Consider the following 52,472-nt stretch of genomic DNA (forward strand, 5'->3'; position numbering starts at 1 on the left):
TCAAGCAATACATTCAAAACCAGCGGGGCTGACGCCCCGGCGAAATTCCCCTCCCACCTACGTCGGAGGGAGTCCCCTTTCGCATTTAAGATGGGTCCTCCGTGAAACGAGCTGCCAGTGTAGCGGGCCGCCGCCGCTTTGACAGCACCGGGATCACAACCTCGGGGTTTCCTTTGCATCAGGCATGATGGCGGGAGCGCTCGCCCTTGGGGTCAGGGCAGGGTCACTCGGAAGGGGCGACCACGGCCTCCTCTCCCCTGGCGGTGCGTTTCAGTTGCCCCATGAATTGCTTGAAATGGGGGAGAAACCCCTTGAACAGCTCCTCTTTGCGATGCTGCATCATGACTTCGCCAAACAGCTTCAACCCGACGATAAACGCCTGATGTTCCTGCTCCGACATGGCCAGCTTCCCCTTGCTGAGCGCCAGGATGGCAAAGATGTCGTCGTGATTCTGGCAGTCGAACTGCAACGGGGGCACCTCGCGGTCCAGCGCCTGGACCTGTACACGATAAGTGTGTGGCATCTTTCATCTCCTCTCGGGCTGGGCTTTTGCCCATATGGTTGATAAAATCAATTAAACCCTTTTAAGTTGACTTTATCAACCATGAGGTTGTCAAACCGCCTCTTCCGGATCCTCGATCAGTACAAAATCGCCATGACGCAGCATTTCCGGGCACAGCAGATCGCCCTTAGCCCCCTCCATTACAAGGTGCTGCAACTGATCCATGCGCTGGATCCCGCCACGCCGCAGCTAATCGCACAGCGGTCTGGCCGCGACAAGGCGCAGGTGACGCGCCTGCTGCAGGAGATGGAGAAACAGGGGCTCATCGAGAAGCGGCCCCATCCCACTGACAGACGCAGCATCTGTCTGGCCTTGACCCCGCTGGCCTGCGAGCGGGTCAACCAGGGGGAGCAGGAGGCCGCACGGCTCGACGAACGGCTGTGTTCCCTGCTGACGCCGGCGGAGATAGCGCAGTTGCAGCAACTGCTGGACAAGATAGAAAAAGGGCTTGAGTCGACCGATTAGGGTCAGCGTCAGGGGATCCGCTGCCTGATTTGTGGCCAACCAGCGCGGCCTGTGCTGGCGGCGCCTTGTGAGCCACTCCCGGAGATGGTATCACTGGCCCCACTCTCCCCTTCCCGCCGAGGCGCCATCGTGATCACCCTGATTAAAGAGTCCGACCAGTTGAAAATGCCCTGGAAGAACAGGCAGGGCACCACGGCCCAGATCCTGATCTCCCCCCCTGGTTCGACCCTGGACAAGCTCGACTTTGACTATCGGCTGAGCTCGGCCCCCATCAAGGAAGCGGGGAGTTTCTCCCGCTTTCCCGGCTACCAGCGCATCCTGCTGCCCGTCAGCGGTGCCGGTTTCGTGCTCAACGGCCACCCCTACGCCACCTTCGAGGCGGCCCACTTCAGCGGGGATAACGAGACCCGCTGCGAGCTGCTGAAAAAAGAGGTGACGGATCTCGGGCTCATCTACCACCCGGCGCGCATCAGCGCCAACGTGCGGGTGCTGAACCTGCCCTTCCCCCTCAGCCTCACCCTGGAGGCGGACAAGTGCTACCTCTGCCACCTGCTGGAGGGCCAGCTCACCGTGCAGGGACAGCAGGTCGCACCGGGCGAGACCCTGGTGGTGCAGGGGGAGGAGAACATCCGCTTCGAGTGCGGCAAGAAGACCACCCTCGCCTTCTTTACCCTGCAGCCCAAGCAAGCCGCCGTTTAACGCCGGGGGGCACGGCCCCCGCTGTCGAGGCAGGCCTGCATGGTGTCATAGGGGGTATAGTGCCTGGTGCGGCTGTAGTAGGTGCCGCCCTTGGGGTGACAGATGCCGCTCCGGCTCTTCTTCACCGGGGGCTCGGCGGCCAGCGCGATGGCACACAGCAGCATCAGGCAACAGCCAAGCATCCATTTCACTGCATTCATGCTCTCTTTTCCGAAGGGGCGTAGGCGGGCCACTGGCCCATTTGCGGCCTATTCTACGCCGCTCATCCCCTTGCCACCCCAGACCAGATCATGAAAGCACCGCGACGCAGCGCAAGCGAAGACAAAAAAGCCGGGACCTTCCCGCAATGCTGTTCACTTAAGAGAATTTGAGTTCCAGTCCACGTAGTATCAGGACAAAAAAGCGAGGGAGGCATGATGCCTCCCTCTTTCTATTGCAAGCCCCGCTGGATAAAGGCTGGAGGAAGATCGACTGGACACAGCCTTGCCCCCTCAACTCAAATCCAATTTATGAATAATCAGTCAAAAAAGTGCTTATCTGAACAGCATTGGGGACCTTCCCGGCTTTTGCTTGTACTGGCGGCGACACGGTCCTTGGCACTACCCCACCTTGAAGCTGCCCTTCATCAGGGCGAAGTGGCCCGGGAAGGAGCAGAAGAAGGTGAGATCCTTGCCCGCCAGGCCGTCGGTCTTGAAGGTAACGCTGGTGCTCTCGCCGCCCCCCACCAGCTTGGTGTGGGCCAGGATCCTGGGGTCATCCTTGGGCAGGTAGTCGTGATCGACCCCGGCGCTCATGCCGGCGGTGGCGATGGCCTGATAGTCGGCGGTGTTGGCCAGCACCCAGTTGTGGCCCATGTTGGCCACCGGCAGTTTGCCCGTGTGATTGAGGGTCACCGTCACCTCCTTGCAGGTGGCCGGCACGCTCATCGCCGTCTGGTTGAACTGCATGGCGTCATTGCCTTCGATCACCAGTGCGCACTCGTCGGCCAGGACCGGGGTGGCGAGGGAGCCAAGAAGCAGCAGGGTTAACACCTTTTTCATCACGTTCTCCTTTGATTGACGAAGGATGACAGCACAGGCATCTCGCCCCCGTGGGCGCGACCCGCAAAGATGCTGTCAGGATCGATCTTCATTGTATTCAAATGTCACCGAAGGACGACCGCTTTTGGGCCAGCCTGCGAGCCCGGTCACTTCTTTTCTCCCGACCCCGGGCCCAAAGCGGGTTGATCAAATTCCCCTCCGGCTTAATTATTTGCGGCCTTCCCGCCCACGGCCACTCGCCAACACCACAGCCGTTGGCTAAGCTGCTCCCCCGTCGATGACTCCCGCGAGAATGAGAGATGAAGTTCCCCTTTGCGCCTGCGCTGGCGCGCACCCTGCTGCTCTCCCTGATCCTGCTGCTTGGCGCCTGCCAGCCGGCCCCGACCCAGACCCGCATCCAGGGCAACACCATGGGCACCTATTATGCGGTGACCCTGAGCGACCCCTTCCCCGGCGGACAGGAGGCACTGCAACAGGAGGTGGAGGCGCTGCTGGCACGCCTGAACAAGGAGATCTCCACCTATGATCCGGGCTCCCTCATCTCCCGCTTCAATCAGGGAACGGGGCTGCCCCCCCAGGTCATCCCGGCCACCATGGCGAAGATTGTGCAACAGGGCATTGACGCCGGGCACCTCACCCGGGGGGTTCTCGATGTCACCGTGGGCCCCCTGGTCAATCTGTGGGGATTCGGGCCGGACAAGCGCCCGGTCAGGCGGCCCGGCGCAGAGCAGATCGCCAAGGCGCGGGAGCGGGTCGGCATCGACAAGCTCACCCTGACCCCCGAGGGGGATCACTTCCTGCTCGGCAAGGCCATCCCAGATCTCTATCTGGATCTCTCCACCCTGGGCGAGGGGGCGGCCTCCGACGAGATAGCCGGGCTGCTGGAGCAAAAAGGGGTCCACAACTACCTCATCGAGGTGGCGGGGGCGGTGCGCAGCAAGGGGCACAACGACAAGGGCAATCCCTGGCGGGTGGCCATCGTCGAGCCCTCTGACAGACCGGGCGCCATCGAGGACGTGGTGACCCCGAGCGGCATGGCGGTGAGCACCGCTGGCAGCTATCGCAACTATTACGAGCTCGACGGCAAGCGCTACTCCCACATCATCGATCCCGCCACCGGCGAGCCCGTGACCCACAAGCTGGTCTCCGCCACCGTCATCACCCCCACGGCCCTGGAGGCCGATGCCCTCGACACCGCCCTCATGGTGATGGGCCCCGAGCGGGCGATGGCCTTTGCCAGGGAGCACAAGCTGGCGGTCTATCTCATCGAGAAGACCGCCACGGGCTTTGCCGCCAGCCACACCCCCGAGTTTGCCCCCTATCTGGTGCGCACACAGCCCTGAATGACGAGGCCCCGCAGTGCGGGGCCTCGTTCACTGACCGCCTATTCGATGGGGATGCGGTGGGGCACGGGGCTGGCCGCCTGCTTGGGCAGGCGCAGGGTGAGGATGCCGTTGTCAAAGCGGGCGCTCCCCTGCTCTGGCGACACCTCCACCGGCAGCTCGACGCTGCGCGACACGCTGCCATAGTAGCGCTCGCTGCGCAGGGCCCGTTCATCCTTGTTCTGGCTGTCAAACTGGCGGATCTCCGCCTTCAGGGTCACCAGCTTGCCGTGCACGTCCACGTGGATGTCCTCCTTCGCCACCCCGGGCAATTCCGCCTGCAGCAGGTAGTCATCCCCGCTCTCCCGCAGATCCAGCTTGATCTGGCCGGGCAACGGGTCCCCGTGCAGGGGGCGGATGTAGAAGCCGGAGGCCATGTCGTGGAACAGGTCATCAAACAGGCTGGTGCGACTTGGTAGCAAACTCATCTGATCCCTCCTTGTAAGCGGGCAAGGGAGCAGACGGGCACCCTGTCCCTGCCGCCTCCCGCATGCTGATGCTCTTCAAGTCTAAAAACCGGGACAGCGCCTGCCAGTGCCAACTCGCCTTCCCTTGACCGGGATCAAAGGCAAGACACCCTTTTTTTCACCCAAGGTCTGCGGGAAAAACCGGGGGGCCTCCCCATGTGCAATTGCCTGCCTGCGGACTTTGGTGGCACACTTCTCCCACCAGCCCGTAGCGCCTTGATGCCAGACAGATGCAGACACCGGACTCCGTACCCGAGAAGAAACCCCAGCCCAAGCCCAAGCGCATCCTGCTGGTCAACGAACAGCGTTCCTTCCAGATGATGATGAAGGCGATGCTGATCAACATCGGCATCAACCGCATCACCTACACCAACTCCGCCGACGAGGCCCGCCGCCGCTGCCAGAAAGAGAGCTTCGACATCTATCTGCTCGACTATGAGCTGGGGGCGGGCGAGAACGGCCGCCAGTTGCTGGAAAGCCTGCGGGATCAGCAACTCATTCCGCCCCAGAGCGTGGTGATCATGGTCAGCAGCGACGGCTCCCGCGCCATGGTGCTGAGCGCGCTGGAAGCCGAGCCCGACGAATACCTGATGAAGCCCTTCTCCCAGGAGCAGTTCTCGTTTCGCCTCAAACGCGCCCTCGCCCGTCGCCAGGCGCTGGAGAGCGTCTTCAGCGCCCTCACCCGGAACGATCTGCCCGCCCTGGTGGAGGCCTGTGCCAAACAGGCGGACGCGGTGCCCCGCTTTGCCAACTTCTGCCGCTGCCTGCAGGCCGACACCCAGCTCAAGCTGGGCCAGGCCAAGGAGGCTCGCAGCCTGATGCGCCAGCTGCTGGCGGGGCAGGAGAACAGCTGGGCTCGCCTCACTCTGGGCAAGGCGTGCCATACCCTGGGTCTGCACGAGGAGGCGGTGAGCCACCTGCAAGCCACCCTGAAACACACCCCCCTGATGGTGGAGGCCTACCTCTGGCTCGCGGAGTCCCTGCTGGCGCTGGGCAATGACGAGCAGGCCCAGCAGGAGCTGCGCCGGGCGGTGGACATCTCTCCCCAGTCGGTGCAGCTCTCCCGCCGTCTGGCGGAGGTGTGCCTGCAACGGCACGACTACGCCCAGGCCAAGGACGTGCTGCTCGCCCTCATCGACTTGTCGCGCAACTCGATCCACCGCACGCCCCATTATCTCGGGGCCTATATCCAGACCCTCACCTTGTACGCCCTCAACAGCAACGACGGCTACCACATCGCCAACCTGCAAAAGCAGGTGAACTCCGCCCTGTCGCGCATCCGCGACTCCTTGATGATGTCGGAGTTCAACTACCCGGTGTTCGAGCAGATCTGCCAGGCCCGGGTGCGCATCGCCCTGGGGGAGCTGCTAAAGGGCAAGAAGATGCTCTATCGCGCCAACCAGAACTGGCTGGACGAGCCCGCCACCATGCCTCCGGCCCTCCTTGGCGAGACCATACTCGCCCTCTATCAGCTCGGGGAGTTCGAGTACGCCGAGAGCCTGCAATCCCTGCTGGCGGAGGATGAGGATCGGCTGCTCACCACCTGCATCCAGGTGACCCGGGATGACAAGACGGTGCAGGAGCGGCGCCAGCGCTATCAGCAGCTCAACGATCTGGGCATCAAGGCCTATCAGGCCGGGGAGCTGGAGCAGGCCCTCGGCCACTTTCGCGAGGCCCTGCGCCGGGCGCCCGCCAATACCGGCGCCGCCCTCAACAAGATCCAGGTGCTGCTGCAACTCATGCAGAAGAACCGCAAGAGCCCGGAGTTTGGCGCCGAGTGCAAGGAGACCCTGGAGGTGCTGGAGGGCATCCCCCTTAACCCCGCCCAGCAGGAACGTTTTCGCAAGCTGCGTCAGGAATATCATCAGCACAGCTGATATCCCCCCTCCTCCCCTCACCTATGCTGATACTGACTCAGGGAAGGGAGGGGCAACACCATGGCAATGTGCCGATACCTGGTGGCCGATGGCCGCCACTGCACCGAAGAGGCAGGGGATCATGATCTCTGCCGCTGGCACGACCCCGCTGCGGCCCACAACACCCCTGATACCGCCGAGGCGCTGGAGCGCTATGTGCGCCAGGGAGGCCTGTGCCACGGCCTGCAACTGGCCCGCGCCGAGCTGGCGGATCTCAACCTGGTGAACAGGCAGGGTCCGGAGGGATTCTTGCTGGAGCAGTGCAACCTCTATCGCGCCAACCTGCGGGGGGCCCATCTCTACGGCATTCGCATCAAGGGCGGCAGCCTGATGAAGGCCGATCTGAGCGAAGCGAACCTCCACTGCGCTACCCTCGACGACGTCAACCTGCTCGGCATCCGCTGGAAGAACACCCGCCTCGACAACCTGGAGACGGGCAAGCGGCTGATGCAGGACAGAAAGGGGCGCCGCGAGCGGGACCCGGCGCAGGCCCGCGTCTGGTTCAAGGAGGCGGAGGAAACCTACCGGGATCTGCGCAAGGCCTCGGAGGCCCAGGGCATCTTCACCATGTCCGGTCGCTACATCCAGCAGGAGCTCACCATGCGCCGCCTGCAGATGCCGTTCTGGTCCTACCGCCGCTTCGCCTCCTGGATAGTGGATCTCTTCTGCGGCTACGGCGAGGCCCCCATGCGGGTGGTAATCTTCTCCCTGCTGCTCATTGTCATCTGCAGCATCTTTTACTTCTTCTGCGGCCTCAACTTCGCGGGCACCCACCTCATCTATCGCACGGACGCCCCCCTGGAGCAGAACGCCATCTTCCTGATGGAGTGCCTCTACTACAGCGTGGTGACCTTCACCACGCTGGGGTATGGGGACTTCACCCCGGTGGGGTTGTCGCGGATCTTTGCAGCCTTCGAAGCCTTTACCGGCAGCTTCACGCTGGCACTGTTCGTGGTGGTGTTTGTCAAGAAGATGACCCGCTAGAAACCTGTCCACGATCTTGCTGGGAGGCCACTTCCAAGGCTCATGTGCTGCTCGCTTATGTGTCGCCAGGCGCTCTCATGTATACATATGCACTCAGGCTTCTCTGCTGCGCGTCACCTTGCTGACAGACTCTCGCGACAGATCGTGAACAGATTCCCGAGCCGCTGCGCCAGTCACAGCCCCCGAACTTGCATCCATCGCGGATTCCTAGTCCAATAAGCGACGAACAAAAACGACATGAGCACCCCGAACATGAAGATCATCTCTTTCAATATCAATGGCCTGCGCGCCCGTCTTCATCAGTTGCAAGCCCTTATCGACAAGCACCAGCCGGACGTGATCGGCCTGCAGGAGATCAAGGTGCACGACGAAGCCTTCCCGGTCGCGGACGTGGAGGCCATGGGCTACCACGTGGTCTTCCACGGCCAGAAGGGGCACTACGGGGTCGCCATCATGAGCAAGCAGGCTCCCATCGAGGTGCAAAAGGGCTTCCCCACCGATCCGGAAGATGCCCAGCGCCGCATGATCATGGCCAGCTTCAAGCGAGAAGACGGCTCCGTCATCAAGGTGATGAACGGCTACTTCCCCCAGGGGGAGAGCCAGGATCATGAGACCAAGTTCCCGGCCAAGCAGAAGTTCTATGAGGACCTGCAGCACTACCTCGAGACCCACCACACCCCGGACGACCAGATAGCGCTGATCGGGGATATGAACATCTCCCCCACGGATCTCGACATCGGCATCGGCGAGGCGAACCGCAAGCGCTGGCTGCGGGATGGCAAGTGCTCCTTCCTGCCCATCGAGCGTGAATGGATGGAGCGGCTCAAGGGGTTCGGCCTCACCGACACCTTCCGCGCCGCCAACCCCACCGAGTGCGAGCGCTTCTCCTGGTTCGACTACCGCTCCAGGGGCTTTGACGAGAACCGGGGCCTGCGCATCGACCTCATCATGGCCTCCGACGCCCTCAAGGACAAAGTGACCGAGACCGGCATCGACTACGAGCTGCGCGGCATCGACAAGCCCTCCGATCACGCCCCCATCTGGACCTGCTTCGCCTGATCCCGGCCGTCGGGCTGCCCTGTCACTCCTGACCCTGAGCCCCCGCCACGCGGGGGCTTCTTCGTCTGCCAATCCGGCATTTCTTAATCCATATCAACTCTTTGGCAGATGGTACAGGGCGAACCTTGACCTTCTCCTATAGGTAAGGTTTACATTCATCCCATACGTCACAGGGAACCTGCACCATGTTGTCATCGAGATTGCCCACAGCGCTCATCGCCCGGCTATTGCTGGCGCTGGTGCTCGTCTGCAATCTGACCCTGTGCATCAGCTGGCATGGCGCGGCCACCGCCCTCCCGGGTGAGACCCAGGATGCCCTTCCGGCATCCTCCCCCTTGTCTCATGCGCTGCACGAGAGCCCGCCTGTGCAGCACGCCGCCATGAACCATGGCCAGGCCGACACAATTCCCCTCTCCTGCCATTCGGGCACCATGAGCCAGAGTGCCCCGTCTGGGGGGGAATGCCAGATGCAGGCCGGCTTCTCCGGTGCGGCCAATGCCCCGCCCCTGCTCGGCATGCTGTTGTCACTGCTGCTGATCCCCCTGCTGCTGCTCCCCTCTTCGTGGAGTATCGGCCCCCTGCTGGACAACTGGTTGCGGGATCCCTTCCTGCGCCTGCGTGGTACCCATCCCCCTTCCTGGCCCAGACGGCATCTGATGTTGTCCGTGCTGCGCCATTAGAAACCGCTTCTCCCGTTAGCCCGGGCGATGGTACCGCCATCGCCATGCCGTGCACCGGCCGCTTCGTCGGCGGTGCCCCGATTGTCGGCCAACCCCGTCCGCCGAGCGCCAGCACCGCATCCGCTCAAGGCCGGACGACGGCCCGATACGAGAGAAGAAGTACCATGTCATCATCCAAGACATTTGCGCCCCGTGGCGCCCTGCCCTCCCGCACGCGCTGTGTGCAGACTCGCGCCGGAGGCTTGTCATGAACAAGACGTTGTTGATGTCAGCCCTGCTGCTCGCCCTCGGGGCCGGTGGCGGCTACTGGGCCGCCAAACAGACCACAACTGGCACTGCAGCCAAGGAGAAGACGCCCCTCTACTGGGTCAACCCCATGGATCCGCGCGACAAGCGCGACGGCCCCGCCAAGGACAACATGGGGATGGACTTCATTCCCGTCTATGAGGAGCAGAAAAGCGGCTCGCCGGGCACCGTCACCATCAGCCCCGAGATCCAGCAGAACCTGGGGGTGCGGCTCGCGAAAGTCGAGCGACTGCCCATCCACCAGCAGGTCGAGACGGTGGGCTACGTCGGCTATGACGAGGACAGGCTGGAGGCGGTCAACGCCCGCATGGCGGGCTGGATCCGCACCCTCGCCATCAAGAGCGAGGGGCAGCAGGTGAGCAAGGGGAGCCTCATCTACGAGCTCTATGCCCCTGACTTAGTCAACGCCCAGCACGAGTACCTGCTCGCCCTCAACACCACCAACCCGCTGCTGCTGCGCGCCGCCGAGGGCAAGCTGAAATCCCTGCAGGTGCCGGCGGATCAGATAGCGGCCCTCAAGCGCACCCGTCAGGTGCAGGAGACGGTGCGCATCTATGCCCCGAGCAGCGGCTATGTCTCCGAGCTGAAGGTGCGCGAGGGCCAGTATGTGGAACCCGCCGCGGCGCTCTTTAACATCAGCACCCTCAAGCAGGTGTGGGTGAGTGCCGAGGTGTTCGAGCGTCAGGCCGCCCAGCTGAAGGTGGGCGATCCGGTCACCATGACCCTGGACTACGCCCCGGGCCGCCAGTGGCAGGGGCGGGTGGATTACCTCTACCCCACCCTGGATGCCGCTACCCGCACCCTCAAGGTACGGCTGCGCGTCGCCAACCCGGACGAGTTCCTCAAACCCAATATGTTCGCCAAGGTGACGATTCAGACAGGCAAGGGAGAGCCGCAACTGGTGGTGCCGAGCGAAGCAGTGATCCGCACCGGCAGCCAAGACAGGCTGGTGCTGGCGCTGGGGGATGGCAGCTTCAAGTCGGTGGCCGTCACCCTGGGCCCCCAGTTTGGCGACAAGGTGGCCATCAAGGCGGGGGTCGAAGCGGGGGACAGCATCGTCAGCTCGGCCCAGTTCCTGCTCGACTCGGAGTCGGCCATCGACTCGGACTTCCAGCGCATGACGGCGGTGCGCCCCGCCCAGATCTGGACCCAGGGGGAGGTGCAAGGCATCGATCTCGCCGGGCGTACCCTGATGGTCGCCCACCAGCCCATCCCCGAGTGGCAGTGGCCCGCCATGGAGATGGAGTTCACCGTGGCCGAGGGGGTCGACATGAGCAAGCTGACCGAGGGACAGACCCTGCACCTGCAGGTGATGCAGGAGGGGGATGAATATCGCATCACCACCATCCATCAGGAACAAGCGCCAGTAACCGGCGACGCCACCAAGCCAGCAACGGATGAGATGGAGCAAATGGAAGGCATGGACCATGGCCAGCATCAGATGGCGATGCCCGAGATGGAGAAGAAGTCATGATCCCTGCCATCATTCGCTGCCTGACAGGCAACCGCTCTCCGCTCTCTGCACCCAATGAGCAAGGAGCCCAACCATGATCCCCTCGATTATTCGCTGGTCCGTGGGCAACCGCTTCCTGGTGCTGCTATTGACCCTCATGCTCACCGCCTGGGGGCTCTGGTCGGTCAAACAGACCCCGGTGGACGCCCTGCCGGATCTCTCCGACGTCCAGGTGATCATCAAGACCTCCTACCCCGGCCAGGCGCCGCAGGTGGTGGAGGATCAGGTGACCTACCCGCTCACCACCGCCATGCTGGCGGTGCCGGGGGCCACCACGGTGCGCGGCTACTCCTTCTTCGGCGACTCCTTCGTCTATGTGCTGTTTGACGACGACACCGACCTCTACTGGGCCCGTGCCCGGGTGCTGGAGTACCTGAGCCAGGTGGCCCCCAATCTGCCCGCCGGGGCCCAGCCCCAGCTCGGCCCCGATGCCACCGGGGTGGGCTGGGTCTACCAGTACGCCCTGGTGGACAGGACCGGCAAGCATGACCTCAGCGAGCTCACCTCCCTGCAGAACTGGCTGCTCAAGTTCGAGCTGCAGACGGTGGACGGCGTCTCCGAGGTCGCCACCGTGGGCGGCATGGTGCGCCAGTATCAGGTGCGGGTCGACCCGGACAAGCTGCGCGCCTACGGCATCCCGCTCTCCCTCATCGAGACCGCCATCAAGCAGGGTAACCAGGAGACCGGCGCCTCCGTCATCGAGATGGCGGAAGCGGAGTACATGGTGCGCTCCAATGGCTATCTGAAAAGCGTGGAGGATCTGAAGCAGATCCCGCTCGGTACCAATGTGCGCGGCGCCCCCCTGCTGCTGGGGGATGTGGCGGATGTCGTCACCGGCCCCCAGAGCCGGCGCGGTCTGGCCGAGCTCAACGGTGAAGGGGAAGTGGTGGGCGGCATTATCGTCATGCGCTATGGCGAGAATGCCCAGCACACCATAGACGGGGTCAAGGCGCGGCTCGCCCAGCTGAAAAGCAGCCTGCCGGAGGGGGTGGAGGTGGTCACCGTCTACGACCGATCCGACCTTATCCAGCGCGCCATCGACAACCTCTCCGGCAAGCTGGTGGAAGAGTTCGCCGTGGTGGTGCTGGTCTGCCTCGCCTTCCTGTTCCACCTGCGCTCGTCGCTGGTGGTGGTCATCTCCCTCCCTATTGCGATTTTGACCGCCTTTATCGTCATGCACCTGCAGGGGATCAACGCCAACATCATGTCGCTGGGGGGCATCGCCATCGCCATCGGCGCCATGGTGGACGGTGCCATCGTGATGATCGAGAACGTCCACAAACACATGGAGCGGGAGGCGCTCACCGACAAGAACCGCTGGCGCATCATCACCGAGGCGAGCATAGAGGTCGGGCCCGCCATCTTCTTCTCCCTGCTCATCATCACCATCAGCTTCCTGCCGGTGTTCGCGCTGGAGGCGCAGGAGGGGCGGATGTTCCACCCCCTCGCCTACACCAAGACCTACGCCATGGCCGCCGCGGCCGGGCTCGCCATCACGCTGGTGCCGGTGATCATGGGCTACTTCATCCGTGGCAAGGTGCTGGCCGAGCAGGCCAACCCGCTGAACCGCTGGCTGAGCCAGGGCTATGTGCCACTGCTGAAAGCCGTACTGGCCCGTCCGAAAACCACCTTGGCCATCGCCGCCGTGGTCACGGTGGCGGGCTTCTGGCCACTCCAGCATCTGGGCTCCGAGTTCATACCGCCGCTCGACGAGGGGGACATCATGTACATGCCCACCACGGCGACAAACATCTCGGTGGGCAAGGCGCGGGAGATTTTGCAGCAGACCGACAAGCTCATTCGCACCGTGCCCGAGGTGCAGAACGTGTTCGGCAAGGCGGGGCGCGCCGACTCGGCCACCGACCCTGCGGATCTCGTGATGATGGAGACCAGCATCCAGCTCAAGCCCAAGGATCAGTGGCGCCCCGGCATGACCCCGGAGAAGCTCAAGGAGGAGCTCGACTCCCTCATCCGCTTCCCCGGTCTCACCAACGCCTGGGTCCCCCCCATCAAGACCCGCATCGACATGCTGGCCACCGGCATCAAGACCCCGGTCGGCATCAAGATAGCGGGGCCGGATCTCAAGGTGATCCAGCAGCTCGGCCAGCAGCTTGAGCAGATCGTCGGAAAGGTGGAGGGCGCCTCATCGGTCTACGCCGAGCGGGTGGCGGGTGGCCGCTATGTGAAGGTGGACATCGACCGGCTGAAGGCGGCCCGCTACGGCCTCAATATCGCCGACGTGCAGGCGGTGCTCGCCACCGCGGTGGGCGGCATGGAGGTGGGCCAGACCATAGAGGGGCGCGAACGTTACCCCATCAACCTGCGCTACCCCCAGAGCTACCGCGATTCGGTGGCCAGCCTCGAGCTGCTGCCCCTGGTGACCCCCAAGGGGGAACGCATCGCCCTGGCGGACGTGGCGCGGGTCTACATCAGCGACGAGGCGCCCATGCTGCGCAGCGAAAACGCACGCCTCAACGGCTGGGTCTACGTGGACATTCGCGGCCGCGACATCGGCTCCTTTGTGGCAGAGGCCAAGTCCGAGGTGGGTAGGCAGCTGGTGCTGCCGGCGGGCTACGCCCTCACCTGGTCCGGTCAGTACGAATACATGGAGCGGGCCAAGGCACGCCTCGCCTACGTGGTGCCGCTCACCATCGCCATTATCGTGCTGCTGCTCTATCTGGCGTTTCGCCGCGTTCAGGAGGTGCTGCTCATTCTCACCACCTTGCCGCTGGCGGTGGTGGGCGGGATCTGGACCCTCTGGCTGCTGGACTTCAACCTGTCAGTCGCCGTAGGGGTAGGTTTTATCGCCCTGGCGGGGGTGGCGGTGGAGACCGGCGTCTTGATGCTGGTCTACCTCAACCACGCCTGGGATGACCTGGTGGCGAGCGGCAAGCCGGACAAGGCGGGCCTGCACCGGGCGGTGATCCACGGCGCCGCCCTGCGCCTGCGCCCCAAGATGATGACGGTGGTGACCATCATCGCCGGCCTCTTGCCCATCATGTGGAGCCACGGCACCGGCTCCGAGGTGATGCAGCGCATCGCCGCCCCGATGATCGGCGGCATGGTGAGCGCCCTGGTGCTGACCCTGCTGGTGCTGCCCGCCGCCTACTACCTGTGGCGCAGCCGCAGCCTTGGCAAGGCCGCCCCCCGGCAAGCCGACTGACCCGACTTCACCACCGACTTTGAATAAACGACGAGGAAAAGATCATGAATTACAAGACGTTGACCCTGACATTGCTGCTCGGCCTTGCCACCCACACCAGCCTGCAGGCCGAGGAGATGATGAACCACCAGGGGCACGACATGGCGCACATGGAGGGGATGAACCATGAGGGCCACGACATGGCCGCCATGCAAACCGAGCAGACCCTGACCCAGGGGGTCATCAGCCGCATCGACGCGGCCAACGGCAAGGTCGGCATCAAGCACGAGGCCATCGCGAACCTCAAGATGCCGGCGATGACCATGGTGTTTCGGGTGGCCGATCCCGCACTGCTCAAGGATCTGAAAGTGGGGGATGCGGTGCGCTTTCACGCCGAAAACCCGGCCGGCAAGCTCACCGTGACTGCCATCCAGAAACGGTAACCACTGCCTTGAGCCATAAAAACGGCGGGATTATCCCGCCGTTTTTATTTATGACATCACAAGATGCGGCTCTTCAGCCACGAATATGCGCGATAAAGGCGTCGATCTGCTCACGGCCGCAGGCGGGGTTCATGAAGACCGCCTTCTCCCCGGCGATATAGGAGTACTTGCCACGCTCGTCGTATTCCGAGTGCGCCACCGCCTCCACCCAGTTGGTGTAGAGCCCCACCTTGCCGCGTCCCTTGAACAGGCTGCGGTGGTACTCGGTGTTGCGTGCCAGCCGCGCCTTGTAGGCCGCATCCGGGCTGCGGGCCAGCTCGAAGGCGAACTCCGCCTCGGGGTCCTGTACCCACTCGGGGTTGTAGATCTTGAAGCCGACACTGGGCCCCTGGTTCTCCTGGGCCACCAGCTTGACGTTGCCGAGCTGGCTTAACCGGAAGCGGAAGTAGTTGGCGTTTTGCAGGCAGTGGGCCAGCACGGTGCGATAGCCCTCCACCCCCAGGTAGTTGAGGGCCGCATAGCCACCGAACAGGCCGCTCGCCCCGCGGGAGCACTCGATGGTGGACTGCAGGTGGGTCTGACCCTGAATGTCCCGCTCAAAGTAGGAGAAGTTCTCCGGGTCGTTCTCCATCGCCTTGAGATCGCTCTGCTCCTTGATCATCACCAGGCTGGAGGTGTAGGGCACATAGCCCCACTTCTGGAAGTCGACGGTGAAGGAGTCGGCATATCTGAGCTCGGCGAAGCGGCTCACGTTGCGCGCGATCCCCGCCAGGGTGGCGGCGTTGATGGCCAGCGGGTTGGCGGCAAAGTCGTAGTCCAGGAAGAAGATCATCGACCAGCCGATGGCGGCGTCGACGTGGATGTGGGGCCTGACCGCCACCTCGAACCGCTCGCAGAGGCGATCCCGCAGCTCGACCACGGGTTTGACCTGATCCACCCCGAAGGTGTCGGTGGTGCCCATGGTGAGCATGATGGTGGGCACCACGTGATGAAGGGCGAAGCAGGCGGTCAGGGTACGCTCGAGGTGGTCGAGATCGATGTCGTTGTTCTCGCCCACCTGGATGCGGATGGTCTTGTTCTCGATGTCCACCCCGAGCAGGGAGAGGTTGGTGATGTTGGAGTAGTGGCCGCCCTGGGAGTTGATGATGCGGTAGTCCTGATAGTGGCCTAGCCCCTTGTGCTTGGCCTGTGGCAGGCTCTTGCGGATGCCGAGCAGGTAGCCGTAGAGGTTACAAAACGTCCCCCCCTGGGTGAAGATGCCGGTGGCGCGGGCCGGGTCGTAACCCGCCAGCAGCGCTATCTGGCGCACCACCTTCTTCTCCAGCTCCTCGGCCACCCCGGCGTATTCGGAGTAGACCAGGTTGGGATTGGCCAGAATACCCATCTGGGCGCCATAGATGGCGGGATCCGCCGACATGGTGATGACGTTCTCGACGCTGGAGGGGTTCTCCCAATCCTTTGACAGGGCGCCGGCAAACAGCAGCTCCGCCATGGGCTCCCCCGGCGTGCGCATGGTGGCCGGCACCGGCATGGTTTCGCAGAGATCCGCCAGACGGGCGCGGCCATCGGGCCAGGCATTGAGCCGCGCAGCCGGCGCCAGTCCACGGGCGCGAAACTCGTTGAGGGTGGCAAAGCCGGGCTCGCGAAAGACCGGCCAGAGGTCGGGGTTGCGTGAGAAAAAGTGGGCTTTGACGGTGGCAAAACGGCGGGCGAATTCGGGGGAGACGGCGTTGACGCCCTCATCTTTCAGATAGACCAGGTGATTCATTTTTATACCATTGATACTGCTAAGGTGCGGTTTTTATACTCCAGTGACACCTCTATCAACAGAGACAATAACTAATGGTCTGCCCTACTTTTTGTCATGTTGGCGCCCTGACGGGCGCAGCGCCCCCTCTCCCCTCTTTTCCCCTGTTCATTTTATGATCCTGGTCATGGGCAAGGTCAGCGCAGGGCGGTCAGCAGCCATGCCGAGAATCCTTCCAGCTCGGGGTTGGCCGAAAACGTCGCCCGCCACTGACGCAGCAACGCGTCGATGGCGTCGGGACGATAGGCCACCCCGGGCAAGCGTGCGGCCAGGTCATCCAGGGGCGCAGGGTCCAGGGTGTCACTGAAGATCTGTGCCCGTCCTATCACCCCCTTCTCCACGTCGAAATGAAGATCGACCCCGCCCCAGGGGAAGCGCTCCTCCAGCAGGTGGCTGAAGGCGGGAGCATGGCCGAAGTTCCACTCCCAGCTGCGTTGGCGGACAAAAGTCTCGGCAAAGCCGGGCAGGTCGGGCATCCGCTCGGGGGAGATATGCTCGGGCGGCACCACCTCACCGTAATGGGCAAAGAAGGCGTCGCACAGGGCCTGCACCACCTGCTCATGACCCAGGCCAGGCAACAGCTCGCCAAGGTTCGCCACCCGGCTTCTCACCGAGCTGATACCCTTGGCCGCCAGCTTCTTGGGGTCGGGATTGAGGTAGTGGGCGAGGCGGCCGAGGTCAGCGTCCAGCAGCAGGGTACCGTGGTGAAAACCGCGATCATGGGTCTCCCGGTAGGCCGAACCCGACACCTTGCGATCCCCGTCCGGGGTCGCCACCAGCAGGTCGTTGCGCCCGGAGGCAAAAGCACTCACACCGAGCCTGGCGAGGGCATCAATGACGATGGTGGTGGAGACGCTCTTGTCATAGCCGGGCTTGCCCGCCATGAAAGTGAAACAGCTGTTGCCAAGGTCGTGGAACACGGCGCCGCCCCCGCTGCTGCGCCGGGCCAGGGTCACCCCGTCCTCTTCCATGCGGCGGGTGTTGCACTCCTTCCAGGGGTTCTGGGGCCGGCCTATCACCACCGTATTGTCGTTGCGCCACAGGAACAGCACCCGCTGGGCCGGGTCCATCTGGCGAAAGATGCACTCCTCCACCGCGAGGTTGAACAGGGGATCGTGGGAGTCGGAGAGTAGCAGGCGCAAGGAAGACATGACAGGACCTTCTCGGGAAACAGGAAACGGATGACTACCATACCACCCTGAACGGAGGAAGGCGTCCCCCGACCGCCACAGGTCGACACCCGATACGGACAAGAGCATCAACTTCTGATACGACAGGAGAAGATAAGAGGGAATTGCCGAAAACACGCAGTTTATCATTAACAGGTGAGAAGAGAGGCGGCAGCCATCCCTCCTGGAATGACACCTAATGCCCTTTTTACCGGGCCGGTGACGAGTCAACAAGGTTTCAAAATGAGCCGTGACGCCCATTGACGTGATGAATGACACAAAAATGACTTTTAATGCCTCCCGCGCCCCATCTTATTGGGGCTTGCTCCCCTTGCGAATAACAGGAAATTGTTTGACTCTAGCCAGAAGAGCACCTCCCGAGAGAACAGCGGTATGACGGAGTCCGATGCATCTCGCCAGCCTGTACGCTGGCTTCTGCCCTTCTGGGTGATGATTGCCACCCTGACCACGGCTCCCCTCAGGGCGGATGAGCGCGTCATCCTGCAACTTCCCTGGCAGCACCAGTTCCAGTTTGCCGGTTACTACGCCGCCATCGCCAAGGGGTTCTACCGGGAGGCCGGTCTGCAGGTCACCCTGCGGGAGGCGGGGCCGGGCACCGACGTCATCAATGAAGTCACCACGGGTCGCGCCCAGTTCGGCATCCGCGGCAGCGATCTGCTGCTGGCCCGGGCAGCAGGTCGCCCTGTGGTGGTGCTCGCCGCCATGTTGCAGCACTCCCCCCTGATGCTCATCACCCTGGAGCGGCCGGATATCCAGACTCCGGGCGATCTGGCCAACAAGCGGCTGATGCTCGAACCCGGCTCCAACGAGCTGCTCACCTACCTGCATCGCTACACTCGCAGCCGGCAGTGGGAGACCCTGCCCTACGAGCGGGGGGTACAGGCACTGCTGAGGGGCCAGGCGGACGCCATCAGCGCCTACAGCACAACCGAGCCCTTCACCCTGCAGCAACAGGGCATTCCCTACCGGGTGTTCAGCCCCCGCGACATCGGGTACGACTTCTACGGAGACAACCTCTTCACCTCGGAGAGTGAGGTCATCAACCAGCAGGAGCGGGTCCAGCGCTTCTTGCAGGCCAGCCTCAAGGGGTGGCGCTATGCCATGGATCATCCCGAAGAGATGATCAACCTGATCCTGGAGCACTACCCCAGCGGGGCCGGGCGCGAGGCGCTCGCCTTCGAGGCCCGTGAAACCCGGGCCCTGATGCAGCCCGACATCATCGAGCCCGGCTACATGCAGCAGGATCGCTGGCAGCAGATCGCCCGCACCTACCAGGAGGCCGGGATGATCAAGGCGGTGCCCAACCTCACCCCCTTCCTCTACAACAGTACCCAGGCGAGCCTTCGCCAGCAGCGCCAACTGCTCGACAGGAGCGTGGCCATCGCCATGCTGATCTCCTTCTCCCTGCTGGCCCTGCTCGGCGTCTTCCTGCACCTCTATCTGCGTCTGCGGGAAGAGGCCAGTGACCGACAGCGGCTCACCCGGGAACTGGCCCAGCGCGAGCAACACTACCGCTTCGTGGCGGAGAACAGCGGCGACGTGATCTGGACCATGGACACCGACAGCCTGCGTTTTCGTTACATCAGCCCCGCCATCGCGTCCCTGAGCGGCTATGAACCCGCCGAACTCTTTGCCCTCTCCCTGCGCCAGCTGCTCCCCGATGAGTCCTGGAAACAGCTTCGCGACGGCATCACCGCCTCCCTCGAGGCCTGGCAACGGGGGGATCATGGGCAGACCCGGTGCGTTATCCACTCCCAGCTGCGCCACAAGCAGGGTCATCTGGTGACCATCGAGACGGTCACCACCTTGCACGGCAGCACCAGCACAAGACCGGACGCCATTTTGGGGGTGACCCGGGATGTCACCGAACGTTCGGCCCGGGAGGAGATGATGCGCCGCCTCGCCTTCTATGACCCCCTCACCGGCCTGGCCAACCGCCGCCTGCTGCAACAGCGGCTCAAGGAGACCCTGGAGCAGGCTCCCCAGCAGCCCCTGGCCCTGGTCTTCATCGATCTCGACCACTTCAAACCCATCAATGACACCTTCGGCCACGAAACCGGCGACCTGCTGCTCAAGCTGGTGGCCGAGCGCATGGGGGAGTGCGTCAGGGAAGAAGATCTGGTGGCACGCCTTGGGGGGGACGAATTCGTGATCATGCTGCCCGATACGGATGCCTCGGCCCTCGCGGTCGCCGACAAGCTGCACCACTGCCTGCATCACCCCTTCCAGCTTGAACAGCAGGCGCTGCGCATCTCCGGCAGCATAGGGGTCGCCCTCTATCCGGATCACGGCACCGACCCCAAGACCCTGATGCACCACGCCGATCAGGCCATGTATCAGGCCAAGCACCATGGCCGGGGCAGGGTCTGCCTGTTTTCCTCCGGGCAGGAGCCCCTCCCCGGCACCCTGCAATGGCAGCCCGCCCACGCATGCGGCCACCCCCGCATCGATGCGGACCACCGCCAGCTCTACCTGCTGGCCAACCGCTTGCTCGAGCACATGCAGGATCCCGGCATCCATCCGGATGCCTTGCTGGCAGACATGGCGCAGATATTCGAGATGGCGCGCCAGCACTTCCTCCTCGAAGAGCAGGTCCTCGCGCAATATGGCTATGAGGAGCTGGCGGCCCATCGCCAGGAGCACCAGCATCTGCTGAAAAAAGCCGGTCAGCTGATGGCGGCCGCACAGGCGGGCACCCTTGGCAACGACGCCCTGCTCAATTTCATCATCCAGGAGCTGGTCGTGGGTCACATGAGCCAGGCGGATCGCCGTTATTTCCCCCTGATGAAAACCTGCGATGCCCGCGAGGCGGTGTGATGCCAGAAAACAGGGGGCACGTGCCCCCTGTGTTTACCTCTGACTTCGGCGAACAAGCAGGCTGTAGTAGAGCAGCGGGATCACCATCAGGGTGAGCAGGGTGGAAACCAGGATCCCGAAGATAAGGCTGATGGCGAGGCCATTGAAGATGGGGTCATCTAGGATGAAAAGCGCCCCTATCATGGCCGCCAGCGCCGTCAGCATGATGGGTTTGGCCCGCACCTGCGCCGCCTCGATCACTGCCTGTTCGAACACCACGCCACTCGCCCGCTGCTGCTCAATAAAGTCCACCAGCAGGATGCTGTTGCGCACGATGATCCCGGCCAGTGCGATCATCCCGATCATCGAGGTGGCGGTAAACTGGGCCCCCAGCAGGGCGTGGCCCGGCATCACCCCGATGAGGGTGAGCGGAATAGGGGCCATGATGATGAGCGGCACCAGATAGGAGCGGAACTGGGCCACCACCAGCAGGTAGATGAGGATCATCCCCACCCCATAGGCCAGCCCCATGTCGCGGAAGGTCTCGTAGGTTATCTTCCACTCCCCGTCCCACAACAGCGCCACCTCCCCCAGCTTGTCGGGCTGATGTACGTAATACTGTGGCAGCGAGATGTCGGCACCGGCGGCAAACATGCCGTAGAGCGGGCTGTCGGTATGGCCGCCCATGTCAGCCACCACCATCACCATGGGCTGCATGTTCTTGTGCATGAGGTAGCTGGGGGCCACCTCGTCACGACGGCTCACCAGCTCGGAGACCCGCACCAGCTGGCCGCTCTGGCTGCGCACCTTGAGAGCCAGGATGCCGGTCAGATCCCGCTTGTCACCGGGGGCGAGCTCGATGCGGATCGGCACCGGATACTTGGCGCCTTGCCCCTGCAGCCAGCTCGCATCCTGATAGCCCACCCCGCCATTGAGGGTCGCCACCAGATCCCCGAGATCGACCCCGAGCAGGGCCGCCTGGGCGCGATCCACCACCAGCCGCCACTTGGGCTGAGGGTCGGTCAGATAGATGTCCACGTCCACCAGATCCGCCGTGGCCACGAAGCGGGCCTGTACGGCGCGGGCAGCGGCTTCACGGGCGGCCTGCGTCGGACCATACACTTCCGCGACAATGGGCGACCAGACAGGCGGTCCCGGGGGCACCTCCACCACCTTGAGATTGCCCCCTGCCGCGCTGGCGATGGCCTGCAAGGGCGCACGCACCGACCGGGCAATCTCGTGACTGCTGCGATCCCGTTCATGCTTGTCCACCAGATTGACCTGGATGTCCCCCACGTTGGCGCCACTGCGGATGAAGTAGTGGCGCACCAGCCCGTTGAAGTTGATGGGGGCGGCGGTGCCGGCGTAGATCTGGTAATCCTTCACCTCGGGCACCCTGGCGAGCTCCCGACCCACCGCCAGCAGGGTGCGCTCGGTCTGCTCCAGGGTCGCCCCCTCCGGCATGTCGAGCACCAGCTGGAATTCCGACTTGTTGTCAAAGGGGAGCATCTTGAGCACCACCCACTGCACCATGGGCATGGCGGCCGCCCCCGCCACCAGCAGCAGAATGACCAGCCAGAGCTTGTGTCTGGCGCGCTTGGCGCCATCACCGATCAGGAAAGGAGTCATCAGCCGGTGAAAGAGCCCGGCCTTGGCCTCCCCGTGGGCGACATGCCCCTCGCGCTTGAGCAGGTGATTGGCCAGCCAGGGGGAGAAGATAAAGGCCACCAGCAGGGAGATGAGCATCCCCATGCTGGCATTGATGGGAATGGGGCTCATGTAGGGGCCCATCAGGCCGCTGACGAAGGCCATGGGCAGCAGGGCCGCGATGACGGTCAGGGTCGCCAGTATGGTCGGCCCCCCCACCTCGTCCACCGCGCCCGGAATGAGATCCTTGAGGGACCCCTTGCCCAAACCGCGATGACGGTGGATGTTCTCCACCACGACGATGGCGTCATCCACCAGGATGCCGATGGAGAAGATAAGGGCAAAGAGGGACACCCGGTTGAGGGTAAAGCCCCACGCCCAGCTGGCAAAGAGGGTCAGCGCCAGGGTGATGACGATGGCGACCCCCACCACCAGCGCCTCGCGCCAACCCATGCTCACCAGCACCAGCAGCACCACCGCCGTGGTGGCAAAAATGAGCTTGCCGATGAGGGTGTTGGATTTGGTCTCGGCGGTGACGCCGTAGTCACGGGTCACCGTCACCTCGACGCCAGCCGGGATGAGTCGATTCTTGAGGCTCTCGACCCGTTCTTCCACCCGCTTGGCCACCTCGACCGCGTTCTGGCCGGGCTGCTTGCCGATGGCCAGGGTCACCGCCGGATAACTGCGATCCCCCTGCCCCATCCAGCTGCGCTGCACCGGGGTCTCCTGACCCAGCGAGACCCTGGCCACATCCCCCAGATAGACCGGCTTGCCGTCGTGCAGCCCCACCACCAGTTCTCGAGCCTCCTGCTCGCTTTGCAGGAACTGCCCCACCTGCACCTTGATCTCCCGGTTATCCTGCACCACGGCCTGTTCGCTGCCTACCCGGTTGGCGGCAGAGAGACGCTGGCTCAGTTCGCCCCAGCTGATGCCATGGGCGCTGAGGGCCGCCGGGTCCGGCATCACCCGCAGCACGGCGCGCTGTCCCCCCAGGCTGTAGATGTCCCGGGTACCGGGAATGCGCTTGAGTTCGGTCTCCAGCTCGTGGGCGACCCGGGTCAGATCGGGGGCCCCCAGCTGCTTGCTCCAGAGGGTCAGACTGACGATGGGCACATCATCGATCCCCCGGGGTTTTACCAGTGGCTGACCGACTCCGATCCCCTGTGGCAACCAGTCGCGGTTGGAGTCGAGCTGGTTGTTGAGATCCACGATGGCCTGCTCCCGGCTCACGCCTACCTTGAACACCACCACCAGCAGGGCACCATCGGGTTGGGAGAAGGAGTAGAGGGTATCTATCCCCTCTATCTGGGAGACCACCTGCTCGGCAGGGGTGGTGACGAGGGATTCCACCTCTGTCGGGCTGGCACCCGGGAAGGGAATGTAGACGTCGGCGAAGGTGACATCGATCTGGGGCTCCTCCTCCTTGGGGGTCACCAGCACGGCAAAGAGGCCGAGCAACAGCCCCACCAGCGCCAGCAGCGGGGTGATGGCCGAGCCCTGAAACAGGGCCGCCAGCCGACCCGCCGGCCCCAGGCGGCCATGGCTGCCGTTCAGCTCGCTACTCATGGGGCACCTCCTGTTGACGGGTCCAGGCATCGGGGGCCAGGGTGTCACCGCCCTTGAGACCCGCCAGGACCTCGCACAGCCCAGCCTCGCAGTGGCCGACCCGCACCGGGGTCAGGGCCCAGCCCTCCCCCTCTTTGAGGTAGACGCCGTTGAACTCCCCCTGCCGCAGCAGGGCGGGCTCCGGCACTTGCAACACCTGACGCTCACCCTGTTTGAGCTGCACCTTGAGCCACATGCCGGGCAGCACCCCTGCCGTGTTCGGCGGCAGATCGAGGCGCAGCCGGAAACTGTGGCTCTGGCTGTCGGCGTAGTTGAAGCGGGTCAGCTTGACGGGAGTCACGGCCTTGCCACCGGGCAGCAGCACCTGCACATCCGACGGCTGGCCGGCGAGAGCCAGCGCGGACTGGGGCAGCTCCAGCTCCACCCTCAGCTCGCCAAGGGAGAAACCGGATAGCAGCGGCGTACCGGGGGCCACCGTCTCCCCCAGCTCCACCAGCCGCCTGGTCACCACCCCGGCGTAGGGGGCGAGGATACGGGTATAGCCGTAGGCTTCCCGGGCCTGGATGAGGGCGGCCTCGGCGGCATTGACCTCGGCGCGGGCGGCCCGATCCGTTGCCTGGGCGTTGTCGAGCTGGGCCCGGGTGATCACCCCCTTGGCGATGAGGGCCTGATAACGGGTGAGCTGGCGCTCGGCCTCCACCTGCTGGGCCTGGGCCCTGGCCACCCGCGCCTCGGCGCCGGTCACGGCGGCAGACTGCTCCTTGCCGCTTATCTCGAGCAGGGGCTGCCCGGCCTGTACCTCGTCGTTCACATCCACCAGCATGCGGGAGACCCGGCCACTGGTCTGGGCCGCGACCGTCCCCTGATGAATGGCGCTCACGGTACCGCTCAGGGTGAGCCAGTCGGTGACGCGCTGCGGGGTCAGCGTCAGCGACCCCTTGGCCTCCTCGGCCGCCACCAGGGTGGATGTCATGACCAGCAGGGTGGTCACCAGCAACCGGATTGTGTTCATCATGATTCTCCTTCCCTGGCTCATGGGCACCTTGAAAACTCAGGCAATACGGTGCTGGCGAGCCTTCTCCAGCACCCTGTTCCAGACCTTGTCCACCAGCAGGATCCCGGCCGCCATGGCCCCGATGAACAACAATATCATGGGCTGTCCGCTGGAAATGAGACTCAAGGCAGGCCCTGGACAGATACCGACCAGGCCCCAACCGATCCCGAACAGTGCGGCCCCGCCAATCAGGCGGCGATCCAGCACGGGAGCGGGAACCCGGGCCATGGGCTCCCCCAGCAGGCTCAGACGACGGGGTTTCACCAGCAGGAAGTAGCCCGGCATGAAGACAGCCAGGGCCCCTCCCATCACGAAGGCCAGGCTGGGATCCCAGGCACCGGCCAGATCGAGAAACCCGGTGACCCGCGCCGGATCCATCATCCCGGAGAGGGCCATTCCCAGCCCGAACAACAGACCCGCAAACACACTTGTCAGCAATTTCATGGCAATCAACCCGTCAAAACATGTGGTGAGTAAAGAACACGGTCGCCACGCCCATCCCCATAAAGGTGAGCGTCGCCACCACGGAGCGCGTCGACAGCCTCCCCATGCCGCAGATGCCGTGACCGCTGGTGCAGCCATTGCCAAGACGGGTGCCGATGCCCACCAGCAGGCCGGCCAGCAGCACCACGGGCCAGCCGGGCAAGGCATCAAAGGCGGGCATGGTGGCCCAACCCAGGGTCAGCGCCAGCCAGGCCCCCAGTCCCAATCCCAGCAGAAACAGCACCCGCCAGGGCGTCTTGTACTGCATTGCATCGGCCAGAATGCCGCTGATCCCGGCCACCCGGCCGTTGAACAACATCAGGATCAGGGCCGAGAGCCCCGACAGCATGCCGCCCCCCAACGAGAGCAGCCATTGGCTTTCCATCATCGAATTTCCTCATCTGAGTGACAAAAATGGGTTTGCAGCGCCGCCAGCACATCGGCCGCCGCCTCGCTCACCAGGGAGTAGTAGATCTGCTGGGAGACTTTGCGCGAGCGGATAAGGCCCTGGCGCTTCAATACCGACAGTTGCTGGGAGAAGGCCGACTGCCCGAGCTGGCTGTGGGCCAGCAGCTCCCCGACCCCCTTCTCCCCTTCCACCAGCTGGCAGAGCACCATCAGGCGTTCGGGATGAGCCAGCGCCTTGAGCAGGCCGGCGGCGGCTGTCGCATGTCGGTTCATCTCGTCGAAGTGGCTCATAAGATTAAATTAGCAATTGCTGATATTTGTTCTATTGTATAAAACAACTCTAAATTAGCAATCACTAAACAAAAGGAGACGAGAAATGACCGTCGATAACGGAGTCAGAGTGGTCGCGGGTGGCATGTTGCTGCTGTCGCTGCTGCTCACGGCCTGGGTCCACCCGGGTTTTGTCTGGTTGAGCGTCTTTGTCGGGGTCAACCTGATCCAGAGCGCGTTCACCGGGGTCTGTCCCGCCGCCGCCGTGCTCAGGCGAATGGGGCTCAAATAGGCAGGCGGACATATTGGCTCACAGGAGCCGTGTAATAGAGCGGAGGATCATTATGGCAACCATCATCATCATCGGGGCAGGGTTGGGGGGCATGTCGGCCGCCTACGAGCTCAAGGCCGAACTCGGCAAGCAGCACGACGTCATCCTGGTGAACGACAAACCCGACTTTGAATTCAACCCTTCGAACCCGTGGATTGCGGTCCGGTGACGAGAGCGCAAGGATATCTCCCTCCCCATAGAGCCTCATGTGAAGAAGAAGGGGATCCGCTTCATCCACGCCGCCCTGACCGGGTTGCAACCCCTCGAACAGCAGATCCGCCTCTCCGATGGCCAGCACCTGCACTACGACTTTCTGGTGCTCTGCACCGGCCCCGCACTCGCCTTTGAAGAGGTGCAGGGAGCAGGCCCGACGGCGGGAGGCACCGCCAGCGTCTGCACCCTCTCCCACGCAGAGGAGTGCCTGCACAGTGTCGACGGGCTGCTCGACGAACCGGGTCCGGTGATCGTCGGTGCCATGCCCGGCGCCTCCTGCTTCGGCCCGGCCTACGAATACGCCTTCATCCTCGATCGCCACCTGCGCGACAAGAAGGTGAGAAAGGACGTGCCCATGACCTTCGTCACCAGCGAACCCTACATCGGTCACCTCGGCCTCAACGGCGTGGGGGATTCCAAGGGCATGCTGGAGAGCGAGCTGCGCATGCGCGACATGCAATGGATCTGCAATGCCCGCACCGTGACGGCCAGGGATGGGGTGATGACGGTGGAGGAGCTGGATGAAGATGGCAACGTCAAGCGCACCCACAACCTCCCCTACAAGCATGCCATGATGCTGCCCGCCTTCGCCGGCATCAGCCCCCTGCGGGGCCTCGAGGGGCTGGTCAATCCCCGCGGGTTCGTCATCGTCGACGAACACCAGCGCAACCCTGTCTTCCCGCAGATTTACGCCGCCGGGGTCTGCATCGCCATCCCGCCCCAGCACAAGACGCCGGTACCGACCGGGGTGCCCAAGACCGGCTACATGATTGAGGCCATGGTGCGCACCTTAAGCCACAACATCAAGGCGGAGCTGGACGGCCAGCCCCCGGTCACCCGGGCGGTGTGGAATGCCATCTGTCTGGCGGACATGGGGGACACAGGGGCCGCCTTCGTGGCCATGCCGCAGATCCCGCCGCGCAACGTCGCCTGGTTCAAGAAAGGGAAGTGGGTCCACCTGGCCAAGATAGCGTTCGAGAAGTATTTCCTGCACAAGATGCAGGTGGGCGACACCGAACCCATCTATGAAAAACTGATGCTCAAATACCTGGGCATCGACAAGACCCGGTAACCCCCCAAGGGCCCGCCGGTGAAGGGAAGAGGGCTCCCTTCGTCGGCGCTTTCATCTCTTTTTTATTATGTTTCAATATGTTGCTATCAAGGGCTCGGGGTTTACCCAGGCCGCCGTATCGGCTACCATGTCGCCTCTTTATCACTAGCGGAGACCATCGGTGGGCAACTCATCAAGTGACGGACGCACGCCGCCCCTCGTCGTCGGCACCCTGGTCGCGAGCTAGCCGCAGGTTATTCTCTGCCGCGACTCGCCACCCTGCGAGAAGTGGATCCCTCTTTTCCCCGCTTTTCACACTTGACGTCAGGTGACGCGGACTCATCCCCCGACACCTTGCCTGCATAGTTTCTGCTTCCCAAAAGGAGGCTGCTATGCGCTTGATTTCAAACAACTCTGTCGCTGACAAATCCCCTTCCCTGCTGAGCAGACTGGGACGGGGCCTGCGACCACTCTGGCAACGTGGCAGACGGCGTCAGCACCTCTATCGGCTGCACATCCGCTGCGAAGACAGAGCCGACATGGAGCAGGTGCTGGCGGCGGTGAGCCACACCCTGCAACCGGCCGGACTCAGTCCTCTGCAGTCCATGAAGCCCGGGCGCGGTGAAGGCCGCGTGCTGGTGCTGAGCCTCTACTGCACGCCGCCCCAGCGCCGCTATCTGGTGCAGTTCATCCACCAGGTCGGGGCTGTCCACCCGGTACGCTGGGAACTGCGCCCCCGCGCCGGGGACGACGCCACCAGGCATTGACCCTCGAATGAGGCGGGTCCTTCCCGGGCAACCGTGAAGGGCCTGTACCCTGTTCTGCGCCATCCCGCTCCGTCAGGAGGCGGGTCGCGCCCTTGCATTCACCACGATGTCGACCTTGCCCCCCGTCTCTCACGCAACACGGGGGAGCAGGCTGGTCGGCATCCCCAGAAGGAGACCCTTCATGAGAATGTGGCAACAACTCGATTTTCTCGCCCTGCTCGACACCCTGGCCAGCCTGCTGCTCGCCTTCGTGCTGGGCAGCCTGGTCGGCCTGGAGCGCCAGTACCGCCAGCGCACCGCCGGCCTTCGCACCAACGTGCTGGTCGCCGTGGGGGCGGCCCTGTTCGTCAACCTGGCCCAGCGCATCTATGACCTGCATGGCGGCTGTTACGGGGTCGTCCACGTGGTGGCCTACATCGTCTCCGGCATCGGTTTTCTCGGCGCCGGCGTCATCATGCGGGAATCCGGCAACATCCGGGGCATCAACACAGCGGCCACCCTGTGGGGCGTGGCCGCGGTCGGGGCCGCCTGCGGCGCCGGGTTCGCCCTGGAGGCCATCCTCGGCGCCCTCTTCGTGCTGGCCGCCAACACCCTGCTGCGCCCCCTGGTCAACCAGATAAACCGTGACCCGGTGGACAGCATGGACACCGAAGTGACCTATCACGTGACCGCTCTCATCGGCCGCGCTCACCAGAAGGAGGTACTGCCCTGGCTCGAGCAGATGCTGGAACAGGCCCACTACCCCCTGAGCGAGCTCGACATCACCCCCTTCGGCGATCAGGATCTCGAGATCTCGGCGGCGCTGCTCGCCACCGCCATCGATGGCACCAAGCTCGATGCCCTGATGAACACGCTCGGGGAGCACCCTCACATCAAGCAGATCTTCTGGCGGGCCAGCATTACCGATTGACGCCCTCATACCAGACGCAGCACAAAAAGCCCCGCCGGATCCGGCGGGGCTTTTTCACAGGAAAGGGAAGCCGTGTGCCTAACGGCGGCTGCGCCAGCGCACCCTGGGGTTAATGACCTGGGCGGTCTGGGCTGGGGGATTGCCCGCGATGAGTTGCTGCATCATCTCGAAGGCGGCACGGGCCAGGGCCGGGCAATCCTGGGCCACGGAATCGATGCGCATGGGGATGCAGTCGAGCAGATCGTGATCGTCGAACGTACACAGGCGCATGCCGGTCTCCATCAGTTCCGCCTCGTTGAGGTAGCGCAGCACCCCCTCCAGCAGGGTGAAAGAGGCGGTAAAAAGCCCCTTCGGCGGCGCCCCGAGTTCGTCCACCAGCTCAGACATCAGCTGATAGCCCGAGCTCGGCTGGTAGTCACGGTGGCGGACCCGGTCTGAAGTGGCCTCCAGCCCGGCCCGGTGCAATCCGAGCTCGTAACCCGCCAGCCGGTGGCGGCTGGGGGAGAGATCCAGCAGACCGCCGAAGTAATAGATCTCCTCCCCGCAATCCTCGGCCATATCCTGCACCAGCTCGGCGGTAGCCTTGCAGGCGTCCGAGATCACCATGGGCAGGCGCGACTCACCGATGTGGCGGTCGAGCTGCACCACCGGCAAGCGGTCGTGGATGCGGGCATAGATGTCGTCACTGTGGCCGCTGGAGGCGACGATGAGGCCATCCACCTGACGGCTGATGAGGTTGTCCACCACCCGCTGCTCCAGGGTGGGGTCATCCTCGGAGCAGGCGATGAGCAGCTGGATCCCCGCCTCCCGACAGCGGGCCTCCAGGGCACGGGCGATGCTGGCGAAGCCGAAGTTGGTGAGGTCAGGGATCACCAGCCCCCAGGTGTAGCTGCGCACCTCCCGCAGGGAGCGGGCATGGATGCTCGGCTGATAGTGGCACTCGTCCGCCACCGCCTGGATCCGCTTGCGGGTATCGTCGGCGATGCGGTATTCCGCACTCTTGCCGTTGAGCACCAGGCTGGCGGTGGCCTTGGAGACCCCCGCAAGCGTGGCTATCTGGGCAATCGTGATCCGTTTCTTCTTCTCCACCTGACCTCCCGGCACACTGACACCGGGCTATTGTACTAGGCAGGTCGCCAGCGGCCAGTGATCGAGGCAAATTTTGCTGTCATCACCACCGTAACGTGCGGAAAGTACTGGGTTTTCGCCGGGGAAGTAACGGGTCGACAAGCTCTGGCGCCCGCCATCGACGAAGCACTCCAGGCTGGAGCGGTCACACAAGACGGTGATCTTGCCCCCAAGCCAGGGGGCGCTTCGCTCCTCCCACTCCCCGCTCTGCCAGTTCTGGCGCCGCAGGACAAGACGCCCCGGCCGCCACACCAGCTCGACCACGGCCCCGAACCCGAGGCGCCCTTCACCGCACAGCGCCACATCGAGCCAGGCCGAGTCGATGGCCAGGGCAGGCAGCTCGTCCGGTGCCCCCTCGAAGCGGGTCTGCTCCCCTTTCAGGGCGCCCAACTCTGCCACCGGCCGCTGGCAGAGCCACTCATCCTGCCAGAACAGCTCCCGCGGGCAGCTCATCTGGTGGATCCAGCCGTGCTCGAGAGTGGGCTGGCTCATCTCGTTCTCCTCCGGCAAGCCCAGCCAGCCGAACAGCAGGCGCCGCCCCTGACTGTCCTGGGTAGTCTGGGGGGCATAGAACTCGAATCCCCTGTCCAGCTCGTGGAAAGCCCCGTGGGCGAAGTGCGTCCCGTCGAAGTCACCCGCCAGCCAGCCACACTGGTAGAGGTTGCGATAATCCTCTCCCTGCGGGGCAATCCCTTGCGGGCAGCTGATCAGCACATGGCGATCTCCCAGGGGGAAGAGGTCCGGACACTCCCACATGTAGCCAAACTCCCCGAGACCGCCGCGCCCGCTGCCGGCGATGGGGCCCACCAGCGTCCAGGCATCCAGGGTGTCACCGCGATAGAGCAGCACCTCACCCCGATCGTCCAGGGTACGAGCCCCCAGCACCATCAACCACTGCCGACCGTCGTGCCACACCTTGGGGTCGCGCACATGGCCGCTGAAGCCTGCGGGCAGGTCCAGCACGGGTCCCAGCTTCTCGAAGCCGCCCTCACCGTCGGCACGGGCCAGACACTGGTAGGCGGTGCGGCTGCCGTCCGGGTATTTGACGTTGCCGGTATAGATGAGGGTCAGACGCCCCTGCTCGTCGCTCACCGCCGAGCCCGAATAGCAGCCGTGACTCTCATAGGCCTCGGTGGGCAGCAGCGCCACCGGCTCGTGCTGCCAGTGCAGCAGATCGGTGGAGGTGACATGCCCCCAGCCCTTGTTGCGGTGCTCGCAACCGAGCGGGTTCCACTGGTAGAAAAGATGGTAGCACCCGTCGTACTCGATGAAGCCGTTGGGATCGTTGAGCAGCCCCACCGGGGCTGCCAGATGCCAGCGGGGCCGATGGGGATCGGCCGCCGCCTTGAGCTGTCCGGCCAGCAGGGACCGGACAACCTGGTTCAGGAGATGGCTTTCCTTCATCACTCCACCTTGTACTTGAGCAGGTAGGAGGCGGCGAAAGCGGCGCCAAAGGCGATCACCAGACCGATGACGTAGTGGATGAGGCTCATGGGCTGGACGATGGCCATGCCCGGGATCCCGGTCAGGCCCACCGCCGTCATGCCGACCTTGGCCGCCACCACGTAGGCGCCGCCGCAGGCCCCGCCGAACAGACCGGCCAGGAAGGGCTTGATGTAGCGCAGGTTGACCCCGAAGATCGCCGCCTCGGTGATGCCGAGCAGGCAGGACATGGCCGCCGGCACCGTGATGGCCTTGATCTTCACATCGCGGGTCTTGAAGTAGACCGCGAGGCAAGCCCCACCCTGGGCCACGTTGGCCATGGCCCAGATGGGCAGCAGGAAGTTGACGCCGATGGCAGGGTTGGCCAGCAGCCCCGCCTCGATGGCGTGGAAGCTGTGGTGGATGCCGGTGATGACGATGAGCGAATAGGTGCCGCCAAACACCAGACCCGCCAGCCAGCCTGCCTGCTCATAGAGGGCGCTCAGACCGAACGAGATGCCATCCCCCAGCACCCGACCGGCGGGGCCGATGAAGAGCAGCGCCACGAAGCCGGTGATGATGACGGTCAAAAACGGGGTGAGGATGAGATCCAGGGCGTCAGGGATGCGCTTGCGCAGCTGCTTCTCCAGGTGGGACATGAACCAGACCGCCAGGAGCACCGGGAAGACGGTGCCCTGGTAGCCGATCATGGCGACATCCAGGCCGAAGAAGTCCATGGTCTTAAAGCCCCCGGCCACGCCCCAGGCGTTGGTCAGGGCCGGGTGGGTGAGAATGCCGCCGAGCGTCGCCCCCAGATAGGGGTTTCCGCCGAATTCGCGCGCCGCCGTAAAACCGATGAGGATCGGCAGGATGATGAAGGCTGCCGAGCTGAACATGTCGAGCATGACGAACAGGGCGCTGTCGGCGTTGACCCAGCCGTAGGTGCGCACCATGCCGAGCAGCCCCATCAGCAGACCGGAGGCGACGATGGCCGGAATGATGGGCACGAAGATGTTGGAGAGGGTCCGCGCCAGACGCTGGGCCACGTTGAGCTTGGCCGTCGCCATGTCGGTCAGCTCCGCCTTGCTGGCGGTGCCGGTCCCGGTCAGGGTGACGAACTCCGCATAGACCTTGTTGACCAGGCCGGTGCCGAAAATGACCTGGATCTGGCCGGCGTTGCTGAAGCACCCCTTGACCCCCTCCAGCTTGTCGATGGCGGCCTTGTTCACCTTGCTGTCGTCCGCCAGCACCAGCCGCAGCCGGGTGGCGCAGTGGGCGGCGCTGACGATGTTCTCCCTGCCCCCGAGCAGGGGCACCAGATCCTGGGCTATCGCACTGATATTCATATTCTTCCTCTTATGACCCGCCACGCTGGCGGGCCCTTGTCACATGAGAGTAGGGGCTGTCGAGCCGGGCTTCTAGCCGCGGATCAACAGCCGTCTGCGCCTGATCGCAAAAATTCATCCAGCCGGGTGCGGGTGGGCAGTGCCGTCATCGCCCCCTTGGCGGTGGTGGCGAGCGCCCCGCAGCCGTGGGCCTGAGCCAGAATGGCGGGCAGCTCGGCCAGCGTCGGCAGCGAGGTCCGTGCGGCCAAGGCCGCCAGCAGCCCGGCGACGAAGGCGTCCCCCGCCCCCGTAGTATCGAGTGGCGTCACTTTGGGCCCCACCCACTCCAGCAACTCGCCACCCAGACGGGCCACCACGCCCCCCGCCCCCCGGGTCACCAGCACCAGTGCCGGGCCTGAAAGAGTGGCAAGCCCCGCCGCCAGATCGTCCAGACCGCTCAGCAGTTGCAGCTCCTCCACCGAGAGCTTGACCACGTCTGCGAGGGCCATGGCCTCGCGCACCACGGGCAGCATCTCGGCAGGGTTGCCCCACACCTCTGGCCTCAGGTTGGGGTCGAAGCAGACCCGCCCCCCGACGGCACGGATGGTCGCCATGGCTTGCAGGCAACTGCTGCGCACCGGCTCGTTGGCGAGCGCAATGGAGCAGGTCAGCAGCCACTGCCCGGCCTGGAAGACCGGCAGATCGGCGTGGCTCAGGAATTGATCGGCACTGGGGCGCACCATGAAGGTGAAGCTGCGCTCCCCCGCTTCATCGAGATCCACCAGCACCGTGCTGGTGCGATGGGCCGGATCCTGGATCAGGTGGCGAATGTCGACCCCCTCCCTGGCCAGGGTCTCCCCCATGAAGCGGCCGAAGGGATCCGCGCCGACCCGGCCAATGAAAGCCGACTCCCCGCCGAGCCGGGCAACGCCCACCGCCACGTTGGCCGGTGCGCCACCCGGACATTTGAGGTAGTGCTGCTCCCCTTCCGGGATCAAGTCCACTACCGCATCCCCCATTACCCACACACGATTCGTCACCTTGTTGCTACTCCACTGCTGCACAGGATTTGCCGGGGTCAGCCCCGGGTTCTGGGTCCGCATTATCAGCTAAACCGTTTTAGCTAACCAACAGATCCCGGGGCCGCCTGCCATTTTTGTGATCGGGATAACGAACTAGAACCAGGTTTCCATCTGCACGCCAAAGTTCCACTCGCCCCCGGCGGTGAAGTTGCTCTGGCCCATGGCATCGGAGCTGGCGTAGTTGTCGAGCTCGGAGGACCAGTCCATCCAGGTGGCGAACACCCGAAGCTCGGGCCGCTCGAAGAAGCCGGCGGTCTGCGCCTTGAAGGTCGGCGCGAAGGTGAGCTTGGTGAAATCGCCGCTCACCGCCTGACGACCCTTGTAGCCCTTGGGATCGAGGTCCATGTACTGCCAGGTCGCCTCGTAAACCAGCTCGACGTTCTGGCTCAGCACCTGGGCCAGGCGGCCATTGAGGGTCACCCAGCGGTACTCGTCCCCTTTCACGTAACGATCCTGGCTGTGCTCGGCCAGCAGGGCCGGGGCCACACGCCAGCGGGGCGCAAGATCGGTGGCGCCAAACACGGCGACCCGCACCGCATCGGCATCCGGCAGCAGCTCGCTGTCGGAGCCCAGCCCCTTGAGCTCGGCACCCAGACCGTGGCCATACAGCACCGCCGCCTTGGAGAAACCGGGGTTGATGCCAAAGAAGCTGTCGGCGTGGTAGGCCACCAGGGTGTGGGCCCCCTTGTTCGCCGCTTCGCTGCCCGCGCCGCCGTCGTTGATGCGCGCCTCGTTGTCCTTGGCGGAGAGGCCGTTCAGCATCCACTGCCAGTTGCCAACGCGGTTGTTCATGGTGAGGATGTAGCTCTCGATGTCGGAGAGACCGCTCGCGCTGATGTCGCCGTAGTCGCGCCCGTAGAGGGAGAAGTTCGCCTTCCAGCTGTCGGCCAGCTGCACGTCGTAGACGCCGCCGCCGGTACCGGCCAGGAAGACCACGTCCGAGTCGAGCCAGTGGATGTCGAAGTTGTCCCGGTCAAAGCGCTTGCCCGCCCAGAGCACCGAGTGCTGGAAAGGACCGCTGAAGCTCGCCAGATCGCCGATTTCGGCAAACACCTGGCGGGTATTGAGGCTGGAATCGCTGGCGGTCCAGTCGTTGCTGGTCTCCACCCCGTCCGCCAGCATCAGCTTGTAGCGGGCCCAGCTGCCATCGTCGAAGGTCTGGGTCTTCAGCAGGTTGGCCTCCATGTAGGTGTCATCCTCGTTGCCAAGGCGACCCACGGCGCCGCCCACCGAGCCGGCCGGGGTGATGTAGGGGCCGCCGCGGCCACCGTTGCCGTTGCCGTTCACCAGCAGGCCCGAGCGGGCATAGCCGTGGAACTCGAAGCCCTGGGCCCCGGCGGTCTGCTTGTCCACCTTCTCGCTCTGAGCCTTGGCCACCACGGCCGTCTCGCGGGCTTCGCTCGCCTTGCTCTGGGCCTCGTCGGCCCGCGCTTCGGCAGCGGTGGCGCGCGCCTCGGCTGCCTGCACCCGCGCCTCCAGCGCCGCCAGCCTGGCTTCGATACCGCCATCCGCCGCCCACAGCGGGCTGCTCATTCCCAATCCCAGCGCCACGGCCAGCGCCAACTTGCTCTTGAACATCGTCATCGTCCTCACCTGTCTTCTGTCGCCCGTCCGGGCTCTGTTGTTGTTGACGAGCTGAGGATAGCTAAACCGCTTTAGCTGACTCAATATGCCAGCTAAACCGTTTCAGCAGGAGTGTGAGCGGGATAACATTTGTACAGGGGGAATTGGTGGAAGTTGTGAGGAGGATCCCTCATCGGGATCCACTCAATAAGGGGGGATCCAGGCCAGATGGCGGGCAAAAAAAAGCCGGCACATCCGTGCCGGCTTGGGTAACGCGGGTCGCGTTTATTTGGTCAGGTCGTCGAAGAAGCGTTTCACCCCTTCGAAGAAGCCTTCGGATTTCGGCTTGTGGGTCTTGGCAGCGGCGCCGCTGAAGGAGTCGTCCAGCTGGCGCAGCAGATCTTTCTGGGTCTCGGTCAGCTTGACCGGAGTCTCGATCACCACCTTGCACATCAGATCCCCCACCTGGCCGGAGCGCACGGACTTGACGCCCTTGCCCCGCAGGCGGAACAGCTTGCCGGTCTGGGTCTCCGGGGTCACCTTGAGCTTGACCCGGCCATCCAGGGTCGGCACTTCAATCTCGCCGCCGAGCGCCGCCGTGGTGAAGCTGATGGGCACTTCGCAGTAGAGGTCGTTGCCGTCACGGACGAAGATCTCGTGCTCGCGCACATGAACCTGTACGTAGAGATCCCCCGCCGATGCGCCGGTTTCCCCCGCTTCCCCTTCGCCGGAGAGACGGATGCGATCCCCGGTATCGACTCCGGCCGGGATCTTGACCGACAGGGTCTTGGTCTTCTGGTAGCGCCCTTCCCCATGGCACTTGCGGCACGGATCCTTGATGATCTTGCCGCGACCGTGACAGTGGGGGCAGGGCTGCTGCACCGCGAAGAAGCCCTGGCGCATCTGCACCTGGCCGGAGCCGTGGCAGGTGGGGCAGGTCTGGGCCTGGCTGCCGGTATGGGCACCGGAGCCGTTGCACACTTCGCAGTGGACCTGGGTCGGGATCTTGATCTCCTTGGAGACCCCGCGCACCGCCTCTTCCAGCGTCAGCTCCATGTTGTAGCGCAGGTCGGCGCCACGGGCCGGGCCGCGACGACCGCCCCCGCGACCACCGAAGATGTCGCCAAACACGTCGCCGAAGATGTCGCCGAAATCGGCACCACCGCCAAAGCCGCCGTGGCCGCCACCCTGGCTCGGATCCACCCCGGCATGACCGTACTGGTCATAACGGGCACGCAGGTTCTCGTCGGTCAGGACCTCGTAGGCTTCCTTGACCTCTTTGAACTTCTCTTCAGCCCCGGCATCACCCTGGTTGCGATCCGGGTGATACTTCATGGCCAGACGCTTGTACGCCTTCTTGATCTCGCGCTCGTCGGCACCTTTCGATACCCCGAGCACTTCGTAGAAATCGCGCTTCGACATACTCATCCTGTTGCTATATCAGCAGTTACGCAGACGGGCGTTGGTTACCCAACGCCCGTAAATTCATTGACGAATCTGCTCACACTCTTACTACGAAGCCGTGATCAAGGCTCATGTGCTGCTCGGAATCCTCACGTATATCTATACGCTCCGGTTCCTGCGCTGCTCTTTACCTTGCTGACGGCCTCTCGCGACAGACCGTGAACAGATTCTGAGCCGATGGGCGAAGCGGACTTCGCCCATCCGGGTCGGGCTTACTTCTTGTCGTCTTTCACTTCTTCGAACTCGGCGTCGACCACGTCGTCGTCAGCCTTGGCAGAAGAGGAGGACTGACCGGCGTCAGCACCGGTGGCGCCTTGCGCCTGAGCCTGCTGCTGGGCAATCTCCATCAGCTTCTGGGACGCTTCCAGCAGCGCTTGCTGTTTGGCTTCGATGGCAGCCTTGTCGTCACCCTTGATGGCGGATTCCAGCTCGCTCAGGGCAGTCTCGATCTTGGTCTTCTCGTCGGCAGGCAGGGCTTCACCGGCTTCGGTGACCTGCTTGCGCACGGAGTGGACCAGACCGTCAGCCTGGTTGCGGGCCTGCACCAGCTCTTCGAACTTCTTGTCCTCGGCCGCGTTGGCTTCGGCTTCGCGTACCATGCGTTCAATCTCGTCATCAGACAGACCGGAAGAGGCCTGGATGGTGATCTTCTGCTCCTTGTTGGTCTCCTTGTCTTTCGCGGAAACGTGCAGGATGCCGTTGGCGTCGATGTCGAAGGTCACTTCGATCTGCGGCAGACCGCGCGGTGCCGGGCGGATGCCTTCCAGGTTGAACTGGCCCAGGGACTTGTTGTCGCTGGCGCGCTTGCGCTCACCCTGCAGCACGTGAATGGTCACGGCAGACTGGTTGTCTTCGGCGGTGGAGAACACCTGGGACTTCTTGGTCGGAATGGTGGTGTTCTTCTCGATGAGCGCGGTCATCACGCTGCCCATGGTTTCGATCCCCAGGGAGAGCGGAGTCACGTCCAGCAGCAGTACGTCGGTTTTGTCACCGGACAGTACGGCACCCTGGATGGCAGCACCCATGGCCACGGCTTCGTCCGGGTTGACGTCTTTGCGCGGCTCTTTGCCGAAGAAGTCGGCCACGGTCTTCTGAACCAGCGGCATACGGGTCTGACCGCCCACCAGGATGACGTCGTCGATCTCGCCAACCGCCAGACCGGAGTCTTTCAGGGCGACACGAACCGGCTCCAGGGAGTCTTTCACCATGTCTTCCACCAGGGATTCCAGCTTGGCGCGGGTCACCTTGATGTTCATGTGCTTCGGACCGGTGGCATCTGCTGTGATGTACGGCAGGTTCACGTCGGTCTGCTGGGCAGAAGAGAGCTCGATCTTGGCTTTTTCGGCGGCGTCTTTCAGACGCTGCAGGGCCAGCTGGTCGTTGCGCAGGTCAATGCCCTGCTCGCGCTTGAACTCGTCAACCAGGTAGTTGATGACGCGGTTGTCGAAGTCTTCACCACCCAGGTGGGTGTTACCATTGGTTGCCAGCACTTCGAAGGTGGTCTCGCCTTCGACTTCGTCGATCTCGATGATGGAGATATCGAAGGTACCGCCACCCAGGTCATAGACGGCAACCTTGCGCTCACCCTTGACCTTGTTGACGCCGTAGGCAAACGCAGCCGCAGTCGGCTCGTTGATGATGCGTTTTACATCCAGACCGGCGATGCGACCGGCATCCTTGGTGGCCTGACGCTGGGCGTCGTTGAAGTAGGCCGGTACGGTGATAACGGCTTCGGTCACCGGCTCGCCCAGGTAGTCCTCGGCGGTCTTCTTCATCTTTTTCAGCACTTCGGCAGAGATCTGCGGCGGTGCCATTTTCTTGCCTTTCACTTCAACCCAGGCGTCACCGTTGTCGGCCTTGGCGATGGCGTACGGCATGATTTTCAGGTCACGTTGTACTTCGTCATCTTCGAAACGACGGCCGATCAGACGCTTGATGGCGAACAGCGTGTTCTTCGGGTTGGTGATGGCTTGGCGCTTGGCCGGCTGACCAACCAGGATTTCGCCGTCATCGGCATAGGCAATGATGGACGGAGTAGTACGGTCGCCTTCCGCGTTCTCGATCACGCGAGCATGGTCGCCATCCAGAATAGCGACGCAGGAGTTGGTAGTACCCAGGTCAATACCGATGATTTTACCCATTTGACGAATCTCCAAATACTTTGAATAAACTGGCGAGGGGCTCGCCTTGATACGTTAACGGCTAGGTGGGGCCTGCCACTGTGGCTTTCAAGCTCCCGGCATCAAATTTTTTGTGCCGCCGTGGCCTTGCAACCTATATGGGGTCTCAAGTCGGCGCTTCAAGTCCGGCCCTGAAAAAACCTGCATACAGGCCACCTGACAGCCAAATGACGCCAGACACGTCTTTTGGCGCCACATCCAACAAAAAGCCCGCCAAGCAGCGGGCTTGGTGAGAACAGCGTGATCAGTCAGCGGACTTGGACACCATCACCATGGCCGGGCGGATGACGCGGCCGTTGAGCTCGTAGCCCTTCTGCATCACGGCGATCACTGTGTTCGGCGCCACATCGGCACTGGGCACCATGCTCATGGCCTGGTGGGCATTGGGGTCGAACGGCTGGTTGGTCGGGTCCAGCGCCACCAGGCCGAACTTGGCCACGCCGCTCTGCATGGATTTCAGGGTCAGTTCGACCCCTTCAATCATCGGCTTGAGGGTGTCGTTCTCCTTGTCCGCCAGCTCGATGGCGCGCTCCAGGTTGTCCAGCACCGGCAAGAGCTCTGCGGCGAACTTCTCCAGTGCAAACTTGTGGGCTTTCTCCACGTCCTGAGCGGCACGGCGACGCAGGTTCTCCATCTCGGCGACGGCGCGAATGGCGCGCTCGCGCTCTTCCAGGGAAGCCTGCTGGGCCGCCTCCAGCTGGGCCTCCAGCTCGGCGATGCGGGCCTGCTCGGCTGTCACTTCACTGTCTACATCGGTCGGCTCGACTGGCTGGGCTTCCACTTGCTCCATCGCTTCAACCTTTTGTTCTTCGTGGCTCATGACATCTCCAATATTCAGGGGTTGCGTGTGAGGGTGGCTGGCGTTCAGACAAGCGACACGCGCCAGCAGACCCTGTGTTGGCGCTATTATGGGGACACAGCCCCGGCTTTCAAGGGGAAAAGGGCAGATCGGGCACAATGGCGCCCATCCGCGTGCCAGGCAGCCCCTTTTCGGGGCCGATTGCACCAACCGCCACGGAGGCAGACAAATCCCCGGCAAAGCGCGGTATACTCCCCCCAAGACTCTCCCAGACCCGATAACCTATGGATTCTCCGTTCAAAACCGTTGCCCTCATCGGCAAGCCCCATCACGAGGGGGCCAACCAGACCCTGACCGGCCTGTACCAGTACCTGACCAGCCGCGGCTTTCGCGTGCTGCTGGAGAGCCGGGTGGCCCATACCCTGGGGCTGCTCGGGGAGAACGTGATGGATCTGGTGCAGCTCGGCGAGCAGGCGGATCTCGCCATCGTTGTCGGCGGTGACGGCAACATGCTGGGGGCCGCCCGGGTGCTGTCACGGTTCGATGTGGCGGTGATCGGGGTGAACCGGGGCAACCTCGGCTTCCTGACCGATCTCTCGCCCCAGGATTATCTGCTGCCCCTGGAGCAGGTGCTCTCGGGTCACTTCAAAAGCGAGCATCGCTTCCTGCTGGAGGCCGCCGTCTATCGCCACGGGGAGCGCAAGTCGAGCAACCTCGCGGTCAACGAGGCGGTGCTTCACCCGGGCAAGATCGCCCACATGATCGAATTCGAGGTCTACATCGACGGCAGCTTCATGTACAGCCAGCGCTCGGACGGCATCATAGTGGCGACACCCACCGGCTCCACCGCCTACTCCCTGTCGGCAGGGGGCGCCATCCTCACCCCCAAACTCAACGCCATCACGCTGGTGCCCATGTTCCCGCACACCCTGAGCAGCCGCCCCATCGTGCTGGATGCGGACAGCGAAGTGCGGCTGCTGGTCTCGCCAGACAACCAGGACGACGCCATGCAGGTGAGCTGCGACGGCCAGGTCACCCTGGCGGTCCACCCGGGGGACGAGATCCTCATCAAGAAGAGCAGCCACAAGCTTCATCTGGTGCATCCGCTGGATTACAGCTACTTCCACGTGCTGCGCAACAAGCTCGGTTGGGGCAGCAAACTCTTCTAGCCAGGCACCATCGGTGGCGAGGGTCTACCCCTCGCTGCTTTCGACCAGCCGAGGCAGTGCCGGCTCGAATGCCAGATGCACCCCGTTTCGCCCCGCTTCCTTCACCCGGTACATGGCAGCATCGGCTTTGGTCAGCATCAGTGCCAGGTCAGCCTCGGCACTGGCGCACACAACCCCCATGCTCACCGTGACCCCCTCGCACGGCAGGCAGGCCCCCTGCCGGGAGCCCGTCTCTATCTGGCGGCGGATCCGGTCACAGATGTCGCGGGCCATCTGGCCGCTCACGCCCCCCATGATGATGGCGAACTCCTCGCCACCGATGCGCCCCACCAGATCATCCTTGCGTACCTCGCCACCAGCACCCCGGCCACATAGCGAATGACTTCATCCCCGCAGCCGTGACCAAACTGGTCGTTGACCCGCTTGAAGTGATCGATGTCCAGGACCACCACGCAGCGCGTCTGGCCAGGCGTAGCCCCCTCTCTCTGCCTGAAGAGGCCGCGCCGATTAAGCACCCCGGTGAGGGGATCCCGCTCCGAGAGCGCCAGCAATGCCTCCTCCGTCTCCACATAGGCCACCAGAGGCAGCAACAACACCGAGCCGATGGTCAGCACCATGTGCATGAAGAAGATGAGATCGAGCCAACCTCCGCCCCCCATCCGCCCTTCGACTCCCAGCAAGAGCAGCCCCCCCTGGCTCAGCAGGATGGTGAAATGCAGCAGGTAAATGAGCGCCACCGCATGGAGCACCCGCTTCTGTTGCCGGCCGAGAGAGACGATGAGGCAGGCGCACCACAGGTACAACATCGACTCCATCAGAGCCAGCACAATGCGCACGGGGGCGAGGCTGGACAACCCCAGATAGAGCAGCAGCAACACCGCCACGCCTCCCCCCACGGCACGGGGATGCCATGCGCGCTCGTAAAGCGCACAAAAACCGGCGAGCAACAGCAGGATGCTCATGAGCGAGACCAGGCCGCCGACCCGGATGCCCAGCGCCGGATGGCCGCCCAACACCCCCAGACTGAGCAGCAGGATGGAGAGGGAGAAGAGAAAAGCGGAGAGGGACCAGTACAGAAAGTTGCCTCGACCTGGCTTCAGGGAGTGGATGAACAGCATGATCAGCCCCGACATCAGGTTGATTGCCAGGGAGATCAGCAGCAGGGTCGGGGTATGGATCATCGTGACGCATCCTTGCGAAGAGGTCTGTGCACAGCCCAGGCTCAACCAGGACTGTTTCGAGTGTGTCTCAGCCAGCCACTCACCACAAGAGAGCCCCTCAAGGTGGCTTCTCGCATCGCCTCAGCCCATGCCAGGTACGCAGGTTGATTTGCAGGCCATCTGATCGGCGTCACACCCATGCCGCGGCCTTGACATCCTTGCTCTCCCCCTGCTTCGCAAAAATCCTCCCTGCCCACTTTACTGTATATAAGACCAGTATATACTGGATGCATACACAGTAATGTTGGCCCATACAGGATGAGACCATGCTGACCCAGCTGACCGTCAACAACTTCGCCATCGTCAAGTTTCTCGAACTCGATCTGCAACCGGGGATGACCTGCATCACCGGGGAGACCGGGGCGGGCAAATCCATCGCCATCGATGCTCTGGGGCTGTGCCTGGGGGAGCGCGCCGAAGCCAGCATGGTGCGCCCGGGCAGCGACAAGACAGAGGTGAGTGCCCGCTTCCTGCTGGAGGGTAATCCTGCCGCCCGGGCCTGGCTCGCCTCCAACGAGCTTGAAAATGACGGTGAGTGCATCGTCCGGCGGGTACTGTCCGCCGAGGGGCGCTCTCGCAGCTATATCAACGGGGTTCCCGTCCCCCTCGCCCAGCTCAGGAACCTGGGTCAACTGCTGGTCAACGTCCACGGTCAGCACGCTCACCAGATGCTGCTCAAACCCGATTACCAGCTCGCCCTGCTGGACGGCTACGCCGGTCATCATTTGCTCCTCGACGATGTGCGCCGCCACTACCAGCAGTGGCGCCAGTTGCAAAACGAGCTCAACCGGCTCAAGGCCGAGCAGCAGCAGCGGGAAGCCCGCCGTCAACTCATCGAATACCAGGTGCAGGAGCTGGACGAATTTGCCCTTCAGCCGGGAGAGTTTGAAGAGATTGAAGAGGAGCATCAGCGGCTCGCCAATGGCACCGAGCTGATGCAGGAGTGCGGGTATTGCCTCGATCTGCTTTATGACAATGAAGAGACCACCATCGCCGGTCTGCTGCAGACGGCCGTGGACAGGGCCGAGACCCTGGTCGGCATGGACAGCCGGCTTGGCAACGTGCTCGGCATGCTCAACGAAGCCCTGATCGGCGTACAGGAGAGCCACAGCGAGCTGCGCAGCTATCTCGACCGGCTGGATCTGGATCCAGAGCGCTTCAACGAGCTGGAGAGCCGCCTCTCCAAGGCCATCAACCTGGCACGCAAGCACCATGTCAAACCGGCGGAGCTGGCCCACTACCATCAGGAGCTGGCCAGCGACCTCGCACGCCTGCACTCCGACGAAGAGCGCCTCGAGGGGATGGAGGACGAGCTGGCCTCGGCCCGCCAGGCCTTCGTGCAGGCCGCCGAGGCCCTGAGCCAGAGTCGCCAGCGCTATGCCGAGGAGCTGGGCGCCAAGGTAAGCGCCAGCATGCACGAACTGGCGATGCCCGATGGCCGCTTCGCCATCGAGGTGCGACCCGATGCCCAGAGCAGCCTCTCGCCCCTTGGCATCGATCGGGTGGAGTTCATGGTCACCACCAACCCGGGTCAGCCCATCCAACCGCTCGGCAAGGTGGCTTCCGGCGGCGAGCTGTCGCGTATCAGCCTCGCCATCGTGGTGATCAGTGCACGCAAGATCTCCACCCCGACCCTTATCTTCGACGAAGTGGATGTGGGGATCAGCGGCCCGACCGCCGCCGTGGTGGGTCGCCTGTTGCGCCAGCTCGGCGAATCCACCCAGGTGATGGTGGTCACCCACCTGCCCCAGGTGGCAGGCAAGGGTCACCAGCACATGGTGGTGAGCAAACACACCGACGGCAAGACAACGGAAACCCAGATGCAGGCGCTCACCCCGGGCGCCCGGCTCAACGAACTGGCCCGCCTGTTGGGGGGCGATCAGATCACCGACAACACCCTGGCCAACGCCCGTGAGTTGCTCGCAAGCTGACCACGGGGCGGACGGGATGCCCTCCCGTCCATGTCGGCCCTTTCAGATTGACCGAGTCATCATCGCGGTGGCTAGCTGAAACCTCTTGCCGACGGCGCCGGCCTGGTTGGCCGATGCCGTAAGCCGCAAGAAAGAGGGGCTGCCCTGGCTAATCCGCGGCACGAGTCTTGATGCTCAGTCTGAGCCTGTCAGCCTGGTCATCACCCAGCCGGGCTTCCATCGCCATGGTCAGGACGCCACTCATCTTCGTTGCACTCATTCGCATATTGAACGGACCCACTCCTTCATTTTCCATTCAACTCAGTCTGTTATGATGATGTAAACGGACTCGGTACCTTCAGTTGCCATCGACAGAAGGTGACGCTTGAGGCAAACACACCGGGTTCGTTTGAGCTGACATTTCGCGGGAAGGGAGGATGAGAGTACGCTTCCGCCGTCTGACCCGCACCTGCCAAGGAGAACTGCTTATGAGCCCGACCAATATTGTGCTGTTGCTGGAAGGCAAGGATTACGAGCAGGAGACACTGGCCAAGGCGAGCCGTCTGGCACAAGGGCTGGGCGCCAACCTGACCTTGTTGCACCTGACCCACAGCAGCAAGACCCGTCGCAATAGTCTGTCCCTGTCACAAGAGGAGCGCAGCGCCCAGGGCACCCTGGATGCCAAGGCGATCATCAGTGAACTCATCACCCAGCTTTCTCATCCGGTGGATTACCAGTGCCTGGTGGTGGATGACGTGGTGCCGGATCTCCAGCGCTGGCTGACCGCCCACCCCGCCGATCTCTTGCTGGTCGGCAGCCGTCATCACTGGATGGAGGGCTCGCTGGCCCGTCTGCTCCTCTACAAACTGCCCCTCGATATCCAGATCTGCCACGAGCCTCACGCCGCCTTGCTCAAAGCCGTCGGTTGACACCACAAGACCCGCTCCCTGAGCGGGTCTTCTTGTTTCTGACGCCCCGCCGTCACCCTCCCCCAGCTTGACCTCCTCCACTGCGTCACCGCCAGAACCACACGATTTCTTACACATTGCTCGCTTCTTTTTGAGGGCCATTTGCTGCACGATATGGCCCTTGCACGCCTTCGCTCGTTTCGTTCAGGTGATAAATGAAAGCTCTTCGAAAACCCGGCAAGCTCGCCCTGCTCGCCCTTGTGCTGATCCCTCTCGTCACCTGGCTGGCCTGGCCAGGCAACACACCGGACCCGGTACTGACCGCAACGGTAACCCGCCAGGATGTGGAGCAGACGGTGCTCGCCAGTGGCGTACTGCAGGCCATCGAGCAGGTGGATGTGGGTGCCCAGGTCTCGGGTCAGGTCACCTATCTCGCGGTGGAAGCGGGTCAACAGGTCAAACAAGGAGAGCTGCTGGCGGAGATCGATCCCCTGATCGCCCAGAACAACCTCAAGACCGCCGAAGCTGAGCTCGCCAGCCGCCGCGCCCAGCTCAAGATCAAGCAGGCACAGCTCAAACAGAACGAGCTTGCCTGGCGCCGCCAGCAGCAAATGTTTCGGCAGGAAGCGAGCTCTCGTGCGGATCTGGAGAGCGCCGAAGCCCAGCTTGCCGTCACCCGGGCCGAGCTGCAAAGCGCCCAGGCCGACATCGACAACGCCATCATCAAGGTGGAGCGCGCCAAGACGGAGCTCGGCTACAACCGCATTCAGGCCCCCATGGATGGTACCGTCGTCTCCATCGTCACCCGGCAGGGGCAGACTCTGGCCGCCAGCCAGACGGTACCGACCCTGCTCAAGCTCGCCAATCTCGACACCATGACGGTCAAGGCCCAGATCTCCGAAGCGGACGTCACCCGTGTCAAGGCGGGCATGCCGGTCTATTTCACCCTGATAGGGGATCCGGATACTCGCTACCACGGTACCCTGCGCACGGTCGAGCTGGCCCCCACCAACATCAATGAGCAGACGGCCAGCACCACAGCCACCAGCAATGCGGCCATCTACTACTATGCCCTGTTCGATGTGCCCAACCCCGGCCATCAGTTGAGGGTCGCCATGACGACCCAGGTCACCATCGTACTCGGCGAGCGCAAGCAGGTACTGGCCATTCCCCAGACCGCCCTCGGCAAGAAGACTGGCGACAACGAGTACGAGGTCAGCCTGCTCAAGGCAGGGGACCAGAGAGAGACCCGCCGCATCAAGACCGGCATGAAGGATGACATCAAGATTGAGGTGGTGAGCGGCCTGACCGAGCAGGAGAAGGTGATCCTGGAGCAGGGCAAGCCGGCACTGCACGATGAAGGGGAGATGGTGCCGTGAGCGAGCCCCTGATCCGTCTCAAGGGCATCGAGCGGCGCTACCAGAGCGGAGAGCACGAAGTGACCGTGCTGCACCCGCTGGATCTCGCCATCGATGCCGGGGAGATGGTGGCCATCGTCGGCGCCTCCGGCTCCGGCAAATCGACCCTGATGAACCTGCTGGGCTGCCTCGATCGCCCGAGCGGGGGCCAGTATCTGTTTCGCGGCCAGGACACCGCGACCCTGGATGCCCTCTCCCTGGCACGGCTGCGCTGCCACCACTTCGGCTTCATCTTCCAGCGCTATCACCTGCTGCCCCATCTGGACGCGGCCGCCAACGTGGAGATCCCCGCCATCTATGCCGGCACTGCCCGCCTTGATCGCCAGGCCCGAGCCCGCACCTTGCTGACCCGCCTGGGACTGCAGGATCGCAGCCACCACAGACCCGGCCAGCTCTCCGGCGGTCAGCAGCAGCGGGTCAGTATTGCCCGGGCGCTCGCCAACGGCGGCGAGGTGATCCTGGCGGACGAACCCACCGGCGCTCTCGACAGCCAGAGCGGCAAGGAGGTGATGGCCATCCTCAAGGAGCTGCACGCCCAGGGCCACACCATCATTCTGGTGACCCACGACATGGCGGTGGCAAGCCATGCGGATCGCATCATCACCCTGCGTGACGGGCGGGTAGTGGAGGACAGCGGCCATCGGGCGACCGATGACAACGCAGCCTCCCCATCCGGGGCGCAGGCCCACCCGCTGCCAGGTGACGGCAGCCAGCTGGCCCCTCCCTCTGTCGGGCAAGATGCACAGGGCACAGGAGCCGTCGTCCGCACCGCAAGCCGGGGCTGGGATCGCTACCGGGAGGCGGGGCGCATGGCCCTGCACGCCATGCTGGCCCATCGCATGCGCACCTTCCTCACCATGCTCGGCATCATCATCGGCATCGCCGCCGTGGTCAGCGTGGTGGCGCTGGGTCAGGGGGCGCGCGCCAAGGTGATCGACGACATCAACGCCATGGGCACCAACACCATCGACATCTTCCCCGGCAAGGACTGGGGAGACGAGAAGGCCGCCAGCATCCAGACCCTGAACGAGCGGGATCTCGACGCGCTGCTCGGCCAGCCCTATCTGGAGGGGGCCAGCCCCCAGATAGCGACGTCGGGCCAGCTTCGCTATCGCAACAAGACCAGCAGCGGCAGCGTGATCGGGGTCGGCAACGACTTTTTCCGGGTCAAGGGGATGACGCTCACCCAGGGGCGCCTGCTCGATGAGCGGGACATTCGAAACCGGACGGCAGTCGCCGTGGTGGATGGCAAGACCATAGAGAGCCTGCTTGGCAAGGTGGACCCGGTCGGCCAGGTGGTGCTGGTCGGCACCCTGCCGGTGCGCATCGTGGGGGTGGTCACCCAGGAGACCGGCTTTGGCCGCAGCAGCCAGTCGGTCAATGTCTGGCTCCCCTACAGCGCCGTCATGAGCCGTCTCCTCTCCCAGCAGCACTTCACCCAGATCACCATCCGGGTCAAGGACGGCGTCCAGTCCGCCCTGGCCGAGCAGGCGGCAGTCGCCCTGCTGACCCAGCGCCACGGCGTGAAGGACTTCTTCACCTTCAGCAGCGACAGCATCGTCAAATCGGTGGAGAAGACCACCGCCACCCTGACACTGCTGGTCTCCGCCATCGCGGTGATCTCCCTCATCGTCGGGGGCGTCGGGGTGATGAACATCATGCTGGTCTCGGTGGTGGAGCGCACCCGGGAGATAGGGATCCGCATCGCCGTCGGCGCCCGCCAGTCCGACATACTGCAACAGTTCCTCATCGAGGCGGTGATGGTCAGCCTGCTGGGGGGGCTGCTCGGTATCGGCCTCGCCCTGCTCATCGGCGCTCTCTTCTCCCTGCTCGTGGAAAGCTTCCAGATGCGCTTCTCGCTCTTCTCCATCCTGATGGCCTTCGGGTGCTCCTCCCTCATCGGGATCCTGTTTGGTTACCTGCCCGCCCGCAATGCGGCCAGGCTCGATCCGGTGGAGGCACTGGCGAGGGAATGACGATGCACAACCTATCAAGGCTCGGGCTAAGCCTGATGCTCACCGCCAGCCTCGGTGCCTGCAGCCAGCAGAGCACCTATCACAGACCCGATCTCGACGTGGCGCCAGCATGGCAGCAGGAGAGCCGGGGTCTCACCTTGCAGCAGGCAGGCCCCTGGTGGCAGGGATTCCAGGATCCTGCGCTCGATCGCCTGGTCGAGGCGGTGCTGGCCGCCAACCCGGACATGCGGGTGGCCGGGCTCAAGCTCAAGAATGCCCTGCTCGGCGCCGATCTGGCTGACACCAACCTCACCCCCTCGGTCAGCGCCAATCTCGGGGCCAGCGGCACCAAGAACATGAAAGATGGCAGCGCCAGCAGCAACCTGGGCCCCTCCCTCAACCTCAGCTACGAAGTGGATCTCTGGGGCAGACTGGCCGCGGCAAGGGATCAGGCGAGCTGGGAGGCACAAGCCAGCGAACAGGATCTGGCCGCCACCCGGTTGCTGCTCATCGGCAAGACCCTGGAGCAATACTGGCAACTGGCCTACCTCGGCTCGGCCATTACCCTGGGCACCCAGCAACTGGCCAATCTGGAGCGCATTGAACGCCTGACCCACGCCAAATACGAGGCGGGCGCCGTGACCCGACTCGATCTGGTACAGGCCAGCCAGCAGAAGGCGGGCAAGCAGGCGGAGCTCGCCACCCTCACCCAGCAACGGGCACAGGCGGGCAATGCTCTTCGCCTGCTGCTGGGCCGCAGCAGCGGGCCGCTCGCTGACGCTCCCGACGCCCTGATCATGGGCCCGATCCCGTCCGTGGCGGCCGGCATCCCCACCGATTTGCTGGCCCGGCGGCCCGATGTGCGCGCCGCCGAACTCAGGCTGCGCAAGACCCTCGCGAGGGGAGACGAGATCCGCACCGGCTTTTATCCCACCCTGAGCCTGACCGGCGGTGCCAGCACCACCTCGGATACCCTGACCCAGGTGCTGCAAAATCCAGTCGGCACCCTGGGCGCCACGCTGGCGCTCCCTTTCCTCGAGTACAACAAGACCCGGCTCTCCATTGCCAGCGCCGACATCGACTACCAGATTGCCGAAACCGAGTTTCGCAAGCAGCTCTATACCGCGCTGCTGGAAGTGGAGGATGGCCTGGCCGCCCGTCAGCAAGGGGATCAGCGGCTGCGCTATCTGGAGCAGCAGAGGGCCTATGCCCGGGAGGCCGAAAGGCTCGCTGGCGCCCGTTTCCTGGCCGGAGCCACCGGGGTGCAACCCTGGCTGGATGAGCAGAACCGCCTGTGGGATGCCGAGCTCGCTCTGCTGGCACAGCAGCAGGCCCAGCTCAACAACATGGCAGGCATCTATCGGGCACTGGGGGGAAGCGATCGAACCTGATCCAGGCAGAGAGTGTGGGATCGCGATGGACGTCCCGAGGAGGTCAATCGCGACCCATTCTGCCCACAAACTAATTGATAATAGTTTTCATTTAATCAAGAATGGGCGCCATCATCAGCCAGGAGTATGCCCATGTCTCAACCCGCCCCGGCCAATCGCCCCCGCCTGCTCACCGTCAAGCATGTTCAGGATGTGAGCCCGCACCTGCGCCGAATCTGCCTGACCAGCCCCGAGCTTGTGGACTACCCCTTCAGCTGTGGCGGTGCTCATGTCAAGATCATGCTGCCCCGACCGGATCAGCGCGAGATAGTGTTGCCCACCCCCACCGACAAGGGGCCTCGCTGGCTCGATCCCGCCCAGAAACCCGTCATTCGCACCTTCACCATACGTGCGTTTCGCCGGGAGGCGCTGGAGCTCGACATCGACTTCGCCCTGCACGGCGAGGCCGGCCCCGCCAGTCGTTTCGCCCTGCACGCCAAACCGGGTGACAGGCTCGCCATCTCGGGCCCGGGCGGCCCCGACCCCATGCTGCAAATGGCCGAGCACTATTACATGGCGGGGGATCTCACCGCCCTGCCCGCCATCAGCGCCATGGTGGAAGTGATGCCAGCCCATGCCCTCGGCCATATCGCCCTGCTGGTCCCCCATCAGGACGACGTGCAGGATCTGTCGCTGCCGGCCGGCGTCGACCTGCGCTGGTTCGTGGGCAATCCGGAACAGGCCGCGACCCTGGTGGCACATTTCACCGCCCAGCCCATGGTCGCAGAGGGGAGCTATTTCTGGTTTGGCGGGGAAGAGAGCCTGGTCGTGCCGCTGCGCCGCCACGTCAGACGCACCCTGGATGCCGAGCGCCAGCGGGTCTACGCAGTCCCCTACTGGCGCAGCGGCAAGGATGAAGACGCCTACCACCAGGACAGGCACGCCGTGATGGACAGCTGACCCCCTCTTTATCTTGTGACTGGCGGGCTTCTTCCCTCGGGGAGCGGCCTGCTTTTGCTGCGGTTCCCCCGCCATCGTTCTCTCTCCCCCCATCTTCGCCTGGCGATTTCATTGCGCTTGCATTTGAGACAAACACCAAGATAATGATAATCATTCTCAACAACTGCGATGAGCCGTGAACCTGTCTGCTCCCAACGGGATGGCGCATACGGGTTCCCCATCGCACACATGCACAGCAAGGTAACTCCAGATGGCAGTTTTGAATTCGGTCATGCGCGCCTTCGCCATAGAGGCGCTCCCCACCCCTGCCGAGCTGCTGGCGCAGCACCCCTGTCCGGCCGACATGGCCCGGCACATCGACAGCCAGCGCCATCAGGCACGCCGGATCCTGGCAGGTGAAGACGATCGCCTGCTGGTCGTGATTGGCCCCTGCTCCATCCATGATCCCGTCGCGGCCCTGGACTATGCCGGACGGCTGGCACGGCTCGCCACCGCCTATGAAGACAGCCTTCAGATAGTCATGCGCGCCTATTTTGAAAAGCCGCGCACCACGGTGGGCTGGAAGGGGCTGGTCTTCGATCCGCACCTGGACGGCAGCAACGACATCAATCGGGGATTGCATCTGGCACGCCAGGTGCTGCTCGACATCAATGGACTGGGGCTCGCCACCGCCACCGAATTCCTCGACACCACCAGCTTTCTCTATCTCGCCGATCTCGTCAGCTGGGGCGCCATCGGGGCACGCACCACGAAGTCTCAGGTTCACCGGCAATTGGCCTCCGCACTGCCCTGCCCCGTGGGATTCAAGAACGGTACGGACGGCAATATCCGGGTCGCCATCGATGCCATCCAGGCCAGTACCGCCTCCCATCTCTTCACCGCCCCCGGCAGCCAGGGCGGCATGGTGGTGATCAAGAGCGAAGGCAATCCCGACGGCCATATCATTCTGCGTGGCGGCACCCTGCCCAACTACCACCAGAGCGATGTGGCGGAGGCAGCAGACCGCCTCACCCGTCAGGGACTCCCCCCTCGCCTGATGGTGGATTGCAGCCATGGCAACAGCCAGAAGCTGCACACGAACCAGCTGAAGGTCGCCAAAGATCTCTGTCGCCAGCTGAGCGAAGGGAGCCAAGCCGTCGCCGCCGTCATGGTCGAGAGCTTCTTGCTGGGAGGTAACCAGAAACCGGCTCCTCTGGGTGAGCTGCAATACGGTCTGTCAGTGACCGATGCCTGCCTCTGCTGGGAAGAGAGTGAACACCTGCTTGCCATGCTGGCAGAGGCGGTCCAGGCCCGTCGCCGCACCCGGAGAAAATACACACACGCCGTTCAGTCTGAACTCGGACAACCCGTCATCTAAATAGCTGTTCCGAATAGTAGATCACCGGAGGAAGGGAACTCAGTCCAGTTTGTGCGATCTGATTAGTCGCTAAGGAAGGTGCGAACAAGTC

The 52,472-nt window shown here is 63.7% G+C and carries 45 protein-coding genes; 24 read left to right on the top strand and 21 right to left on the bottom strand.

Translation table 11 applies throughout. The features are described 5' to 3' along the window. Nucleotides 1-223: 223 nt before the first annotated feature. On the bottom strand, nt 224-523 hold the full coding sequence (locus tag AB5Y64_RS06120) for a DUF3861 domain-containing protein (RefSeq protein ID WP_042014216.1): 300 nt from the start codon (nt 521-523) through the stop codon (nt 224-226). Nucleotides 524-604: 81 nt separating this feature from the next. On the opposite strand from AB5Y64_RS06120, the gene AB5Y64_RS06125 reads away from it, so the two are divergent. Together AB5Y64_RS06125 and AB5Y64_RS06130 are read left to right on the top strand one after the other, a co-directional pair. After that, nucleotides 605-1,027 carry a MarR family winged helix-turn-helix transcriptional regulator gene (locus AB5Y64_RS06125; protein WP_052815264.1) on the top strand — a complete coding sequence of 141 codons (423 nt, stop codon included), beginning with the start codon at nt 605-607 and terminating at the stop codon, nt 1,025-1,027. A 129-nt stretch (nt 1,028-1,156) separates the two neighbouring features. After that, nucleotides 1,157-1,726, top strand: coding sequence for a HutD family protein (locus AB5Y64_RS06130; protein WP_052815265.1), 570 nt, complete (start codon nt 1,157-1,159; stop codon nt 1,724-1,726). Here AB5Y64_RS06130 and AB5Y64_RS06135 read toward each other — a convergent pair. Together AB5Y64_RS06135 and azu are read right to left on the bottom strand one after the other, a co-directional pair. Next, on the bottom strand, nt 1,723-1,926 hold the full coding sequence (locus tag AB5Y64_RS06135) for a hypothetical protein (protein ID WP_039039209.1): 204 nt from the start codon (nt 1,924-1,926) through the stop codon (nt 1,723-1,725). The two genes, AB5Y64_RS06130 and AB5Y64_RS06135, sit on opposite strands and share 4 nt — an antisense overlap. Nucleotides 1,927-2,325: 399 nt before the next feature. Beyond that, nucleotides 2,326-2,766, bottom strand: a complete 441-nt coding sequence (gene azu / locus AB5Y64_RS06140; protein WP_043155526.1) for an azurin — start codon at nt 2,764-2,766, stop codon at nt 2,326-2,328. Nucleotides 2,767-3,065: 299 nt separating this feature from the next. Between azu and AB5Y64_RS06145 the strand changes: the two genes are divergently transcribed. After that, the gene (locus tag AB5Y64_RS06145) at nt 3,066-4,109 is read left to right on the top strand and encodes an FAD:protein FMN transferase (RefSeq protein ID WP_180911108.1); all 1,044 of its coding nucleotides are present in this window, start codon (nt 3,066-3,068) and stop codon (nt 4,107-4,109) included. A 41-nt stretch (nt 4,110-4,150) separates the two neighbouring features. On the opposite strand, the gene AB5Y64_RS06150 is transcribed toward AB5Y64_RS06145, so the two are convergent. After that, nucleotides 4,151-4,576: an Hsp20/alpha crystallin family protein gene (locus AB5Y64_RS06150; RefSeq protein ID WP_216986830.1), complete on the bottom strand. Its 426-nt coding sequence runs from the start codon at nt 4,574-4,576 to the stop codon at nt 4,151-4,153. Between the two features lie 269 nt (nt 4,577-4,845). On the opposite strand from AB5Y64_RS06150, the gene AB5Y64_RS06155 reads away from it, so the two are divergent. The 7 genes from AB5Y64_RS06155 to AB5Y64_RS06185 all read left to right on the top strand — a co-directional run bounded on the left by AB5Y64_RS06155 (nt 4,846) and on the right by AB5Y64_RS06185 (nt 14,658). Then, nucleotides 4,846-6,492 carry a response regulator gene (locus tag AB5Y64_RS06155; protein ID WP_216986829.1) on the top strand — a complete coding sequence of 549 codons (1,647 nt, stop codon included), beginning with the start codon at nt 4,846-4,848 and terminating at the stop codon, nt 6,490-6,492. Nucleotides 6,493-6,552: 60 nt separating this feature from the next. Then, entirely contained in the window at nt 6,553-7,515 is a 963-nt protein-coding gene (locus tag AB5Y64_RS06160; protein WP_216986828.1) for an ion channel, read from the top strand. A gap of 252 nt (nt 7,516-7,767) precedes the next feature. Then, the gene (gene xthA, locus AB5Y64_RS06165; protein WP_010673667.1) at nt 7,768-8,574 is read left to right on the top strand and encodes an exodeoxyribonuclease III; all 807 of its coding nucleotides are present in this window, start codon (nt 7,768-7,770) and stop codon (nt 8,572-8,574) included. Nucleotides 8,575-8,759: 185 nt separating this feature from the next. After that, nucleotides 8,760-9,254, top strand: coding sequence for a hypothetical protein (locus AB5Y64_RS06170; RefSeq protein ID WP_201956585.1), 495 nt, complete (start codon nt 8,760-8,762; stop codon nt 9,252-9,254). Nucleotides 9,255-9,501: 247 nt separating this feature from the next. Next, the gene (locus tag AB5Y64_RS06175; protein WP_216986826.1) at nt 9,502-11,034 is read left to right on the top strand and encodes an efflux RND transporter periplasmic adaptor subunit; all 1,533 of its coding nucleotides are present in this window, start codon (nt 9,502-9,504) and stop codon (nt 11,032-11,034) included. 73 nt (nt 11,035-11,107) lie between these two features. After that, on the top strand, nt 11,108-14,236 hold the full coding sequence (locus AB5Y64_RS06180) for an efflux RND transporter permease subunit (protein WP_368203486.1): 3,129 nt from the start codon (nt 11,108-11,110) through the stop codon (nt 14,234-14,236). 44 nt (nt 14,237-14,280) lie between these two features. After that, nucleotides 14,281-14,658 (top strand): copper-binding protein, encoded by a 378-nt coding sequence (locus AB5Y64_RS06185; protein ID WP_368203487.1) that lies wholly within the window; start codon nt 14,281-14,283, stop codon nt 14,656-14,658. A 73-nt stretch (nt 14,659-14,731) separates the two neighbouring features. Here AB5Y64_RS06185 and AB5Y64_RS06190 read toward each other — a convergent pair whose 3' ends face one another. Together AB5Y64_RS06190 and AB5Y64_RS06195 are read right to left on the bottom strand one after the other, a co-directional pair. Next, nucleotides 14,732-16,426, bottom strand: a complete 1,695-nt coding sequence (locus tag AB5Y64_RS06190; protein ID WP_368203489.1) for an aspartate aminotransferase family protein — start codon at nt 16,424-16,426, stop codon at nt 14,732-14,734. A 176-nt stretch (nt 16,427-16,602) separates the two neighbouring features. Continuing rightward, entirely contained in the window at nt 16,603-17,616 is a 1,014-nt protein-coding gene (locus AB5Y64_RS06195; protein WP_368203490.1) for a lipoate--protein ligase, read from the bottom strand. Between the two features lie 468 nt (nt 17,617-18,084). On the opposite strand from AB5Y64_RS06195, the gene AB5Y64_RS06200 reads away from it, so the two are divergent. Next, nucleotides 18,085-20,472: a diguanylate cyclase gene (locus AB5Y64_RS06200; RefSeq protein WP_234716531.1), complete on the top strand. Its 2,388-nt coding sequence runs from the start codon at nt 18,085-18,087 to the stop codon at nt 20,470-20,472. A gap of 33 nt (nt 20,473-20,505) precedes the next feature. On the opposite strand, the gene AB5Y64_RS06205 is transcribed toward AB5Y64_RS06200, so the two are convergent. Genes AB5Y64_RS06205 through AB5Y64_RS06225 form a run of 5 tightly spaced genes read right to left on the bottom strand, consistent with a single transcriptional unit; the run spans nt 20,506 to nt 25,900 of the window. Beyond that, nucleotides 20,506-23,664, bottom strand: coding sequence for an efflux RND transporter permease subunit (locus AB5Y64_RS06205; RefSeq protein ID WP_368203492.1), 3,159 nt, complete (start codon nt 23,662-23,664; stop codon nt 20,506-20,508). Next, entirely contained in the window at nt 23,657-24,676 is a 1,020-nt protein-coding gene (locus AB5Y64_RS06210; protein ID WP_124245132.1) for an efflux RND transporter periplasmic adaptor subunit, read from the bottom strand. The genes AB5Y64_RS06205 and AB5Y64_RS06210 overlap by 8 nt, the downstream gene beginning before the upstream one ends. A 39-nt stretch (nt 24,677-24,715) precedes the next feature. Beyond that, the gene (locus tag AB5Y64_RS06215; protein ID WP_039039223.1) at nt 24,716-25,162 is read right to left on the bottom strand and encodes a YeeE/YedE family protein; all 447 of its coding nucleotides are present in this window, start codon (nt 25,160-25,162) and stop codon (nt 24,716-24,718) included. 13 nt (nt 25,163-25,175) lie between these two features. Continuing rightward, nucleotides 25,176-25,589: a YeeE/YedE thiosulfate transporter family protein gene (locus AB5Y64_RS06220; protein WP_319911704.1), complete on the bottom strand. Its 414-nt coding sequence runs from the start codon at nt 25,587-25,589 to the stop codon at nt 25,176-25,178. Beyond that, nucleotides 25,586-25,900 (bottom strand): helix-turn-helix transcriptional regulator, encoded by a 315-nt coding sequence (locus tag AB5Y64_RS06225; RefSeq protein ID WP_039039225.1) that lies wholly within the window; start codon nt 25,898-25,900, stop codon nt 25,586-25,588. Before AB5Y64_RS06225 ends, AB5Y64_RS06220 begins: the two co-directional genes overlap by 4 nt. Nucleotides 25,901-25,985: 85 nt before the next feature. On the opposite strand from AB5Y64_RS06225, the gene AB5Y64_RS06230 reads away from it, so the two are divergent. The 5 genes from AB5Y64_RS06230 to AB5Y64_RS06250 all read left to right on the top strand — a co-directional run bounded on the left by AB5Y64_RS06230 (nt 25,986) and on the right by AB5Y64_RS06250 (nt 29,151). Then, nucleotides 25,986-26,171 (top strand): DUF2892 domain-containing protein, encoded by a 186-nt coding sequence (locus AB5Y64_RS06230; RefSeq protein WP_041213243.1) that lies wholly within the window; start codon nt 25,986-25,988, stop codon nt 26,169-26,171. A 52-nt stretch (nt 26,172-26,223) separates the two neighbouring features. After that, complete coding sequence (locus AB5Y64_RS06235) at nt 26,224-26,379, top strand: FAD-binding protein (protein ID WP_223931983.1); 156 nt, start codon at nt 26,224-26,226, stop codon at nt 26,377-26,379. Between the two features lie 39 nt (nt 26,380-26,418). Further along, on the top strand, nt 26,419-27,495 hold the full coding sequence (locus AB5Y64_RS06240; RefSeq protein ID WP_223931982.1) for an NAD(P)/FAD-dependent oxidoreductase: 1,077 nt from the start codon (nt 26,419-26,421) through the stop codon (nt 27,493-27,495). A 371-nt stretch (nt 27,496-27,866) separates the two neighbouring features. Further along, nucleotides 27,867-28,241, top strand: a complete 375-nt coding sequence (locus tag AB5Y64_RS06245; RefSeq protein WP_041213245.1) for a hypothetical protein — start codon at nt 27,867-27,869, stop codon at nt 28,239-28,241. A gap of 181 nt (nt 28,242-28,422) precedes the next feature. After that, nucleotides 28,423-29,151: an MgtC/SapB family protein gene (locus tag AB5Y64_RS06250; protein WP_368203495.1), complete on the top strand. Its 729-nt coding sequence runs from the start codon at nt 28,423-28,425 to the stop codon at nt 29,149-29,151. Between the two features lie 78 nt (nt 29,152-29,229). Here AB5Y64_RS06250 and AB5Y64_RS06255 read toward each other — a convergent pair whose 3' ends face one another. The 8 genes from AB5Y64_RS06255 to grpE all read right to left on the bottom strand — a co-directional run bounded on the left by AB5Y64_RS06255 (nt 29,230) and on the right by grpE (nt 40,135). Beyond that, a complete protein-coding gene (locus AB5Y64_RS06255) occupies nt 29,230-30,240 on the bottom strand; it encodes a substrate-binding domain-containing protein (RefSeq protein ID WP_041213247.1) in 1,011 nt (336 codons plus the stop codon). Nucleotides 30,241-30,267: 27 nt separating this feature from the next. Then, the gene (locus AB5Y64_RS06260) at nt 30,268-31,683 is read right to left on the bottom strand and encodes a glycoside hydrolase family 32 protein (RefSeq protein WP_368203497.1); all 1,416 of its coding nucleotides are present in this window, start codon (nt 31,681-31,683) and stop codon (nt 30,268-30,270) included. Continuing rightward, nucleotides 31,683-33,047, bottom strand: coding sequence for a sucrose-specific PTS transporter subunit IIBC (locus tag AB5Y64_RS06265; RefSeq protein WP_139736989.1), 1,365 nt, complete (start codon nt 33,045-33,047; stop codon nt 31,683-31,685). The genes AB5Y64_RS06260 and AB5Y64_RS06265 overlap by 1 nt, the downstream gene beginning before the upstream one ends. Nucleotides 33,048-33,130: 83 nt before the next feature. Continuing rightward, entirely contained in the window at nt 33,131-34,090 is a 960-nt protein-coding gene (locus AB5Y64_RS06270; protein WP_368203506.1) for an aminoimidazole riboside kinase, read from the bottom strand. A 111-nt stretch (nt 34,091-34,201) separates the two neighbouring features. Further along, complete coding sequence (locus AB5Y64_RS06275; protein WP_279976696.1) at nt 34,202-35,692, bottom strand: carbohydrate porin; 1,491 nt, start codon at nt 35,690-35,692, stop codon at nt 34,202-34,204. A 264-nt stretch (nt 35,693-35,956) separates the two neighbouring features. Further along, nucleotides 35,957-37,093 (bottom strand): molecular chaperone DnaJ, encoded by a 1,137-nt coding sequence (gene dnaJ / locus AB5Y64_RS06280; RefSeq protein WP_010673647.1) that lies wholly within the window; start codon nt 37,091-37,093, stop codon nt 35,957-35,959. Nucleotides 37,094-37,347: 254 nt separating this feature from the next. Then, nucleotides 37,348-39,276, bottom strand: coding sequence for a molecular chaperone DnaK (gene dnaK, locus AB5Y64_RS06285; protein ID WP_069651638.1), 1,929 nt, complete (start codon nt 39,274-39,276; stop codon nt 37,348-37,350). Between the two features lie 283 nt (nt 39,277-39,559). Then, the gene (grpE, locus tag AB5Y64_RS06290) at nt 39,560-40,135 is read right to left on the bottom strand and encodes a nucleotide exchange factor GrpE (RefSeq protein WP_029314044.1); all 576 of its coding nucleotides are present in this window, start codon (nt 40,133-40,135) and stop codon (nt 39,560-39,562) included. Nucleotides 40,136-40,398: 263 nt separating this feature from the next. Between grpE and nadK the strand changes: the two genes are divergently transcribed. Next, entirely contained in the window at nt 40,399-41,283 is an 885-nt protein-coding gene (gene nadK, locus AB5Y64_RS06295; protein ID WP_010673644.1) for an NAD(+) kinase, read from the top strand. A 24-nt stretch (nt 41,284-41,307) separates the two neighbouring features. On the opposite strand, the gene AB5Y64_RS06300 is transcribed toward nadK, so the two are convergent. After that, a complete protein-coding gene (locus tag AB5Y64_RS06300; protein WP_279956038.1) occupies nt 41,308-41,613 on the bottom strand; it encodes a diguanylate cyclase in 306 nt (101 codons plus the stop codon). Next, nucleotides 41,565-42,464 carry a GGDEF domain-containing protein gene (locus tag AB5Y64_RS06305; RefSeq protein WP_279956039.1) on the bottom strand — a complete coding sequence of 300 codons (900 nt, stop codon included), beginning with the start codon at nt 42,462-42,464 and terminating at the stop codon, nt 41,565-41,567. Before AB5Y64_RS06305 ends, AB5Y64_RS06300 begins: the two co-directional genes overlap by 49 nt. Nucleotides 42,465-42,769: 305 nt before the next feature. Here AB5Y64_RS06305 and recN point away from each other — a divergent pair, with 305 nt between their 5' ends. The 7 genes from recN (at nt 42,770) to AB5Y64_RS06340 (ending at nt 52,381) form a co-directional block, all read left to right on the top strand. Then, nucleotides 42,770-44,434, top strand: coding sequence for a DNA repair protein RecN (recN, locus tag AB5Y64_RS06310; protein ID WP_279956040.1), 1,665 nt, complete (start codon nt 42,770-42,772; stop codon nt 44,432-44,434). A gap of 467 nt (nt 44,435-44,901) precedes the next feature. Next, nucleotides 44,902-45,342, top strand: a complete 441-nt coding sequence (locus AB5Y64_RS06315) for a universal stress protein (protein WP_049636816.1) — start codon at nt 44,902-44,904, stop codon at nt 45,340-45,342. 194 nt (nt 45,343-45,536) lie between these two features. Then, the gene (locus AB5Y64_RS06320) at nt 45,537-46,700 is read left to right on the top strand and encodes an efflux RND transporter periplasmic adaptor subunit (RefSeq protein ID WP_010673639.1); all 1,164 of its coding nucleotides are present in this window, start codon (nt 45,537-45,539) and stop codon (nt 46,698-46,700) included. After that, complete coding sequence (locus AB5Y64_RS06325) at nt 46,697-48,715, top strand: MacB family efflux pump subunit (RefSeq protein ID WP_010673638.1); 2,019 nt, start codon at nt 46,697-46,699, stop codon at nt 48,713-48,715. Before AB5Y64_RS06320 ends, AB5Y64_RS06325 begins: the two co-directional genes overlap by 4 nt. After that, nucleotides 48,712-50,085, top strand: a complete 1,374-nt coding sequence (locus AB5Y64_RS06330) for an efflux transporter outer membrane subunit (protein ID WP_368203502.1) — start codon at nt 48,712-48,714, stop codon at nt 50,083-50,085. The genes AB5Y64_RS06325 and AB5Y64_RS06330 overlap by 4 nt, the downstream gene beginning before the upstream one ends. Before the next feature lie 132 nt (nt 50,086-50,217). Further along, entirely contained in the window at nt 50,218-51,024 is an 807-nt protein-coding gene (locus AB5Y64_RS06335) for a siderophore-interacting protein (protein ID WP_042014253.1), read from the top strand. Between the two features lie 250 nt (nt 51,025-51,274). Continuing rightward, complete coding sequence (locus AB5Y64_RS06340; RefSeq protein ID WP_350237746.1) at nt 51,275-52,381, top strand: 3-deoxy-7-phosphoheptulonate synthase; 1,107 nt, start codon at nt 51,275-51,277, stop codon at nt 52,379-52,381. Nucleotides 52,382-52,472 lie beyond the last annotated feature (91 nt).

Source organism: Aeromonas sp. R5-1, assembly GCF_040908265.1.
Classification (GTDB): Bacteria; Pseudomonadota; Gammaproteobacteria; order Enterobacterales; family Aeromonadaceae; genus Aeromonas; species Aeromonas caviae.

Bases quoted from the DNA above. Each gene is read 5' to 3' on its own strand.
- AB5Y64_RS06120 (WP_042014216.1), bottom strand. From the start codon at position 523: ATGCCACACACTTATCGTGTACAGGTCCAGGCGCTGGACCGCGAGGTG.
- AB5Y64_RS06125 (WP_052815264.1), top strand. From the start codon at position 605: ATGAGGTTGTCAAACCGCCTCTTCCGGATCCTCGATCAGTACAAAATC.
- AB5Y64_RS06135 (WP_039039209.1), bottom strand. From the start codon at position 1,926: ATGAATGCAGTGAAATGGATGCTTGGCTGTTGCCTGATGCTGCTGTGT.
- azu (WP_043155526.1), bottom strand. From the start codon at position 2,766: ATGAAAAAGGTGTTAACCCTGCTGCTTCTTGGCTCCCTCGCCACCCCG.
- AB5Y64_RS06145 (WP_180911108.1), top strand. From the start codon at position 3,066: ATGAAGTTCCCCTTTGCGCCTGCGCTGGCGCGCACCCTGCTGCTCTCC.
- AB5Y64_RS06150 (WP_216986830.1), bottom strand. From the start codon at position 4,576: ATGAGTTTGCTACCAAGTCGCACCAGCCTGTTTGATGACCTGTTCCAC.
- AB5Y64_RS06155 (WP_216986829.1), top strand. From the start codon at position 4,846: ATGCAGACACCGGACTCCGTACCCGAGAAGAAACCCCAGCCCAAGCCC.
- AB5Y64_RS06160 (WP_216986828.1), top strand. From the start codon at position 6,553: ATGGCAATGTGCCGATACCTGGTGGCCGATGGCCGCCACTGCACCGAA.
- xthA (WP_010673667.1), top strand. From the start codon at position 7,768: ATGAAGATCATCTCTTTCAATATCAATGGCCTGCGCGCCCGTCTTCAT.
- AB5Y64_RS06170 (WP_201956585.1), top strand. From the start codon at position 8,760: ATGTTGTCATCGAGATTGCCCACAGCGCTCATCGCCCGGCTATTGCTG.
- AB5Y64_RS06175 (WP_216986826.1), top strand. From the start codon at position 9,502: ATGAACAAGACGTTGTTGATGTCAGCCCTGCTGCTCGCCCTCGGGGCC.
- AB5Y64_RS06180 (WP_368203486.1), top strand. From the start codon at position 11,108: ATGATCCCCTCGATTATTCGCTGGTCCGTGGGCAACCGCTTCCTGGTG.
- AB5Y64_RS06185 (WP_368203487.1), top strand. From the start codon at position 14,281: ATGAATTACAAGACGTTGACCCTGACATTGCTGCTCGGCCTTGCCACC.
- AB5Y64_RS06190 (WP_368203489.1), bottom strand. From the start codon at position 16,426: ATGAATCACCTGGTCTATCTGAAAGATGAGGGCGTCAACGCCGTCTCC.
- AB5Y64_RS06195 (WP_368203490.1), bottom strand. From the start codon at position 17,616: ATGTCTTCCTTGCGCCTGCTACTCTCCGACTCCCACGATCCCCTGTTC.
- AB5Y64_RS06200 (WP_234716531.1), top strand. From the start codon at position 18,085: ATGATTGCCACCCTGACCACGGCTCCCCTCAGGGCGGATGAGCGCGTC.
- AB5Y64_RS06205 (WP_368203492.1), bottom strand. From the start codon at position 23,664: ATGAGTAGCGAGCTGAACGGCAGCCATGGCCGCCTGGGGCCGGCGGGT.
- AB5Y64_RS06210 (WP_124245132.1), bottom strand. From the start codon at position 24,676: ATGAACACAATCCGGTTGCTGGTGACCACCCTGCTGGTCATGACATCC.
- AB5Y64_RS06215 (WP_039039223.1), bottom strand. From the start codon at position 25,162: ATGAAATTGCTGACAAGTGTGTTTGCGGGTCTGTTGTTCGGGCTGGGA.
- AB5Y64_RS06220 (WP_319911704.1), bottom strand. From the start codon at position 25,589: ATGATGGAAAGCCAATGGCTGCTCTCGTTGGGGGGCGGCATGCTGTCG.
- AB5Y64_RS06225 (WP_039039225.1), bottom strand. From the start codon at position 25,900: ATGAGCCACTTCGACGAGATGAACCGACATGCGACAGCCGCCGCCGGC.
- AB5Y64_RS06230 (WP_041213243.1), top strand. From the start codon at position 25,986: ATGACCGTCGATAACGGAGTCAGAGTGGTCGCGGGTGGCATGTTGCTG.
- AB5Y64_RS06235 (WP_223931983.1), top strand. From the start codon at position 26,224: ATGGCAACCATCATCATCATCGGGGCAGGGTTGGGGGGCATGTCGGCC.
- AB5Y64_RS06245 (WP_041213245.1), top strand. From the start codon at position 27,867: ATGCGCTTGATTTCAAACAACTCTGTCGCTGACAAATCCCCTTCCCTG.
- AB5Y64_RS06250 (WP_368203495.1), top strand. From the start codon at position 28,423: ATGAGAATGTGGCAACAACTCGATTTTCTCGCCCTGCTCGACACCCTG.
- AB5Y64_RS06260 (WP_368203497.1), bottom strand. From the start codon at position 31,683: ATGAAGGAAAGCCATCTCCTGAACCAGGTTGTCCGGTCCCTGCTGGCC.
- AB5Y64_RS06265 (WP_139736989.1), bottom strand. From the start codon at position 33,047: ATGAATATCAGTGCGATAGCCCAGGATCTGGTGCCCCTGCTCGGGGGC.
- AB5Y64_RS06275 (WP_279976696.1), bottom strand. From the start codon at position 35,692: ATGACGATGTTCAAGAGCAAGTTGGCGCTGGCCGTGGCGCTGGGATTG.
- dnaJ (WP_010673647.1), bottom strand. From the start codon at position 37,093: ATGTCGAAGCGCGATTTCTACGAAGTGCTCGGGGTATCGAAAGGTGCC.
- dnaK (WP_069651638.1), bottom strand. From the start codon at position 39,276: ATGGGTAAAATCATCGGTATTGACCTGGGTACTACCAACTCCTGCGTC.
- grpE (WP_029314044.1), bottom strand. From the start codon at position 40,135: ATGAGCCACGAAGAACAAAAGGTTGAAGCGATGGAGCAAGTGGAAGCC.
- nadK (WP_010673644.1), top strand. From the start codon at position 40,399: ATGGATTCTCCGTTCAAAACCGTTGCCCTCATCGGCAAGCCCCATCAC.
- AB5Y64_RS06305 (WP_279956039.1), bottom strand. From the start codon at position 42,464: ATGATCCATACCCCGACCCTGCTGCTGATCTCCCTGGCAATCAACCTG.
- recN (WP_279956040.1), top strand. From the start codon at position 42,770: ATGCTGACCCAGCTGACCGTCAACAACTTCGCCATCGTCAAGTTTCTC.
- AB5Y64_RS06315 (WP_049636816.1), top strand. From the start codon at position 44,902: ATGAGCCCGACCAATATTGTGCTGTTGCTGGAAGGCAAGGATTACGAG.
- AB5Y64_RS06320 (WP_010673639.1), top strand. From the start codon at position 45,537: ATGAAAGCTCTTCGAAAACCCGGCAAGCTCGCCCTGCTCGCCCTTGTG.
- AB5Y64_RS06330 (WP_368203502.1), top strand. From the start codon at position 48,712: ATGACGATGCACAACCTATCAAGGCTCGGGCTAAGCCTGATGCTCACC.
- AB5Y64_RS06335 (WP_042014253.1), top strand. From the start codon at position 50,218: ATGTCTCAACCCGCCCCGGCCAATCGCCCCCGCCTGCTCACCGTCAAG.
- AB5Y64_RS06340 (WP_350237746.1), top strand. From the start codon at position 51,275: ATGGCAGTTTTGAATTCGGTCATGCGCGCCTTCGCCATAGAGGCGCTC.